Origin of the sequence: Intestinibacillus sp. Marseille-P6563 (assembly GCF_900604335.1) — a bacterium.
Taxonomy (GTDB): domain Bacteria; phylum Bacillota; class Clostridia; order Oscillospirales; family Butyricicoccaceae; genus Butyricicoccus_B.
Genome location: NZ_UWOD01000001.1, coordinates 567162 through 624832, shown reverse-complemented (window position 1 = coordinate 624832; position 57671 = coordinate 567162). Strand labels below are relative to the sequence as shown.

Here is a 57671-nt window from a genome sequence, read left to right as displayed (position 1 = left end):
TGGTTGCCGTCGGTTTGGCTCATGCCTTTCTACCGGGACGTATGCAGATTTTACGCAAAAATCCACATATTTTAGTGGATGGTGGCCATAATATCGGGGGTGTAAAGGCGATTCGCTCTACGGTGGATGCCTTGCCATTTGATGGCCGTCTGCTGCTGGTAATCGGCATGGTGGCCGATAAAGATGTAAAGGCATGTGCCAGTATTTTGGCCGATGTGGGGGATGCGGTCTTTGCCACCCAGCCAGACAGCGAGCGGGCGCTGCCGGCGGCCGAATTGGCCACGCTGCTGCCCGCGGCAAAGGTGCAGGGCACCTTTGTCCATGCGGCAGATGCCCTGCGGGCTGTCCTGGCAGCCGCGCAGCCAACCGATACGATTTTGATTTGCGGGTCGCTGTACCTGGTGGGCGAAGCCGAGAAATTTTTTGCATCCTGACAGGATGCGGCAAAAACAGAATGTAAGTTATTGTAAAATGAGCCTGTAACTTTGGTTGCAGGCTCTTTTTGTATCTAAAAATGAGGTGAGAATATGCAGATCACACACGAGCGGGTGGGCGATAGCATCGTGGTGCATATCCAGGACGAGATGGGGCATCACGAAGCGCGGCGCATTTTAGATTATCTGGAAAATATCGTGGTGCTTTATCCGGTCGAGCCAGTGGTGCTCGACCTATCGGGCTTGACGTTCATGGATTCCTCCGGGCTGGCGGTGGCGATGAACCTGCATCGCGCCCTGGCGCGCACCGGACGCAGCTTGGTTATCCGCGGGACACCACCGCAGGCCATGCGGGTGTTCCGGGCTGCCGGGCTGCCGCACCGGATGACGTTCGTGGACGAGAAAGGGGAAAAACAATGTTGAACGTAATCAATAAAATGTCCATCAAACTGGAAAGCCGGTCGGTCAATGAAGGCTTTGCCCGGCAGACAGTTGCGGCCTTTATCGCCCAGCTCGACCCTACCATGGAGGAATTGGGCGACATCAAGACCGTGGTGTCCGAAGCGGTCACCAATGCCATCGTGCACGGTTACCGTGACCGGCTGGGCTACATAACCGTTTCGGTTCGCCTGTTTGAAAATCGATCGGCGGAGATCAAGGTCAAAGATGCAGGCTGCGGCATTCCGGACATCGAGCAGGCCCGCCAGCCCATGTTCACCACAGGGGATGAGCAGCGCTCGGGCATGGGCTTTACCATTATGGAGAGTTTTACCGATAAACTGCGGGTGCGTTCGACCGTGGGCAAGGGGACGATTGTCACGCTGGTTAAGACCATCCATGGCCGCCGGACGGAGGAGGGGCAGTGACCGACAATTTAGAGCTCATCCGGCGGGCCCAGGCGGGGGACAAGGAAGCGGACGCCGCGCTGGTGGAGCACAACAATGGCCTGATTTGGTCGATTGTGCGGCGGTATGTCGGACGAGGTGTTGAACAGGACGATCTATACCAGCTTGCCTGTTTGGGGTTCCTCAAGGCAGTCCGCGGATTTGATGGCGACTACGGGACTCAATTTTCTACCTATGCCGTGCCTAAGATCGCGGGGGAAATCCGGCGCTTTCTGCGTGATGACGGTACGGTCAAGGTCAGCCGTTCAGTCAAGGAACAAGCGGTGCGTCTGCGGCAACTGCAAAGCCGGATGGAAACCGAACTGGGGCGAGAAGTCACGGTATCTGAGTTGGCCGAAGCGGCTGGGGTTTCGGTGGAAGAGGTGGCCATGTGCGAACAGGCGACTCAGTCGGCCGATTCACTGCAACGCGAAGTCGGGGAAGATGGTTCCGCACTTGGGGAATTGCTGGGCGATGACGGCATCGAAGAACAGGTGACCACAAAGCTCGCGTTGCGGGAAGCTATGGCCGCACTTCCAGAACGGGAAGCACGGGTGATTGCGTTACGGTATGGACGGTGCTTGACCCAGCAGCAATGCGCACGGATTCTAGGTGTATCCCAGGTGCAGGTGTCTCGGCTGGAACGGAGGGCGGTTGAGCGGATGCGGGAACAGCTCTTGCCATAGAAAAGCGAATGCAGATTGCATTCGCTTTTTTGTCCGTATTTTGATATTCCATATGTTGGATAAAGCATGGCAGCTTTTCCATCCTGGGTACCGTGCGCATGCTTGACATGGAATTTCAAATGTAGTAAAATTATAGAAACATAGATGGACAGCTTTATAGCTGAAAATCAAAACATCTTTCTTAGAACATAGCGAAAATCCTTTTGTTTTGGACAATACAGCGAGATGAGTCTACGTCTGCAAGACTGCGAATCGGTTGTGCCCATGCTCGGCTTCTCTGGCTTGTTCCTAACAGTATAAATGGTATTTGCAGCTATGTTTTTTTGTTGTTTTGAACTGGGTGACAATTCTTAAAAAAAGAGATCGAGAGATGTGGCCTATGAAATGTTTAAAAATGCTGGCGATGCTGGCAGTCGGTATCGTGTTGCTCTGTAATTTGGTTGCCGCCGAGGCGAAAGAATCTTCGGATTCGGTTGTGCGCGTGGGGTTGCCGATTCAGGGCGATATTTCGTATATCGATGAAAATGGGGAATATGCGGGATATATGGTGGATTATCTCAATCAGCTTGTCTTGTTTACCGATTGGGAGATCGAGTATGTCCAGGCGGAAGGGGATGTGAATCAGCAATTATCCACCCTGTTGACGCAGCTGGAAAATGGTGAAATCGATATGATGGGCACCATGAACCGCAATGATGACTTGGAAAAGAAATATCTTTATCCCAGTCACAGTTATGGGTCGACTTATACGGTTTTGGCAGTGCCAGACGATTCCCGTTATATTGCGGACAACTTCAATGCCTGGGATGGGATAACCGTTGCAACCTATCCGGGAATGGCGGCGCGGATGGAGCTTTTTGAACAGTATGCACAGGTCAATGGTTTTACCTACGAAGTGGTCGATTGCCAAACACACCAAGAAGTGATGGAAGCGGTCAGGAGTGGACGAGCGGACGCGACGCTGCAGGTCGATATTTCGCTGCCGGATGGGTTGAGAAGTATCGGGTATTTTTCGCCGACGCCCTACTATTTTGCGTTGTCTCCGACGCGGCAGGATTTGCTTCCGGAGCTGAATTCTGCGCTGGAAATCGTGTCGGCTTCTTATGGCAATCTGGAGCACGAACTGTATGAACGCTATTTTCTGGACTCCGACATTTTTCGAGCTTCGGAAGAGGAATTGGAATATATTCAGTCGCTGGGAACGGTCCGTGTGTTGTTTTTTACCGGAAATGCACCGTTTCAGTACATAAAAAATAACCATCTGCAGGGATTTGCCGTAGAGTATTTTGATGACTTTGCGAAGAGCATCGACTTGCAATACGAAGCCATAATCGAGGATGACCTGGAGGATGCGGTCGAACTGGTTAACGAGCAGAAAGTGGATTTGATCGCGTGCATTGCAACCGATTCTGCGCTATCCTACGAGAACGGCATTCGGCTATCTCTTCCATACTTCCATAGTTATGCCATTCGCACGTATTCGATCGAACATGATCCAAAGGAAGGGCATACCCTGGCATTGGATATGAACACAGAAGAGGCCTTGGAGCATGTACTATCGGATGACGACTGCAGCATCTGGATGGATCGTTATTCCTTGAACTATTATCTTCGGAAACGGGTCATTTATGATGATGTGGTGACCGACTGGGCGAGCGCGAAAGAATTTTCTTATGCGGTTGCGGTGACAGATGCCCTGCCCGGTGCGGATACCATGCTTTCGCTTTTGAATCAGTTTTCCAGTTCCATCAGTGACCAGGATACACAGGCCCGCTTATCTACCTATCTTTTGGACAACATACAGTATACACTCAAAGAATGGATTCGGGTAAATCGGGCGGCCATTCTTGTGGTTGCCATCAGTCTCATTTTGCTGATTGGTGCATTTGCGTTTTACAATTACCACAGAAAGATGGCGTATAAGACCCTGGTCAATGAAAATAAAATATTGCAGCTTTCCATCTATGATGAAATGACCGGTGCATACAATCGCACGTATTTTTGTAAGCTGCTCGAACAAAAAATGGAGCAGCATGTGCCGGGGGCAATCATTGCCTTTAATATCTGCAATTTTAAGTACATCAATGATACCTATGGGACCCAGAGAGCCGATCAGCTTCTTTGTAGGTTTAAGGAGATTTTAGAAGCTAATCTGGGCGAAGGCGAATTTATCTGCCGTCCCACGACCGATTGTTTTTATCTTTTGGTTTCACAATATCAGGCAGAGGATATCAATCGTCGGGTGGACCAACTGCAATCGCAGCTCAAAAAAATGGCAGAGAATTTGTTAGACGGCTATCGAATTTCCATTTACTGCGGCGCCGTTTCTTCTGTGATGTCGCTTGAGTTGTCCAACGCCCAGGCGGGACTCAATGGCCTTGTCGTAGCATTGGCCCATGCCAAGCAGAACGGTGGTTCTCATGTCTGCATGTATGATGATTCCATGCATGAGGAGGAGAAACTGCGGCAATACATTGAAGCCAATATGCACCGGGCTTTGGAGGATGAGGAATATCAAGTTTATCTGCAGCCGAAAATGAATCTGCATACCGGTCAAATCGATAGCGCAGAAGCTCTTGTGCGCTGGCAGACCAAAGAGCGCGGCCAGCTTTATCCCAATCAGTTCATCCCATTGTTTGAGCAGAACGGATTCTGCAAGAATTTGGATCTCTATATGGTGGAGAAAGTATGCCAGATTTTAAGAAATTGGATGGACAAAGGGTATCCGCCTATAAAGATCTCGGTCAATCAGACGAGATCGCTCTTTGTCAGCGAGGATTATGTCGAGAAGCTCCAGGAGATGACAGCGCGCTATCAGGTACCGCCTCGATATATCATCCTGGAGATTTTGGAAGGCCTGGTTTTTGAAAATATCGAGGAATTGAATGATACCATTGCGCAGCTGAGTCACGCGGGTTTCCGGGTGTCGATGGATGACTTTGGTTCCGGGTATTCTTCGCTCAACACCCTCGGTAAACTTCATATCGACCAAATCAAATTGGATCGTATGTTCCTGATGGATTTGAAAAAGGAACAGAGAAGTTCGCAATATGAAGTTATGCTTTTGATTTTTGAAATGGCAAAGAAATTAGGCATTGAAACCGTGACAGAGGGCGTTGAAACAAAGGAGGATGAGGCCTTCATCCGCTCGATGGGGTGCGATTACGGGCAAGGCTATTATTATGGCAAGCCGGTCCCGACGAGTGCGTTTCGCCGTACTTTTTTAGAGCGAGGCGAGTAACACCGTAGCCAACAACTCAATCATGTCAGACGGCAGGCCGGAGAAAACGGGCCTGCCGTTTGTTTGTTGGATGCGTTTGCAGCCATTTCGTGATGCGTCGGGAAGAATTATAAAATCGAACATCTGTTTTACAAGACTTGCGCCGGCAAGTGCGGCTATGGTATAATAGCCGCATAGCGGTTTGGATACCGCTTCTATTATATTGGTGCTTTGGCGAGCAAAACGAGAAAAAGGAATGAAACCATGGAACTAACCAAATTCGATATACAATATGCCTCCATCCGGCGGGCGATCATTGAGCAGCGATTTGCACATCTCAATGAGATGCAGCGCGAAGCGGTCTTACAGACCGAAGGACCGCTTTTGATCTTGGCGGGTGCAGGCAGCGGCAAGACGACCGTGCTGATCCAGCGCATTATCAACATCCTGCGCTTTGGTCGGGGAGCACAGTGTGAATATGCACCCTCGAACGCGACACCGGATGATTTGCGCTTCTTACTGGATTATCTGAATGATCCCAAGCCCGAATGCGAACAGCGCGCCGAATGGCTGTGCGCCGTGGAACCGGCCCGGCCGTGGGAAGTGATTGCCATCACCTTTACCAACAAGGCTGCGCGTGAACTGAAAGAACGTCTGGTACGAGCCGTGGGGGAGCAGGACGCGGACGCGATTTGGGCGTATACCTTCCACACCGCCTGCTTGCGCATTCTCCGCCGCGACATTGAGCGGCTCGGGTATGATAAGAGCTTCACCATCTACGATGAGGACGATAAAAAGCGAGTGATGGTAGACATTCTGCGCAGCTTAAAGCTGGACGAAAAGGTTTTCGATGCGCGGGCGGTCATGAACACCATTTCGCGTGCCAAGGATAATCTGATTTCTCCCAAGGCCTATGCCGCCGAGGTGAAGGATGACTACTATAAGGGCAAGATTGCTGAGATCTATACGCTCTATCAAAAAGCGCTCAAAAATGCCAATGCGCTGGACTTTGACGATATCATTTTCAAGACCGTTCAGCTGCTGCGGCAGAATGAGGATGTGCTGTCCTATTATCAGGACAAGTTCCGTTATGTGCTAGTCGACGAATATCAGGACACCAACCATGCGCAGTATGTGCTTACCAGCCTGCTGGCTGGTGGGCATCATAACATCTGTGTCGTAGGCGACGACGATCAGAGTATCTATAAATTCCGCGGCGCAACCATCGCTAACATTTTGGAATTTGAACACCAGTACCAGAACGCGCGCACCATCCGTCTGGAACAGAACTACCGTTCGACCGATACGATTTTGTGTGCGGCCAATGAGATCATCCGCCACAACCAGTACCGCAAGGGCAAAGAGCTGTGGACCGAAAAGGCGGGCGGCGCGAAAATCCGTCTGCACCGTTCGGATACGCAGGAAAGCGAAGCGGCTTATATTGCCGACTGCATCGTGGAAGGTGTGTCAAAGGGCAAAAAGTGGAGCGATTTCGCGGTGCTGTATCGCAACAACGTGCTTTCCAACAACATCGAAGGCGCATTCCGTCGCAACTCCATCCCGTACCGGATTTATAAGGGTCGTGACTTCTTCTCGCGCGCGGAGATTCGTGACATGTTCGCCTATCTCTGGATCATTGAAAATCCGTCGGACACTCTGCGGCTCAAGCGCATCATCAACGTACCGGCGCGCAAGATTGGCGACCGTTCGGTCGAACTGGCCGAGCAGGAAGCAGCCGCCAACGGACTGGAACTGCATGAAGTCGTCCGAAATGCCAGCCGGTTCCCGGCGCTGTCCCGCGGCGCGGGCGCGATGGAGAAATTCGGCCGGATGATCGACAATCTCCGGCAGCAGCAAGAATTTTTGACTTTGCCGGAATTGTATGATGAACTCCTCGAGCAGACTGGCTATTTGGCCGCTCTGGAAGCCAAGGGCGATATGGAGTCGCGCGGCCGGGCCGAAAATATTATGGAACTCAAGTCCAACCTGGTCGAATATCAGGAAAAGGCCGAAGAGCCGTCGCTCGCTGGTTTCCTGGAGGAGATGGCGCTGTATACCGACGCCGACCACACCGACGAAAACGAGGACGCCGTGCTGCTGATGACCATGCACTCGGCCAAGGGCTTGGAATTCCCCAATGTATTTTTGTGCGGTATGGAGGATGGTCTGTTCCCGTCGATGCGGGCCGAAGCAGATGATGAAACTTTGGAGGAAGAACGGCGCTTGTGCTATGTTGCCGTGACGCGCGCCAAGGAGCAGCTGTATCTGACCTGTGCCGAGCGGCGCATGCTCTATGGCCGGACTCAGTATTCCAAACCGTCCCGTTTTCTCGAAGAAATCCCGAAGGATTTGATTGACTCCAATATTTCCGAGCGGGCGCAGGCCCAGCGCAACGCGATGGAAGAACAGGAGCGGACCTATCAAAAGCGGGCAGCCTTTTCGGTCAGTCAGGCGTATCGCACGGCTGCGGCAGCTGAGCGAAAAGCAGCCCAGGCAGCGGGTGCGGCGCCGTCGTTCAAACCGGGCGATCGGGTACGGCACAAGGCCTTTGGCGAGGGTATGGTGCTATCGGTCAAGCCTATGGGTGGCGACGAATTGCTGGAAATCGCCTTCGATACCAAGGGCACCAAACGACTGATGGCCAAGAGCGCCATGCAGTTTATGACACGAATTTAAGGTAAAGAACCCCCAGATTTTATCTGGGGGTTTTTGTTATAAACAATATGGAAAATGCAGTAAAAACCGCAAGGAAACAAAACTATACTTCGTAATTAAAAGGGGAGTCATCTTTAGATACGGTGAAAAAACGCGGTCAGTTTGCGAATCTTATCACAAAAATGTGAAATGTCCGTACAGAAGAAACCCAACATGTGTGCAAATAAACAAAAATACTAAATGATAGAAAATATATTTGAAAGTAAAAGACCAAGATGTTATCATTTATATGCAAAGATTGGACAATTCAAAATTCGAATCGAAAATTTTTGCTTTCAGGAAGAAGGGAGATGTGAAAAAGCACAGAACCGCAAGATAAAAGAATTGTCTATGCATGCACAGGTATTGTCCAAAGGGGGGGCAAGGCCTGGGAAAGTTCGTAAAGAGAAAGGGAGAATATGATGCAGTTTTTCAATTCTATTGCTTTTACTGCGATCACATTTGTGGGCTTCACGGCGCTTGTTGCAATTATCTCTTGGTGGAAAACGCGCGGTGATAACTTGGACACGCAAGACGGCTACTATCTGGCTGGCCGTGGTCTGACTGGTCCGGTCATTGCAGGTTCGCTGCTGATGACCAACCTGTCGGCAGAACAGCTGGTCGGTAACAACGGCCAGGCCGTTCGTGTTGGTATGAGTACGATGGGCTGGGAAGTAACCTCAGCAATCGCGCTGGTTATTCTGGCGTTCGTGCTGATGCCGAAGTATTTGAAAACCGGTCTGACGACCGTACCGGAATTTTTCCGGGAGCGTTACGATGAAGGCACCCGTCGTTTGGTATCCATCATCGTTCTGCTCAGCTATGTTGTCATCATGCTGCCGAACATCCTGTACGCAGGTGCACAGGTATTCGTCAACATTTTCGGCATTGACAAGCTTTTGAACATTTCTTATTTTGCTGCGATTGCGCTGGTTTGTGTGGCAACCGCAATCGTAGGTTCCATCTATGCGATCTTTGGCGGCCTGAAGGCAATCGCGCTGTCGGACTCCATCAATGGTCTGGGTCTGATTGTCGGCGGTCTGCTGGTGCCGGTCTTTGGCCTGATGTTCCTGTCCGGCCAGCTCGGCGGCGATGGCAGCTTCCTGGATGGCTTTGATAAGTTCTTACATACCGACCCGGCTTACCTCAACTCGATCAACGAGGCCAACTCGCCCGAGCCGTGGCTGCCGTGGCCGCTGCTGCTGACCGGCCTGCTGGTCAACAACATGTACTATTGGGCAACCAACCAGTCGATCATCCAGCGTGCCTTTGGTGCAAAGAACCTGAAGGAAGCACAGAAGGGCGCGGTATTCGCAGGTTTCCTGAAGATCATGACTCCGCTGATCATCGTTGTGCCGGGCGTTATCTGCGCACTGGCTTACCCGGGCCAGGACTGGGGCAGCGGCGACTCCGCATACCCGATGCTGGTTGCAGAGGTTATGCCTAAGCCGGTACTGGGCTTCTTCGCAGCCGTTATGTTTGGCGCGATCTTGTCCTCGTTCAACTCGGTTCTGAACTCGGCATCGACCATCTATGCACTCGATATTCACCGTCCGCTGTTTAACCCCACGGCATCCGATGCCCGTATGGTTAAGATCGGTCAGAATTTCGGTACGGTTGTTGCAGTTATTTCGACCATCATGAGCCCGTTCATGCTGTACATGGGCGGTATCACCAGCTTCGTAAACTCGGCGTTTGCAGCGTTCAATACCCCGATCTTCGTTTGCCTGCTGTGCGGCTTCTTCTGGAAGAAGGTTCCGTCCATTGCGGCCAAGATCGTTATCCCGGTACACGTTGTGCTGTACTTTACGCTCCAGTTTGGTCTGCGTAATGTGATTCCGTGGCTGAAGGATGTACACTATCTGTACTTCACCGCTGTACTGTTCATCTTTGACATGCTGCTCATGTGGGTCATCGTCAAGAAGAACCCGCGTCCGACCGATTTCGTTCTGAAGGATGCTGGTGCGGTTGACCTGACTCCGTGGAAGCACGGCAAGTTCTGGGCAACGGTTACGCTGCTCATCATGGTATTGGCGTATATCATCTTCTCGCCCCTTGGCTTTGGCAAGAGCGACACATCCACCTATCAGCGCTATCTGGAGAACCAGACTTCGGCAGCTGAAATGGTGCAGGAATAACACTGGAATGCAAAACAGGACGAGCCCAGGCTCGTCCTGTTTTTTTATTTTTTTCGGAAGAAATTTTTCAAATTCTCTTGACTTTCCCCTTGGTGGAAGGTGTATGATGACAGACGAAGAGAGGTGATCACGATGCGAATCAAACAAGTGGCAGAACAGATCGGGATAACCGAAAAGAACATTCGCTTTTATGAGCAGGAAGGTCTGCTCCATCCCAAGCGGTGTGGTGCATATCGGGACTATGGCCCTGACGATTTGGAACGCCTGAAACAGATTAAATTTTTACGCCGTCTGGGGATCTCCCTGGCCTGCATCAAGCAGACGCTGGAAGGGGAGATCACCCTGCGCGATTGCATTGATTTGCGGCGGGAAGAGTTGCGCCAAGAGCAGATGAATCTCAAACAGATCGACCGCATCTGCCGGGAGCTGCAATCGGCTCCTGTGCGTTTGGAAGGACTGGCGGTCGATGGATACCTGCAAGAGATGGACCGCCAGGAAAGCCTGGGACAGCGCTTTATCAACATTGCGTATGACTATCTGACGAGAGCCAAAAACATCTGGCCGACCCCGGAGTTTTGGTTTGAGCCCCAGGACCCTATTTTAAAGCGCGAAGATTTCACCAATGAATTGATGGAGTATTGCAGGCGGGAGCACCGTACGCTGGACATCGTGCACGAAGGTCTGGAACCGGTGGCCTACGTGGACGGAAAGAAATATCTGTTTCTTTTGGAGCAGCCGCATATGCTGGAACTGAAGGGACTCTTGCGGGTGTTTCTGCCGTTTTTTACGGTCAATACCTACGGCTTTAAATTTGCGTATGCGTATCCCTATCAGACATAACAAAAGAAGGCCGTCCGCATAAGCGGACGGCCGTTGGTTTTTGCGCATGAAAAAAACCGCTCTGAAAACAGAGCGGTTCATTTTGGTCAATGTACGGGCGCTTAGATAGCGCGGGTAACCTTGCCGGAGCGGAGGCACCGAGTACATACGTTGACATGGCGGGGAGTACCGTCTACAATAGCCTTTACACGACGGACATTCGGCTTCCAAGTCCGGTTGGAACGTCTGTGGGAGTGGGAAACCTTAATACCGAAGGTAACGCCCTTGCCGCAAATATCGCACTTTGCCATTTTCCTGCACCTCCTTATCTACAAGGCATTGAGTAACGCATATTATATTACCACAAAGTCATCCGGAATGCAAGCCTATTTGACAAAATAATTTGAAAGAGGAAAAAAATATGTCCCGGCTTCTGCGGGAAGCGTTGAAAAAAACAGAAAAATCCGTTATAATAACCATAACGATTCTCCAAAATACTGGGAGGGCTTTAAGAATGCAGCTAAAAGAGTTTGGCGTTTGCCTGGGTGATCTGATCCAGGAATTTAATTTTGAAGTGATCTACGGGCCGGACGGATTTGATAAAATAGAAATCACCAAGGATGACGTGAGCCGCCCGGGTTTGCAGCTTGCCGGCTTTTTTGACTTTTTTGACCCCAACCGTTTGCAGGTCATGGGCAAGGTGGAAACCACCTATGTTGAAAGCTTTGAACCGGAAAAGCGCACCGAGATTTTTGAGCGTCTGTTTTCTGCCGGTATCCCGGCCATGATTATCTCGCGCAACATCGATATTTTCCCCGAGTGTTTGGAAGCGGCAAAGAAATATGGCGTCCCGCTGCTGCGCACCAATGAATTTACGTCGACCATCATCAATGCCATCGTGGCATCCCTGAAAGTGTCGCTCGCGCCGCGCATTACGCTCCATGGTGTACTCATTGAGATCTACGGTGAAGGTGTTCTGCTGCTGGGCGATTCGGGCGTCGGTAAGTCGGAGACGGCAATCGAGCTGGTCAAGCGCGGCCACCGTCTGATCGCGGACGATGCGGTCGAGATCAAGCGCGTGTCGGACAAGACTCTGGTTGGTACGTCGCCGGATGTCATTCGGTATTTCATCGAGCTGCGTGGCATCGGTATCGTTGATGTGCGCCGCATCTTTGGTGTGGGCTCGGTTAAGCTGACCGAAAAGATCGAAATGGTCATCAACCTGGAAAACTGGGAAGAAGGCAAGCAGTATGACCGCCTGGGCCTGGAAGGCCAGACGACCAGCATTTTGGACATCCGTGTGCCGTCTTTGACCATCCCGGTCAAGCCGGGCCGAAATCTGGCCGTCATCATCGAAGTTGCAGCGATGAACAACCGCTACAAAAAGATGGGTTACAATGCAGCAAAGGAACTGCAAGAACGTATGCTCCGCTCGTTTGGCGGCTAAAAGCAAAATGGTATGGGCTGTGGCGGTTGTGTCGCAGCCCATGTTTATGGATGGAAAGGAACGAATATGAAAATCATTGCAGATTTGCACACACATACCAATGTGTCGCATCATGCACACAGTACGCTGACCGAAATGGTCCAAGGGGCCAAACGGGCCGGACACCGTGCGATTGCAATCACCAATCACGGTCCGGCGATGGAGGATGGCGCCCATCAGTGGCATTTTGCCAATCTGAACATTGTGCCGCGAAAGATTGACGATGTGGTAGTCCTGCGCGGTGTGGAACTCAACATTCTTCCGCCGGACGGCGGCATCGACCCGATCGAATTGCGGTATCTGAAAAACTTGGATTATGTGATCGCCTCGTTCCATGTGCAGGCCTTCCTGCCGGCTGGCCCTGAAGTACACACCTTGGCGCTGGAAAATATTCTGCGCAATCCATACGTCACGACGCTGGGCCATCTGGGCTCGGAAGAATTTGCCTTTGATCAGGAACGCATCATTTCCCAGTGCAATGAATTTGGGAAAATCGTGGAGATCAATAATAATTCCTTGGCCATCCGCCGCGGAAGCCGCAAAAACTGCACCAGCATTGCCAAGTTGTGCATGAAGTACCGGGTGCCCATCGTGGTGACCAGCGATGCGCATATTTCGTATATGGTCGGCAAAGTGCAGGATGCCATGCAGATGCTGGAGGAAATCGATTTTCCGGAAGAACTGATTCTCAATACCGATTGGGATCGTCTGGCAGCGTATTTTCAAAAAATCCGTGGTTTGGATATCAATAGCTTTCAAGAGGGAGAAGTGTAAAGATGCGCATTGGAATTGATTTGGGCGGCACCAATACTGTGGTCAGCCTGTGCCAGGAAGATGGCAAGATGCTGTGCAAAAAGGGCCTGCCCACCCGCACCGGGCAGCCGGAGCAAATGAAGGAAGATATGAAGACCCTGGCGCTGGCCTTGTGTCAAGAGCAGGGGATCGCACCTGATGCCGTGACCCAAATCGGCATCGGCGTACCGGGTACCTTTGAAAAGGAAACCGCGACGTTGGTGTTTGGCACCAATCTGGGCATGAACAACGTTTGCTTTGCACAGGTATTCGCGCCTGAGTTTGCGTGCCCGGTCAAGCTGGACAATGACGCCAATTGTGCCGCTTTGGGTGAAGTCATTGCAGGCGCGGGGACCGGCTGTCAGAATGCTGTCATGGTCACCCTGGGCACCGGTGTCGGCGGCGGTATTGTCATCGATGGCAAGGTATACAGCGGCTGCAACGATGTTGCAGGCGAAATTGGCCACATGGTCGTTGCGGTGGACGGCTTGCCGTGCAACTGCGGCCGCAAGGGCTGCTTGGAAGCCTATGCGTCGGCAACCGGGATGATTCGTTTGGCGACCATGGCTCTAGAAAAGGGCGGAGAAAGCCTGTTGCGGGAAAAGATGCAGGCCAACGACGGCAAACTGACTGCGAAGATGGTCTGCGATGCCCGGGATGAAGGCGACGCACTGGCTGCCGAAGTGTTTGATGAGTATTGCAAATATCTGGCCAGCGGTCTGACCAGCCTGGTCAACATCCTGCAGCCGGAAAAGATGATTATCGGCGGCGGCGTGGCCGGCTATGGGGAAAAGCTGTTGCAGCCTCTGCGTGAGATCGTCGAGCGGGACAGTTTCCACGGCATTGGAAAAAATACGCAGATTGTCCAGGCTGTGCTTGGAAACGACGCCGGACTGATTGGCGCGGCTATGCTATAACTGAAAAATACCTGAAGAAAAGTGGCGATTTCGCCACTTTTTTTGTGAAAAATCCGACGCATTTTACAAATATGTTACACATAAAGTGCAAAACTTGTACCCGAAAGAAATTGATGCTATATTGTAACTATTCGGTTTTTTATTTTTCATCCGGCCCGGTGGCCGGGCCCTTGTAGAAAGGAAGTCCCTCATGTTAAAAAGAATGACGGCGCTGGCCGTAGCCCTATGGATGTTGCTCATTGGGGGTGTGACTGCGTTGGCAGCCGATAAGACAGCGCTGGCCAATACGATGGATATTCTGCTGGACGGACAGTCTGTCCGTCCGGAAGGTTATGTGATCGAAGGCTATACCTATTTTAAACTGCGTGACATCGCGTATCTGATGCAGAATAAATCCTGCAAGTTCAGCGTGGGTTACAATGCCTCCAGCCGCAGCATTTCGATCAAAACCCAGTCGGCATACAGTCCGGATGGCAGCGAAATGGAGAGTACCGCAACCGGAAGCAAGCGTGCTACCCCGTCGACCATGACGGTTTTGGTGGATGGCACTAAAAAATCGTTGGACGCCTACAACATCGGCGGCTATACCTATTATAAGCTGCGTGATTTGGGAAGCGCGCTGGGATTCAGTGTAGGCTTTGTCGACAGCAGCCGGCAAATCACCATTACCACCGAACCGGCCGAGCCGGAGCCGGATTTTGATACCGACGCGCATCTGGATGGCAAACTCACCATCCTGCTCGATCCGGGTCACGGCGGCGCCGACCCCGGCGCTTCCAGCCCGGACGGTCAGTATGATGAAAACCATCTCAACCTGGAAGTAGCGCTCTACCTGCGGGATATGCTGCAAGCTCAGGGCGTGACCGTGTATATGACACGTACGGATACTGATACCTATCCATCTCTGGATGACCGGGCGGACATGATTAAGCAATACCGGGAATCGCTCGATTTCTTCCTGTGTATCCATCACAACTCGGGCGGCGGCACGGGTGCAGAGGTCTTAGTACCTTCCGATGCCCAGGACCCGTCTGGATACAGCAAAGAAATGGCGGAACTGATTTTGGAGGAGTTTGAGGAACTCGGCCTGCGCAACCGCGGCGACAAAGATGGTTCGGGTATGCGTGTGCTGCGCGGAGCATCGGAAAACGATGTGCCTGGAGTGCTGACCGAATTTTGCTTCCTCGATACCGATGACATTGCCTTTGTATCCACCACTGAAGGCCGTAAGGCCGAAGCTGCGGCACTGTATCGGGCCATCATGGCATTCTTCCAGGACCATGCTTATTAAGCGGCTTGCACAGCCAGGAAGCGCGTGGTATACTGAAAACGATTGTAAAAAATACGGGAGAAAGGAATTGAAATGCGCAAAAAATTACTTTGTGGGATGTTGGCTTTGCTGATGCTGTTTGCAGCAGTCGCACCGGCGTTGGCGGCTGAAACCGATGTCTATGCCGCTGGCAAAACGGCATATGTCAGCAAAATGGAGATTTTTCTCGATGGTGAACAGGTTTATCCGTCCGGCTATTTGATCAGTACAGGGGATTCGGCCTATACATATTTTAAAATCCGTGACATCGCCTATTTGATGCGCGATAAGGAATGCAAGTTCAATGTCGAGTACGATGCGGCAACCGATTCGATCATTGCCACCCGTGGGGAAACCTATGTGGGGGATGGCACCGAATTGCAGCCGGTCGGCAGCGGCAATCAGATTGCCACAGCGGCCAATCTGCCCATTCTGGTCGATGGCGAAGAAGTCACCATGGATGCTTACACCGTCAAGGGCTTTACGTATTATAAGCTGCGTGACATTGGCGAAACCTTTGGGTTTGAAGTCGATTATCGCAATGACAGCAAGCAGGGCATCATGAAAACTCCGGGCTACGTAGAACCCGAGCCGGAGCCCGAACCCGAACCCGAACCGACTCCAGAGCCTACCCCAGATCCGGAACCCACGCCGGACCCGGAGCCCGTGCCCAATCCGGCCCCTGAGCCGGAGCCGGAAACCTCTCACATTGATGGTCAGCTTACGGTGCTGATCGACGTGGGACATGGCGGCTCGGATGGCGGCTCGAGTGGTATTGCTCCGAGCACGTATGTAAACTACAAGGGCGAAACAGTCAAGGCCGGCTCCACTATGCAGGAGAAGGACTTTAACCTGCCTGTGGCGCTCTATCTGCGCGATATGCTGGAAGCAAGTGGCGTAAACGTCATTATGACCGCCGAGGAAGATAAGTATGTATCCTTTGCGACCCGCAAAGAAATCATCGAAGAAAATGCCGATGTTGCCGATTTCTGCTTCAGCGTGCATCACAATGCGTATAACGGCAATGCAGCTGGATTCGAGATTCTGGCACAGATCCAATATGAAAACGGCGGCGCTGGTAAGGAATTGGGCGCGACGCTGGAGAAATATTATTATGCCAACGGACGCACCCGGCATCGTCCGACGGTGTTCCGCCATGGACAGAATGGTGACTATTATGCCATCCTGCGCTATGCAGCGAACGTTGACATGCTGGCCGTCATCAGCGAATATGCATTTATTGACAACAGCGGCGATGTAGCCTGCGTTTTGTCGGATGCAGGTCTTCGTGCAGAAGCCCAGGCCATGCACGACGCCATCTTGGAGTTTTTCTCCACACATGAATATTAAGAGCAATGGTTGGAAAGGAAGGATACTTCATGGAAAGTCGAGTTGAGAAAGCAGTAGAGCTGCATCATAAGGGATACAACTGCGCGCAGTCGATCGTTTGTGCTTACTGTGACCTGTTTGGTATAGACGAGGAGACGGCCTACAAAGCCAGCGAAGCGTTTGGCTTTGGAATGGGTCAGATGGAAGTCTGCGGTGCTTTGACAGGCGCCTGCATGCTGGCAGGCTTGAAAAACAGCGGTGGCTTGGCACAGGTCGGCAAGACCAAAGCACAGACCTATAAGCTGGACCGCGTTTTGGGAGAGGCATTCCGCGAAATGAACAAAAGCGTGCTGTGCCGGGACCTGAAAGGGGTAGAAACCGGTGTAGTACTCCGCTCGTGCGACGGCTGTGTGGAAGACGGTGCACGGCTGGTTGAGAAATATTTACTGGAAGACTAAATTCGACACAACAAAGAAGGCTACTTGTGTAAAATGGTACACAGGTAGCCTTTTTTTAAAATTATATCCGAGTAAACTTTGATTAAAATGCGGTTTTACGACAAACTTCGACAAAATTCGCGGTTGGCTGTATGGTAAAATCAGAAAGAAATCAAAGGGCTTGCAAGAAATTAAGTTAGGGGGTTTTTTATAATGTTGGAATATGTTGCAGTGAACCAACCAGCAACAAAAGAAGAAGGAGAAGAGGGAACCGTCAGCAGCGGGGTGGCGGCCTATCAGGATGATTGCCTGGTAGACACGATCGAAGATGTTGTACCGGACTTTGCAGAAGCAAAGCAGCTGGCACAGATGCTGAATCGGTTTGAGGTATCATTGCTTCATTTCCATGATGTCGTGGAAGATTACATAGCCCAACGTTAAAATGCGAGTGCCAAGCGCATGACTTTATGCTTGGTGTAGATGAAAAAACTAGACCCATTCGGGCTAACGATACAATCAACATATGAAACACAAAAACGGCGCGACTCTTTGTCGCGCCGTTTTGCATTGGGAGATTTTTTAGTTTTTCCAGCCGATTTCAGCAGCCAGAGCTTCATCAATGACAATCGTGACATCACGATGCATCTTGAGCACCGTAGCCGGTACATCTGCGGTGACCTCATCGTCGAGCAGGACCTTGCGCAGAGCCGGAGCCTTGTTGGCACCCGTTGCGATCAAAACGATCTTGCCAGCCTTCAGAATGTCGCCCAGACCCATGGTCATCGCTTCGGTCGGTACGTCTGCTTCGTTTTCGAAGAAACGAGCGTTGGCCTTGATGGTGCTTTCTTCGAGCTTCTGTACGTGTACGCCGGAAATCATCGTGCCCGGTTCATTGAAGCCGATGTGGCCGCTGACACCGATGCCCAGAAGCTGGATGTCTACGAAATGGCCATCACCATACAGCTTTTCATTAAACAGAGCGATTTCCTTTTCCGGGTCGTTCTTGCCCGAAGCTACAAAGGTGCGTGCAAGGTCGATACCAGCCGGAATGAAGAAACGCTGGTTCATATAGTAACGGTAGCTTTGGTCGTTGGTCGGATCCATCCCCATGTATTCGTCGAGGTTCACTGTGGTGATCTGCGAGAAATCAACTTCGCCTTTCTTGCAGGCATCAACCATAATCGGGTATACCGGTTCCGCGGTACCACCAGTAGCCAGACCAAGCTTGGAAGCAGGGTTTGCACGAACCTGGTCCAGAATCATATTGGCAGTAACCTGACAGGACTCTTCATAATTCTTTGTAACGATAACTTTCATAGTGGAACGCTCCTTTTATTATTTTTGGGGTTGCACCTCTTGGATATGTCCATTATATATGACCCAAATCAAAAAAACAAGAGGAATTTTGAAAAAAAGTATTCATATGAAATAAAAATCCGTAAATTTCTTCATTTATATGTAAAAGAATGAAAGAATATTTGATTTTTATGCAAGAATTATGGATATATCCAGTGGGTTGTTGCTTGCAATCAAAAAATAGCTAATTTTACGAATCAATAAACTTGATTTATGGCGTATTTCGCTGTTAATACGGGAAAAATGAAACAATTTTAATTGAAAATGAGCAGATGTTGTGCACTATAAAAATATAGCCAGGTATAGGGTCTGGATAAGAAATATATGACCACGATTGCGGCAGAAGCAGTCCAGAATCTCGATATATCCACGCATTGGTGCAGGAAACAGGAGTAAACCGGTGATTTTATGAATCTTGCGCTATGTCCAATCTTTTGAGTGGCTGCTGGAATCGTGCATTGCTGGTTCTTTTAGAGATTTTCCATATTGCAAGCCAAGCGAAAAAACCAACTGGAATGTCAGGAGTGCACGATTTTTTGCCTCAAATTCCGGGATAGATGGCAAAACAGTGCTGGATATCTCCAGATAGTTATAGTATAATAAGGCTATCCCCATGGTGCGTTTATGGATCATTTCGTACTCGGAAAGGAGAAGCTTTTTTGGATAAAAAATTTTTAGAAGTCAAAGTTCGTATTCGGGATGAAATCTGCAAATTAGCGCCCAATACGAAACTTCCCAGCGAACGCGATCTGATCGAAAAATTTGGATATTCTCGCCCGACCATTCAAAAGGCATTGACCGAACTGGAAAAAGAAGGCGTGATTTATCGCATTGCACGCCAAGGTTCTTTTGTAGCAGATCGTCGGTTGCGCAAATCTTTAAACCGTCTGCAAAGCTTTAAGGAGGATATGCTCGCGGGAGGCGATACACCAACAACACGACTGCTTTCGTTCGAAAAAGTGGAAGCCGATGAAGCGGTGGCCGATCATTTGAATGTAGCGATCGGGGACCCGGTCTATCGAATCGTTCGGGTGCGCTGCAAAAATGGGGACCCGATCATTTATGACATCAACCATTTTTGCCCGTTCTGCATCAAGGGCATTGGATGTGAAACCTTGGTGGAATCCATTTATGATTATATTGAGCAGACCAATGGGTTTCATCCTTCTATGGCAGAAGAAACCATCGACGCCATCCTGCCCGATGAGGAAATCGCCCGGCAGCTTGGCCTGCCGCCCAATGCACCGGTCATCAAAATTGAAATGACAGCCTATCTGTCGGATGGCCGTGCGTTTGAATATACCATTTCATACAAGAATCCGAAAAAATATTGTTTGGAGATTCGGTCCTATCGTTAAAACAACCGTCAGCCCTTTTCAAAAGGAAGCTGACGGTTTTCTTTTCTGGATGGAGCGGCTTAAGTGGAGATTTTCTCCGGTGCAGTGGTTATGTAGCTGGACCGATTTGTCGATATATAAATTATATCAACGAAATCTGGAAAGGGATGGGAAGGTATGGACACTATCGAACGCGTTGTTATAGCCTGTCCGAAATGCAAACAGAAACTCCGGTGCGAAGCAGGGGGAGCCGGTACATGCCCCAAGTGTGGAACCCATGTAACATTCCCAGATAGCATCTATCAAGCAGATCCGGAATTGAATCGCTTTGAATTGGAACGCATTTATAAAGAAAAAGCAAAAAGTATGGCACAGGAAGATGACGATGAGGACACAAAAGGTGGCCGCGGTCGCAAAGGCGGCAAAATTGTCAAGCGAATCTTACTGGTGATTTTGTTGCTGGCTGTTATCGGCGGTTTGGTCTTTGGTGGGCTCAAAGTCAAAGATATGCTGACCAAATCCAAGGAGAAAGAAGAAGATCCCAGCGCCTATGCAATCAGTGTATGGGTAAACGATAAAGAGGCGGATGCTGTGGCAGTGATCTAAGCTGCGTATAAATCCTATGTGACCAAAGCATCCGGATAGGGTCGTGATGAGGATGCCAAATCGTGTGAAAAATATCGTACTTTTTCTGCTGGTCGTTTTGGCAATTGCCTTGATCGGGTTCTCTTTGCATGGCTTGTTACAGGATAAGTGGGAGCCGATTGCAGAAAGTCTAACGAATTTTATGGACCAGATTCAAAAGTCGGCATCCACATCTTCTGCGCCAGCTCCGGACCAGAGCGTGGTTCCAACGCCGCCCGCTCCGCAAGAGGAGACCGGCGTTGAGGATTTGACCTATCAGAAGGGTGCCAATCCGGATATTGATGACAGAATCCAAGCAGAGTTGGAGCGTATCATTCCAGAATGGAATGTATGGGAAAAAGAGCCGGTCAATGGACACTACTACATGAAGGCAGGAGAGTATGCTGCCACTTTCCAAAATACGACCGGAGTTTCATTCCCACGGATTAAGTTTGTCTTTTCCTTTGAGGATACGAACGGAACCAGTTTACAAAAGGTCGATCTATACGATGGACCTTTGGAGAAGGAAGGCTCGATTGTGCTCCCGGTTACGGTCGATCAATCCGGCACATACGCGCATGGCACGGTATACTGGGGCTATGAACTATAAATAGAAAGACCTTGTTGCTCATTGCAACAAGGTCTTTTTGGTGTATCCACACATCACGTTTTGTTTTGTGAAATCTCATCGGTGGCTTCCAATTTAAAAATAACCGGACGCAGGCCGTCATTGCAGCTGCAAATCGCTACGCCAGGTTTGCGAATCCAGTCGCCATAGTAAAACAGTTCTTTTTCAGCCCCGTGAGCCAGGGCAAATACGTACTGATAAATGGCCTTCCAGGCCTCATCACAGAGCCCTTCCGGTTTGGCGTAGTCAGCATAGAAGACTTGTCCCGCTTGAAGCATGGGGCAGGTGGTGAGTCCTTCGACGCCGTATTCCGCGGCCAGCTCGGTATCCAGAGTGGTTTTTAGAACCGTGATTTTGACTCGTTTCATCGGATGATTCCTTTCGAATGCTGTATCTTGTGGTTTTGACGCCGTTTTATTTGAGTGAAAGCCCATCTCGGAAGGCATTGCCCACCTTTTCACCCAGCTTGCGATAGGTGTTGTGGATGGGGTCAAAGATAATCGGCTGGAGCTTGTCGGGGTCGATTTTGCCTTCTGCATCCAGTACCGATGTGTCGGCACTGACATTGACGATCTCACCCACCAAACGGCAGCTTTCCGGATCATAGCTGACCAGACGGCATTCTACTGCCATGGGTAGTTCGTCAATCAGGGGAGCATCTACAAATTCCGATTTGGTGGTGTGCCAGCCTGCCTTTTCCAGCTTGTTGGACACCGCATTACCGGATTCGATGCCAACATAATCACAAGCTACCATTTGTTCTGCCGTAGCCATGCTGACCGTGAACGCTTTACGGGCCAGAATGTTGGTAGTGGTCTTGTGTTCGGCGCTGATGCACATGGACAGCTCTTGATCGTCACTGATGCCGCCCCAGGCTGCATTCATGGCATCCGGAGTACCATCCTCTCCGTAGGTGGCGAGGATAAAGACCGGCTGAGGATAGGTCCACGGCTTGGCTCCAAAATTTTTACGCATATCAAATACCTCCTAGTGTATGGATTTTCAGCAATTTCCCGTGTAAACCGTATGCAGTTTTTCTCGTGCCACATCGGCTAAGCGATAAACTGTTTCTACCGGGGTGGGTAGACGGTCGGTCATGCAGTGGCGGGGAAAGAAGCGGGAAACGTGCAACGGGATGTCTGGGCTGACCGAAGCCAACCAAGAGGATAAAGCGCGCATTTCGTCTTCGCTGTCATTTTCGTCCGGTACGATTAAGGTAGTCACTTCCACGTGGCAGCTTTGTGCCGCCAGACGAATCGAACGCTTTACCGTTTCCAAGTCACCGCCCAAGGTATGATACCAGCTTTCCTGAAAGCCTTTCAGGTCAATGTTGACTGCGTCGATTTGCGGCAGCAAAGCACGCCAGGGGGCATCCTCTATGGTGCCATTGGTCACAAGCACATTGAGCATACCGGCTTCGTGTACAAGAGCGGCACAGTCCCTTACATATTCATAGCCAACCAAAGGCTCATTGTATGTGTAGGCGATGCCAATATTGCCGCGGTCCTGTAAGCGGACAGCTTCCCGCACCAGTGCTTCCGGGGAACAATCCTGGGTGCGGCTTTCCGGTCCGGCAGTAGCGATGGCCGCGTTCTGGCAAAAGGGACAATGAAGGTTGCAGCCAAAGCTGCCCACCGATAAAATCATGCTGCCAGGATGGAATTGGCGCAGCGGCTTTTTCTCAATAGGGTCCAGAGCAAGCGCAGTCAGTTTACCATAATTGAGAGAGACTATTTGTCCATGACGATTGGCACGGGCTCGGCACAAGCCGGTCTGTCCTTCGTGTAGCTTACAGTGATGAAAGCACAGGTCGCATCGAATACTCATAAATGCCGCACCACCCGAAAACGTTCGATTTGATACCGATCTTTTGCGGAGATGCCGCCTTTTTGACAGGCGATATGCAGTTGCTGCTCGACGGTGTCCACGCCGTCCAGATCGGGAAGCAGCAGACCACGCCGCTGGCCACAGCTGACGATTACGCCGTATTGCTTGGGGTCCAGCTGGGCAGGGGAGTCCACAGGCTCAGGCTGCCCTAGCACATCCACGCTATATTCCAGGGTATCCAGTTCGTCGGCACGTACGGTAGGGAATCGTGGGTCACGGGAACCAGCAGATATGGCATTTTGTACGATCTCCCAAGCGACGTTTTCCTGCGTGGGGACAATGGTGCCGATGCAGCCTCGTAGCCGCCCGTTGATATGCAGCGAAACAAAGGCTCCGGCAGTGGGGCTGGTCAGTTCGGAGGGCAGGTCATCGGGCAAACGTTCCAAGCGATGGCCGGTGCGCACATAGGTCTCCAGCGAGAGCCGTGCCAGCCGTACCCAGGCATCCTCTCTGGCACGGCATTCCTCCAGATGGGCGCGCTGCGCCTGCTCGCAGGCAATTGCAAAGCAGCGGGTGGAATCCGGGCCTGTGACTGGGAACAATGCTACCGCATATCCCACGCCAAAAGGTCCTTCATGGCTGAGAAGCTGGGGAGCTACGGCAAGTCCATCCAAAGCGCCTGCCATCATCTGAAAGGCACGCAGACCACACTCGGCCGCCCGCTCACAAAGGGATGGATTCAGGGCGAGAAACTGTAAAAAATCCGCAGAGGCCATTGCTTGTGTAACGGCTTTGTCGAATATCGGGCCTTCGGATGCAAAACCATAGGGGCCGTCGTCTTTGAGCTTGTGGGAGAGGTCGCCGCTGGCCACGAACACGGCACGGCGGCCCAATTGTTCGACCGCTTTGGCTACGCACTGTCCTAGCCGGTAATGGTCCAAAGAGGAAAAGCCGGACAAGCCCATCCGTATGATGGGGCAATGGACCCCAGCTCGTTGCAGAAAATAAAGCGGAATCAAGACACCATGGTCAAGGGCAGGGTCTCGCTGGCCGAGCGTCCCAGCTTCGAGCCCGACAGCCTGTGCCTGGGATATGATCTCGTCGCGTAAAGCGGTATCATAGGACACTTGAATCCGTACCTGTGGTGCACCGAAGGCAGACATGTCTCCTGCGGCAGCGCGGCCAGGAGCAATGTGAAAATAGTCCCCATATAAAATCGTATGGGGCGAAGCAACAATCAGGACATCTGGGTCCCAACGAGCGACTTCTTCGGCGGCCATGGACATTGCGCGGCCGGTAGCAGCAATTTCTCGTTCTCGTCCATGCCCCACTTCGGGCAGTAATACTGGCGGGTGAGGGGGCAGTATGGCACCGAGCATTGGCATAGGGGTCACTCCTTCCTGTAAATCTCTTTATCTTCAGTATAGCACAGTAAAGCAAACGGCAAAAGATGGGTTTACACAAAATGAATCCGTCCGAAAACCGAAGGTTTTGTCACAGGAATGTCAAAACGATCGGCTACTATCATAAAAAAAGAATATTTGCAAAGTAAGAAAAAAGCAAGATTTCATCCAACGTGACGAAGCAGTTTTTATGTTATAATACAGTAGAATTATCATAAAAACCAATCCGATCGAGGTGAGATGAATGAAAAGTGACCGTGCGATTCATCGGCGTGTGCTTGACTATGCCTATATGGATATGGATGCGCTGTATCAGGACTTTCATATTTCAGAGCAAGGATACAGCGATGAAGAGATCGAAGAAAGTCGTATCAAATACGGAAAGAATGTCTTGTCCGGCAGAGCGTCCGATACGGTACTCTATCGCTTGCGGAGAGCCTTTATCAATCCGTTCACGATCATCCTGTTTGTGCTGGCTGCCATATCCTTTTTAACCGATGTTGTGCTGGCATCCAATTTCAGTCGGAATATTACGACTGCGGCCATTATTCTATGTATGCTGCTGATTAGTGGCATTGTGCGATTTATTCAGGAACTCCGCGCAAAACGTGTGGCAGATCATCTGACAAAAATGGTTTCTTCCACTGTGATGGTACGTAGGAATGGGAAATGGACGAAGATTTCCTCCACAGAACTCGTGGTGGGTGACCAAGTGCGTCTTCTGGCCGGAGATCGTGTACCGGCGGACATTCGGTTGACTGCGGCAAAGGATTTGTTTATCTCGCAATCCGTCCTTACGGGTGAGAGTGGGATTTTGGAGAAGAATGCCAGGAGCCTTTTCCGGGGACAGGCGCATTCTTATTCCGATTATAAGAATCTCATGTTTATGGGCTCCTTGGTTACTGGCGGTATGGGTGAGGGCATCGTACTGGCGGTATGGGTGAGGGCATCGTACTGGCGGTTGGTAAAGATACCGTTTATGGCGGATTTTCGACAGCGGAATCTCACCTAAAAAACGGCTTCGATCAGGGTGCAAACTCGATTGCATGGGTACTCATCCGCTTTATGACGGTTTTGATTCCTGTCGTATTCATCGCCTGTGGACTGACGAAAGGCGACTGGGTTTCTGCCTTTTTGTTTGCGCTTTCGGTTGCCGTTGGCCTGACTCCAGAAATGCTTCCAATGGTGATCAATGCTTGTCTGGCCAAAGGTAGTGCAGCAATGGGCACAAAGCAGACCGTTGTCAAAAACATCAATGCCATGCAGGGATTTGGCAGTATGGATATCCTATGCGTGGACAAAACCGGGACTTTAACTGGCGATCGAATATCGCTGGAATATTACATGGACATTCTGGGAAACGAAAGCCAGCAGGTTTTAGATTTTGCCTATTTAAACAGCCTCTATCATACTGGTGTCCAAAATCACTTGGACGATGCCATTCTCAAATATCGGGAAATGCCGGGGTACAGTATACACTATCAGGAGTTAGAAGGGCAGCATCCAAAGCTGGACGAACTTCCTTTTGATCATGAGCGAAGGTTTGCCAGTGTTCTTGTGCGACACAAAGAGGAAAATTTTCTTATTATCAAAGGCAGCATTGATGAAGTGTACCACAGATGTAGCGATATTGAGTATAAAGGGGAACGACGAAGCATGGATGCCAATGGAGAGGCGAGCATCCATGCGATTGTAGACGAAATGCTGGAAGACGGCATGAAAGTTCTGGCGGTGGCGTATAAACCCATGGAGAAGGCGAGGTTATCGCGGGAAGACGAGAAGGACCTGATTCTACTGGGATATCTGGCATTTTTTGATGCACCCAAGCGAAGCGCCGCTGCTGCAATGGATAAACTGCAAAAACTCAATGTTGACGTAAGGGTGTTGACTGGGGCTCATCGGGATGTTGCGGCTTCCATCTGTCGAAGACTGGGGATTGATACTGCACACACTCTAACAGGCGGAGAACTGGAACAGTTGACCGACAACGAAATTCCGATACAGATTGAGCGCACCACAGTCTTTGCAGAACTGTCACCAAAGCAGAAAGTTGAAATTGTGCAGATGTTGCGGACAAACGGACACACAGTAGGCTTTTTGGGAGACGGCATGAATGACTTGCCGGCGATTGTGGAGTCAGATGTGGGAATATCCGTAGACACAGCGGCAGAGGCTGTCAAAGAAGGAGCAGATGTTGTTCTGCTGGAAAAAGATTTAAATGTCTTGGAAGAAGGAATCAAAGAAGGGCGGAAAGCATTCGCCAATGTGTCAAAATATATTAAAATCACAGCCTCTTCTAACTTCGGAAATATCTTTTCCATCGTGATTGCCAGCGTGTTTTTACCCTTTTTCCCGATGACTGCATTGCAGCTTCTGCTGTTGAATCTTCTGTATGATATTTTATGCCTGGTTCTTCCTTGGGATCAGGTCGATGCGGATTTGTATTCCAAACCGTTGGAGTGGTCGGGCAGAACTTTGGGCCGCTTTATGCGGTTTTTCGGGCCGATCAGCTCCTGTTTTGATATTCTTACCTTTGCGTATTTGTTTTTTGTTTTGTGTCCATCGGTTTGCGGTGGTGCCTTTTCTGCTTTGGCGGGAAGTGCCGAACAGGCCCGCTTTATCGCGCTATTTCAGACCGGGTGGTTTCTGGAATCCATGTGGACACAGGTGCTCATTCTGCATCTTTTGCGGACACAAAAGGTGCCGCTTTTGCAAAGTAGGCCGTCCCGACCAGTCATGCTGGTGACTTTACTGGGCACAGCACTGTTTACGCTCCTCACATTCACGCCAATTGGTGAACTGATTGGGCTGACCGCTTTGCCGCCGGTCTATTTCGTTTTTTTGGCACTCACAGTGTTGCTATATCTGTTGTGGGTTACATTGGCCAAGCGGTGGTATCTCTGGCGGCATCATGAATTGCTTTGAGAAAGGAGGAATCTGTTATGAAGAAACATATTGATTTTGTCGCTTTGGATTCCTCCTTGGTCAAGTGGCTTTAAGTGGCTTTTAGATAAACTGCGAACTTCTGCAATCAGCACACCAAGCGCACAGGAACTAAGCGAAGGGCTTCGGAATTTAATGGACGGCACAGCGGGCTCTCTAATGCTGGAACTGGGAGAGGGTGAGTTTCCAACAGCTGGGGGAGACATAATCTGTTGTGGCACACTGTCTATTGATTGGAGATTGCGTAAGGTGAGCCGAGAAGGGATAGAGATTTCATTAACCCCTAAAGAGTTTGACATTTTATATTTTTTGGCCCGCAATCGCGGTGAGGTGTTCACAAAAGAACAGATTTACCAGGCTGTGTGGGAAAACGATTACTTGCTGGACGATAGCAATATCATGGCGTTTATCCGAAAACTTCGCAAGAAAATCGAGCCTAATCCGGATTCGCCCGAATACATCCTGACGGTTTGGGGCATCGGCTATAAGTTTAACGATCATCTATAATTCTTACCATATCGCAAGAAAATCGCAAGGTTTTGACCATGTGATCTTTCTTGCGATTTTTTTATACTGGTTTAGGACGAAAAGAGGTGAATGACATGGACTCTGATAGCGGTCCGCGAAGGTTAGTACATGGACAATGGAGTCCCATGTCGTGTACTGCCTTGATTTCATTCAAGGAGGTTGATCATCATGAACAAGAAAGAAAATCGCATTTCTGCGCGTCAGGCTGCGGAAAAGGCAGCAATCCGAGACGAACAGAAGCGCCGCATCGAACATGCGGCAACAAATCCGATAAAAGGTGTTTTGCAAGAATTACACACGACGCTTCGTGGTCTGGACATGGAAGCAGTGTCTGCAAGCCGAGCCCAATATGGCAGCAATAAAGTAACCCATGAAAAGAAAAAATCCTTGGTAAGACGGTTGGCTGACGCGTTTATCAATCCGTTTACCGCGATTCTGTTCTTTTTGGCCCTGGTATCCACAATGACCGATATGGTTTTTCCGTATTTGTCTCTGTTCGGAAGCACACCGGAGGATTTCGACTGCCTGACCGTCGTGATTATCATGACCATGGTCATCATTTCGGGTACGCTCCGCTTTGTGCAGGAATCCAGAAGCGGGAATGCAGCGGAAAAACTTCTGGCCATGATCACCACTACCTGCACCGTTACCCGAAGAAATCAGGAAAAAGCAGAAATTCCTATGGATGAATTGGTTGTGGGAGATATGATCCATCTGTCTGCTGGTGATATGATTCCGGCCGATGTGCGCATTTTGGAGTCAAAGGATTTGTTCATCAGTCAAGCCAGCTTGACTGGCGAGAGCGAACCGGTGGAAAAAATGCCCCATGTCAGCAAGCCGCAGGAAAGTGAAACGGATTATATGAACATTGCATTCATGGGAAGCAATGTGGTTTCAGGCAGTGCGACCGCCGTGGCTGTGTGTGTCGGGGACAATACGCTGTTCGGCTCCATGGCATCCGCTGTTGCAGGAGAAGCCGTGGAAACGAGCTTTACCAAAGGCGTCAATGCGGTTTCCTGGGTTCTTATCCGCTTTATGGCAGTCATGGTTCCGTTGGTATTCTTCATCAATGGTATCACCAAAGGAGACTGGCTGGCAGCGTTTCTATTTGGTATTTCGATTGCCGTGGGTCTGACTCCGGAAATGCTTCCGATGATCGTGACCACCTGTCTTGCCAAGGGCGCGGTATCGATGAGCAAAAAACAGACGATTGTCAAGAATCTAAACTCGATCCAGAACTTTGGGGCAATCGATATTCTTTGCACGGATAAAACCGGGACCTTGACACAGGATCAGGTCGTTCTGGAATATCATTTGAATGTCAATGGCGAAGACGATACCCGCGTTTTGCGTCACGCGTATCTCAACAGCTATTTCCAGACGGGATACAAAAATATGATGGATCTTGCCATTATTCATAAGACCGAGGAAGCAGAGGCAGAGGACCCGCGGTTGGTGGATTTATCGGAACATTATCGGAAAGTAGACGAAATTCCCTTCGATTTTGCGCGGCGCCGGCTGACCACCGTTGTGCAGGACAAAACCGGGAAAACACAAATGGTAACCAAAGGCGCTGTGGAGGAAATGCTGTCCATTTGCTCGTTTGCAGAGTGTGACGGCACGGTGCAGTCTTTGACGGATGAAGTGCGCCGCCGCATTCTTCAAACCGTGGATGACCTCAATGATAAGGGATTCCGCGTACTTGCGATTGCACAAAAAAGCAATCCCTCTCCGGTCGACACATTTGGCGTAAAAGATGAATGTGATATGGTGCTGATTGGCTACCTGGCTTTTCTTGATCCGCCCAAGGAATCGACTGCGGATGCTATCCGAGCATTGAAAGATCATGGTGTCACCACCAAAATTCTAACGGGAGATAATGACAAGGTAACCCGTACGATTTGCAAACAGGTGGGGCTCAAGGTACGGAATATGCTGCTGGGAGCTGATCTCGAGCATATGAGTGATGCCGAATTGGCGAAAGCAGCCGAATCCACCGATGTATTTGCCAAGCTGACCCCAGATCAGAAGGCGCGTGTGGTCTCCATACTTCGAGAGAATGGTCATACGGTCGGCTTCATGGGGGACGGCATCAATGATGCCGCAGCCATGAAGTCAGCTGACATCGGTATTTCGGTGGACACCGCCGTAGATGTGGCAAAGGAATCGGCGGATATCATCCTGCTGGAAAAGGACTTGATGGTTCTCGAGCAGGGAATTATCGAAGGCCGCAAAACCTATGCCAACATGATCAAGTAGGGCAATCCCAAATTCTGTGTAAAGGTCATTTGTGGTGCAAATAGAGCGAAATTTATCATGGGCGGCAGACGGGTAAAACGGCTGCCGCCTTGTTAACAACATAACGCCAGCGAGAGGGGATGTCAAGACGAAGGCATTCATATCCCCTCAGCCATCGATCTGAACGGGCATTACTCAGGCATGCGCTCAGCGAAGTAGACAGCCATCTGGGCGTGGATCACACTCCAGTCCTGCCGCCGGCCGGTCCACTTTTTCGTGATATCCATCATGGCCAGATACAGCATTTTCAGCAGGCTGTCATCGGTGGGAAAGACGGATTTGGCTTTGGTCACCTTACGCAGCTGGCGGTTGAAGCCCTCAATAGCATTGGTGGTGTAAATCAGCCGCCGCACCTCCTGAGGGTACTTGAAATAGGTGCTCAGGTTTGCCCAGTTGTCCCGCCAGGACTGGGAGATTTTCGGATATTTCCGGTCCCAGTGCTCCCCGAAGGTATCCAGGGCATCCAGTGCTGCCTGCTCATCTACGGCGGCATAAACTGCCTTCAGATCAGCCATAAGCGCCTTTAAGTCCTTGTAGGACACATATTTACTGGAATTGCGCAGCTGATGGATGATGCAGTTCTGAATTTCGGTTTGAGGAAAGGTGGCATGGAAGGCCGCATCAAATCCGGCAAGGTTATCCGTGCAGGCGATGAAAATATCCTCCACACCACGGTTCCGCAGGCCGTTAAGCACGGTCGCCCAGAACTTGGCGCTCTCATTTTCGCCTACCCACATGCCAAGTACATCTTTCCGGCCATCCAGATCAATGCCTATGGCAATATACACCGCTTTCTTTACGATCTGCCCCTCGCTGCGGACATGGTAGTGGATGGCATCCAAAAATACCACGGCGTAGATGGACTCCAAAGGCCGCTGCTGCCACTCTTTGGCCACAGGCAGGATCTTGTCCGTGATCCGGCTGACCGTGCTGTCCGAGACCGAAATACCGTAGATATCCTGAATATGGGTCTCAATATCTCCGGTGGTCATCCCCTTGGCATACATCGACAGGATCTTTTCCTCGATATCCTGGCTGATGCTGGTCTGGTTCTTTTTCAGCACCTGCGGCTCAAACTCGCCTTTCCGGTCCCGAGGAACCGACACATCCACCTCGCCAAAGCTGGTACGCAGCCTTTTGCTGCTGTGGCCATTACGGCTGTTGTCTGTGTTCTTGTTCTTGTAGTCGTATTTGCTGTAGCCCAGCTCGTCATCCAGTTCCGCCTCCAGGCCGTTCTCCATGAATTCGGCTATGGTCTCTTTGAACAGGTTTTGAATGTCATCCATGCTGCCGATATTCGCCATCTGCAGCAGTTCGCGGATTTTCTCCCGCCGGGCCTTTTCTTCCGGCGTGCGATTCTTTCTGGCCATATGTATAACCTCCTGTGTGATGCTTCTATTCTACACCACTCAGGAGGTTTACACATAATTTGAAGAAGCCTCGATCAAGTACATTAAGATGACGGCTTCGTCCAACTTCGGAAATATGTTTTCGGTGTTGGCTGCATCGGCGCTATTGCCTTTCCTTCCGATGATGAGCGTACATCTGATTTTCTTAAACCTAATCTACGACCTGTCCTGTACTGCGATCCCCTGGGACAATGTGGACGAGGAATTTATTGCAAAGCCCCGGAAGTGGGATGCATCCAGTGTGGGTAATTTCATGATCTGGCTTGGACCAACCAGTTCCATCTTTGACTTTACGACCTATTTGTTTATGTACTTCGTATTTTGCCCGCTGTTTGTCTCGAAAGGCGTGCTGTTCAACGATTTGCCCGCCCATTTCAGCGGGGCAGAGCTGGCCATGATGCAGGCAAAATACATTGGATTGTTCCAAGCTGGTTGGTTCGTGGAATCTATGTGGAGCCAAACGCTTGTGATCCATATGATCCGTACGCCCAAGCTGCCTTTTATCCAAAGCAGAGCCTCTACGCCGCTGACGCTGCTGACCATGACTGGAATTGCAGTACTTACGATCATCCCGTTTACACCCCTTGGAACTATCCTTGGCTTTGTGGCTCTGTCTCCCGCTTACTTCGCCTACTTGATTCCGTGTATTCTGCTTTACATGGTGTTGGCTACCAGCTTGAAAAAAGCCTATGTGCGGCACTACGGTGAACTGCTTTAAAGATTGGAGGTATTTTTTATGAATTGGGCAACTCTTTGGACAAACTTATTTGGTACGACATCCTTTTTGGGAATTGATATGGGCTTTTGGATGGGAATGGCAGCTGTTTTGCTGATTGTTATTCTGATGAATGTGGTATTCTGGAATATGAAGTCCAAAAGAAAAGACGGATTTTCTGACTTGTGAAACCCATCCTTCAGGATTGCTGCGATTGGACCGAGTTTGTACAAGGGGAGCGATCTGGAATTGTAAATTATTTGAGGTTATGGTATACTCACTACAAGACAGGATGTAGGAAAGAAGGTGAAGATTGTGTTGTTGGTGCAGCTGAAAGAGATGAAGAACTTCACAAATCACGAAAAGGATGTTGCAAACTATATTCTGACGCACATGGATCAAATTCCAGATATTTCAGCCGGAGAACTTGCCAAGGAGTCGCTGACCAGCAAGGCAACCGTGGTTCGTCTGAGCCAGAAACTTGGCCTGTCCGGATATCAGGAATTGAAGCTCAAATTGATTGCAGAAGTCAATCAGAATGAGCGCATCGGGCAGATTCTAGCCAATGAACCGATCACGCCGCAAAGTTCCTACTCGGATATTATCCATACCATTCCGGGACTGTATGACAAGGCAGTCACCAATACGCGGCTGACGCTGAACAAGACCGACATGCTGCGCATCAACCACTTTTTGCAGGAAGCCGAGTGCATTGATATCTATGGTACAGGGATTAGCTATACGCTGGCACAGGGCGCGGCGTTTAAGTTTGCAACGCTCGGCGTGGAAAGCTCTGCCTATGAGAGCATCAACGGTCACTATCTTGCGGCCCGAAAGCATAAAAAGACGGTCGCCTTCGTGATCAGCTTTACGGGAGCCAATCGCACGGTGGAAACCATGGCACAGTATCTGCGCACTGCCACGCATAATCATGTGGTTGGGATTCTGGGCCCGCACAACCAGAGAACCCGTCCATGGTGCCATGAGGTCGTAGAAATTCCCAATCGTGACTCTATTCTGAGCTTGGATGTTATCACTTCCTTTGCGGCAAGCAATTACGTCTTTGATATCTTTTTTTCTCTGTTGCTCTCGCGCTGTCAGGAACAGCACGTGCAATCTTCACTGGAAATGGTCCGTCACAGGAACCTTCTGCTCAATGAAAACTTTGATGCGTAATCGCTTTTTGAACCGATGTTTCACCAGCATCGGTTCTTTTTTTATGTATTTTGAACCGATGGACCGAAATGCATTTTGCACATTGTATTTGGTGAAAATATGTATTATTTTAGTGTTACCGCACAGAAGAACGGGAATAGAAACAGGAGGTAAGATATGGGAAAGTATGATGAACTGGCCAAAGACATTGTAAAAAATGTCGGCGGAAAGGAAAATGTAGCAGGACTTGTCCACTGCATTACGAGACTTCGCTTCACGCTCAAGGATGAAGGAAAAGCCAGCGACGAAGTGCTCAAGGCAATGAATGGTGTTGTCACGGTCATGAAGAGCGGCGGACAGTATCAAGTCGTCATTGGCAATCATGTAGCTGAGGTGTACGACGATGTATGTGCTGTGCTGGGCATGAAGGAAGACAGTGCCGCTCCGGCAGAGCCCAAGAAGGGCAAGTTGCTCGATCGTGCGATTGACGTTGTATCGGGTATTTTCCAGCCGATCTTGGGTATTATGGCCGCTTGTGGCATGCTCAAGGGATTTAATACCCTCTTTGCAACGCTGGGACTGTACACCACGACCAGCGGTATCTACTTAATCATCAATGCAGCGGGTGACGCACTCTTCAACTTCCTGCCGCTGTTCCTGGGCTATACAGCGGCGAAAAAGTTTAATTTGAAGCCCATGCTGGGTCTGGCGATTGGCGCTGCACTGTGCTATCCGGCCATTCAGTCAAGCGCTCTGTCTGCGGCAGGCGAACCGCTCTATACACTATTTGAAGGCACGATGTTTGCCTCGCCGGTATACATGGACTTTTTGGGTCTGCCCGTGATTGCGGTCGATTATACTGGTACCGTGATTCCAGTTATTCTCTCGGTTTGGTTTGCATCCAAGTGCGAAAAATTTTTCAACCGCATTGTACCGGAGCTGGTCAAGTTCTTCTTTGTCCCCATGCTCACGCTGCTGATCACGCTGCCGGTTACGCTCATGTTGCTCGGTCCGATTGCAACTTTCGGTTCTACACTCATCTCTGAGTTCACCCTGACCATCCGCAGCTTTAGCCCGCTGGTTGCCGGTGCAATCGTCGGTCTGACTTGGCAGATCCTAGTCATCTTCGGCATGCACTGGGGATTTATCCCGGTTTACATCAACAACGTGATGACTCTGGGCTACGATAATGTTATGATGCCTTTCTTTGCCTGCACCTTTGCAACTTCTGCGGTTGTTCTGGCGATTTTCTTTAAGACTAAGGACAAGAAGCTCAAGGAAATGGCAATTCCGAACTTTATTTCCGGTATTTTCGGTGTCACCGAACCGGCGATTTACGGTATCCTGCTGCCGCTCAAGAAGCCATTCATCATCAGCTGCATTGCAGGCGGTATCGGCGGTGCATTTTATGGATATTTCAACTTCCGTAAGTTTATCCTGGGCGGTATGGGCATCTTCGAGCTGCCCAACATGATGAACCCGGATGGTTCGATGGGTAACATTATCGTTGCACTCGTTGGTATTGCAATTTCGATGGCCGTTGGCTTTGTGCTAACTATGGTATTCTATCGTGACCCGGAAAAGGCCGTGGAGACTGCACAGTCGACTGATGTGGCATCTCAGCAAACTCCGGCAATCGAAACCGAAAAAATGGTCATCGCAAGCCCGGTGAAGGGCAAGGCCATTGCTCTCAGCGAGGTACAGGACGAGGCATTCTCTACCGGCGTACTGGGGCAGGGCGCTGCGATCATCCCCGAGGACGATACGATCTATGCCCCGGCAGACGGCACCATCGCCACGATGTTCCCGACCGGTCATGCTATTGGTATGCTGACTGATACCGGCGTAGAAATCCTGATTCATGTCGGTATGGACACCGTTCAGCTGGACGGCAAGGGATTTGAGCCGCTGGTGCAGTCCGGCGATACGGTCAAAAAGGGACAGAAGCTCTTAAAGTTTGACCGCAAACTCATCGAAGAGGCTGGATACTCTTTAACGACGCCAGTTATTATCACAAATTCCGATGATTATGCCGCTATTACGCCTGCAAACATCGGAACTGTCAACGCGGGAGATCCGTTGCTGACACTTTCTTAAACCACAGTCGGAGGACAACTATGCGAAAAGATTTTTTATGGGGTGGTGCAACAGCTGCCAATCAGTGTGAGGGCGGCTGGCAGGCCGATGGCCGCGGCATGGCGATTGTAGACGTACTGCCTCAGGGAGAAAATCGTTTGCCGGTGATGCAGGGTGTGATGGATTATCGCACCCTGCCCGAAGGCACACGCTATCCTGGACGGGATGGCATCGATTTGTACGGTCATTACAAGCAGGATATCGCGCTGTTTGCCGAGATGGGCTTCCGCTGCTATCGCTTTTCCTTCTCTTGGTCGCGTATTTTCCCGACCGGTGAGGAGACGCAGCCCAACGAAGCTGGATTGAAATTCTATGAAGATTTCATCGATGAATTGCTGCGTTATGGCATTGAGCCGATCGTTACCATCTGTCATTTCGATCTGCCGCTGCATCTGGTAGAAAAATACGGTTCCTGGCGCAGCCGCACGGTGATTGAGGCATATTTGCGCTATTGTGAGGTCATTTTCCGCAGATTTCGCAAGAAGGTTCGTTACTGGATTACCTTTAACGAAATCAATATGCTGATGCACCTGCCGTTTATGGGCGCAGGCATTCGGTTCGAACCGGGAGAAAATCCCCTTGCGGTCAAGTATCAGGCAGCGCATCATGAGCTGGTCGCATCTGCACTGGCCACCCAGCTGGCGCACAAGATCAATCCCGATTGCCAGGTGGGCTGCATGATCGCAGCCGGCAGTGTGTATCCATACAGCTGCCGCCCGGAAGACGTATGGGAGAGCATGCAGAAGGATCGCGAAGCCTACTTTTTTATTGATGTGCAGGCGCGTGGTGCGTACTCGACTTATGCGAAAAAACTGTGGGAACGCGAAGGAATTACGGTAGATGTGACCGAGGAAGATGCACACATCCTGAAGGAAAACACAGCAGACTTTATCGCGCTTTCTTATTATAACAGCCGGTGTGTGCGCACCGACGGACAAGGCGAAGCTACGGGCGGTAATGTGTTCGCATCCGCAAAGAACCCGTATCTGATGTGCAGCCAGTGGGGCTGGCCGATTGACCCGATGGGTTTTCGCATCACGCTCAATGCGCTGTATGATCGGTACGAGAAGCCGCTCTTTGTGGTGGAAAACGGTCTGGGCGCGGTTGACGTGCTCACACCCGAGCGTACGGTGATGGATGATTACCGAATTGACTATTTACGCACCCACATTCAGGCGATGATGCAGGCTGTCGACGAGGATGGTGTGGATATTATGGGATATACGCCGTGGGGCTGTATCGATCTAGTCAGCGCCACCACGGGGGAAATGTCGAAGCGATATGGCATGATTTATGTGGATCAGGACAATGATGGTCATGGCACGGGCGAGCGCATTCGTAAAAAATCGTTCTACTGGTATCGCGATGTGATTGCCCACAATGGTGAAAACTTATGACTTTCTTCCATTGACTAAGCCATTACATATAAATAGGACATAAATAGGACAGAGATAAAGTTTTTTTTGGCCAGCAGCCTGTTAGGCGGCTGGCCTCTTTTTATGCCGTAAGGCAAACTATCACTGGGGAACCGGGAATGTGTATCCGAGTTGACCTTAACAAATCTGTAAAAAGTAAGGTATATAACTTAAAATAGTTCGTAAAACCATCCATGAGGGGCTGGGTTATGAAGTGTTTCTTGAAATAATAGCTGGTGGAAAGCCATATTGTGGAGCATCACTATTATATTCTTCGCCCGAGCGGGCTTTTTTTGTATTGCACAGATGGAAAAGTTATTTTACTTTTGAAGTGGAGCAAATATCTGAATGTAAAAAAACAAGAAGGGAGTTTGAGCGGTCAGATTATTTGACAGAATCTCCAAAAGAATAAAAAATGCTAGAAGAAAAGGGACAAATCGTGTCCACTTGCTTCTGGTATTCTTTTTTTGTAGGTTTATCACCATATGGAAAATAACACTTTCTCATTTTGTTGTATCGATAGGAATATTGCATCTGCTGAGGGCAAAAGGAGTAGTTTGTAATCTGGCTAAAGACTATCTGGAAGTCCAACTACTTAGTAATATTTTTAGTGCCATGGGCTTAACTAGGTTTGCTTTAGGTACGCTTGTTAGTGAGATTTTCTGTCTGCTGCTTGCCTGCGTCTGGCTTGCCGTCCAGATCGGCTCTGGCGAAGCGGATAAACACCGGTTCCGTGGATTATGATCATACCCTCAACGGTTATGCGGCGATGTTCGGGCAGTTCTTCAAAAGTGAATCAATGCTGTCGCTAGATAATCCGGCCTAATAGTCCTGACCAATGCTTCGGTGCAGTATGTAGCCGCCGTTATTCGGCACGGAAAGACGGAGCTACAGCTGGTCAACCAAAACAGCTCTGGGGTTTGCCATGGCTGTTTTTTATTGCAAGCCCTTTTAAGTGGTAGAGCTTTGCTGAACTATGCCATGAAAATCATCAATCATGGATTGTAGCGTAATTTCTTCCATCGCTTCCTTGACGGCATCTTCAATTTTATGATACGGCGGCTCCAGCACTTTGCGAATATTTTGTGCAACCGGACAAGGGCGGCCATCACAGGGATGAATTCCAATGATGGAGGTCACGCCATCTGGCTCCAGTGCAGAATAGATTTGGTATAAGGTGATTTGGGATGGGTCGGCGCACAATTCTGCACCGCCGGTGCCACGGGGCACTGTAATAAGCCCTGCTTTTTTCAGGGCGCTGAGAATGTTGCGGATTACAACAGGATTGCTTCCTGTGCTTTGGGCCAAAAGATTACTAGTTACTTTTGCAATTCCTTTCGCTTCATGGATAAAAATTAGGCAGTGAACTGCAACAGAACATTTTATACTGATCTGCATAAATACTCGATATCCTTTCAAAAGCAAACACATTATCAGAGATGTAACTATTGACTTTACATCATGTGGGTGCTAAACTAAAGAAGATGTAATTTGATTTATTACATCTAATATTTTATCGGTTCTTGCGAAAAAAAGCAAGAGAGATTCTATAAAACCAGAATTTATGCAGAGAGGTCTTATATGAAAGCGGTCCAAATCAAAAACTACTCCAAAGAAATCAACGTGACCCTGAGCGACATCCCGAAGCCTCAGATTTCAGATTCTGAAGTACTGATTCGGGTAAAAGCTGCAGCAGTTAATCCAGTGGAACTGCTGATCCTGACAGGAAGCGTAAAACTGATTCAGGATTATCCGATGCCCCTGACACTGGGCAATGAATGCTCCGGTATTGTGGAGCAGGTAGGCAGCAAGGTTGAGGGATTCAAAAAAGGAGACCGAGTCTACACCCGCCTGCCGATTGGAAAAATCGGTGCTTTCGCAGAATATGTAGCGGTCGAGCAGGATGCCGTTGCCAAAATGCCGAAAGGGTATGACTTCAATACTGCCGCAGCTATCCCGCTGACCGGTTTGACGGCCTATCAGGCTATCGTGGAAGAGCTGGAAGCAAAGCCTGGTCAAACGATCCTGATCCCCGGTGGCTCTGGCAGTTTCGGTCAGATGGCGGTTCCCATCGCCAAGGCCCTGGGGCTGCAAGTGATCGTGACCGGCAACGCACGGGCGAAAGAGCAGTTTCTCGCTATGGGAGTTGATCGGTATCTCGACTACAAAACAGAAAACTATTGGGAAGGATTGTCTGATATAGACCATGTGATCGACACCTTGGGGCCTGACGAGTTCGAACACGAACTGGCGGTGCTGAAAAAGGGCGGGCGGTTGGTGAGCCTGCGAACTGGACCCAATAAAACTTTTGCCCTGCGGCATCAGTTCGGCGGCCTGAAAAAACAGATGTTCACCCTGGCGGGCAGTAAATTAGACAAGGCTGCTCAAAAGCAGGGCAAAGAATATCGGTTTGTGTTTGTCCGTTCCAATGGGGCACAGCTGCGAAAAATCACTGAGATCGTGGAGAAGCAACAGGTCAAGCCTGCCGTCGATTCTCGTGTTTTTTCTCTGGATCAGGCCAATGAGGCATTACGGCTTGTGGCTAAGGGTCAGCTCAACGGTAAAGTTATGATTCAGCTGTGAGAGAGGGTGAAATACAATGAAATTGTCCATTCCTGTTGTAGAAACCGTTCAAAAACGGCACAGTGTTCGCACTTATGAGAGTAAGCCCTTGCTGCCCCAAGATCGAGAAGCCCTGCTTATGTGTATGAAACAGCTGGATAATCCCTTTGGCGTTCCTGTCCATACATACATCGTGGATAAGGAGCTGCATTCAGATGGGGAAAAGCTGGGAACCTACGGTGTCATTAAGGGCGCGAGTACTTTCCTGGGGGTCTCCATCCCGGATACAAAGCTGGCACCCCTGGCAGCCGGATATGAATTTGAAAATCTGATTCTGTCAGCCACTCATATGGGACTGGGTACGGTGTGGTTGGCAGCGACCTTCAATCGAGACAGCTTTGCTTCTGCCATGAAAATTCCAAAGGACGAACTGTTTCCGGCGATTTCACCGGTAGGCTATCCCGCAGCCAAACGCAGCCTGACGGAAAACCTGATACGCTCCACCATGAAATCTTCTTCCCGAAAAGAGTGGAAAAAGCTATTCTATCAGGCGGATTTTCGCACTCCGCTTACCAAGGACATGGCCGGAGCCTATGCCCAGCCGCTGGAAATGGTGCGGCTGGCTCCCTCGGCAAAAAATGCCCAGCCGTGGCGGGTGCGTAAAACCGAAAACGCCTATCACTTTTATGCGGATTATAAACCCGAACTTTCTAAAGGAGAAGAAATCATCAAACAGGTGGATCTGGGCATTGCCCTGTCCCATTTCCACCAGACAGCTTTGGAGCTGGGCCTGACTGGAGCCTTCGAACAGATGGCCCAGGAAAATGAAAACCTTCCTGAGAACATACATTACATGATTTCCTGGCGTATTGCCGAGTAAAAGGAGGATATTCTGATGAAACTTTATGACATCGTGTTCAGCCCCACAGGCGGAACAAAAAAGGTGGCCGACGATTTAACCGGTGCACTGGAGGGGGATGTAACTACCATTGATCTGACCGACAGCAAGCAGGATTTTCATGCCGTTTCACTGACAAAAGAGGATGTAGCAGTCATTTCTGTGCCGTCCTATGGTGGTCGTGTTCCTGCTGTGGCGGCAGAGCGGCTGCGCATGGTACATGGCAACGGTGCCCGAGCCATTCTGGTTTGTGTCTATGGCAACCGAGCCTATGAGGACACGCTGGTAGAACTGGAGGATGCCGCAAAGCAGGCTGGTTTTCAGGTGATTGCGGCAGTGGCTGCCATTGCGGAACATTCCATCGCTCGTCAGTTTGCCACCGGGCGGCCTGATGCACAGGATGAAGCACAGCTTTCCGATTTTGCCAAACAGATTCAGCATAAGCTTTCTGCGGCAGATATTTCAGAACCTACGATTCCTGGTAATCGTCCTTACAAGAAAGCTGGAGGAGCCGGTATGGTGCCCAAAGCAACAAAAGAGTGTACCAACTGTGGCGTCTGTGCAGCAGAGTGTCCTGTACAGGCCATCGACAAAGGAAATCCCAAAAAAGTGGATGAAAAGACGTGTATCTCTTGTATGCGTTGTATCGCCGTATGTCCGCAGGGTGCTCGCAAGCTCAATCCTGTCATGCTCTCTGCAGCCAGCCTGATGCTGAAGAAGGTTTGCTCTGAGCGTAAGGAATGTGAGCTGTTTCTTTGATGTGAGAAACATGCAGCCACTTATGGGGGGATACGCCTGTATTGACTTTTTTGGAAAGTAAGAACATAGCCTGAAAAGAGGCGTTGTAGATGAGACGTCCAGTTCAGGCTGCTGGAAACGACGATTCACAATCTTGTTCGCTGCAGCGATGCAGTCAATGGAAAGAATAGTGCTAAAATGTTCCGTCTACGACTGGATAGATGGCGGCTAAAGTTCGAGCTGCGTAGCAGATAAAAAAACAATTGGGAGCGCTGCAGAATCCGATCTGCAGCGCTCCCTGTTTTTATGGAATCAATAGTTGTCGCTGTGAATTTCAAAGAAGCTCTTAGAATAGAGGCAGGTGGGGCAAACCTGTGGGGCAGCGGTGCCTACCACGATGTGACCGCAGTTGCGGCACTCCCACATCTTGACCTCACTCTTTTCGAAGACCTGCGCAGTCTCCACATTGTGCAGCAGGGCGCGGTAGCGCTCCTCGTGGCGCTTCTCAATGGCAGCCACTAGACGGAACTTGACGGCAAGCTCCGGGAAGCCCTCCTCCTCAGCGGTCTTTGCAAAGCCGTCGTACATATCCGTCCATTCGTAGTTTTCGCCCTCGGCAGCGTGGAGCAGATTCTCGGCGGTGTTGCCCACACCGTGCAACTCCTCAAACCACATTCTGGCGTGGGCTTTCTCGTTTTCTGCCGTCTGGAGGAACAGAGCAGCGATCTGCTCGTAGCCTTCCTTCTGGGCCACGGAGGAGAAGTAGGTGTACTTGTTCCGGGCCTGAGACTCACCGGCGAAGGCGGCCTCCAGGTTCTTTTCGGTCTGGGTTCCAGCGTACTTGCTGCCGCCGCACTTCTCAGGAACTTCCTCCATCTTTTCAAAGGCGGAGGCCGGTTGCTTGCACAGGGGGCAGGTGAAGTCGTCGGGCAGAGTCTCACCCTCGTAGATATAACCGCAAATCTTACACTTCCACTTGGACATGGTGGTTTTGTCCTCCTTATGTATCATACTGCTTCGATCCTGATAAGTGGTGTGGAGCATCTGCTCCGCCAGCTCGCTGAGAGGCTGGCCATAGAAAGCCTCATAGACCTCTTTGATCTCAGGGTTTTCGTGGCTGGTGCGCAAGGTCATGGAACCGTCCCGTTGATAGAGAGCGGCAATGCGGCTCTTGCGGGTCTCGTCGGCATTTTTCATTAGATTCTTGGGCTGTCCGCCACCGCCGATGCAGCCGCCGGGGCAGGCCATGACCTCAACAAAGTGGTACTGCTTGCCGCTTTCTTTCATCCGCTGCAGGAAAGCGCGGGCGTTGGCGGTACCGTAAACCACGGCCACCTGCAGCGTTAGCTCTCCAATTTTCACCTGGGCCTCGCGTACCCCCTCATAGCCTCGGACGGGGCTGAGGTGCAGCAAGGACTCCGGCGCTGCCTGACCGGTCAGGTACTCATAAGCGGTGCGCAAAGCGGCCTCCATCACGCCGCCAGTGTTGCCGAAAATAACGCCCGCCCCCGAGGATTTACCCATTAGAGAGTCATAGGCGGAGTCCTCCAGAGCGTTCCAGTCGATGTCGGCGGCCTTGGCCCAACGGGCCAACTCCCGGGTGGTGATCACCTGGTCGGTATCCCGCATCCCCTCCACGCCGTGGTAGTCAGCGGCGGCGTGCATCTCCTCCCGCCGGACTTCAAACTTTTTGGCAGTACAGGGGGTCAGGGCCACATGGACAATTTTTTGAGGGTCTAGGCCCATCTGCTTGGCAAAGTAGGTCTTTACCGTGGGGCCCTGCATCCCAATGGGACTTTTGGCGGTGGACAAGTGAGGCAGCAACTCGGGGGCATAGATTTCAGCAAAGTGGACCCAGCCCGGGCAGCAACTGGTGAACTGGGGCAGGGGACGGTCCTGCTCCTTCATCCGGCGAATCAGCTCGCTGGCCTCCTCTACAATGGTCAGGTCAGCGGCAAAATTGGTGTCCAGTACATAGTCCACTCCCAAAGCCCGGAGCAATGCCACCATTTTTCCCTCCACAAAAGCGCCCGGCTCCATGCCAAATTCTTCGCCAAGCGATGCTCGAACGGCAGGGGAGGTGCTTACCACCACCACTTTGTCTGGGTCGGCAATCGCCTTTTGCACTTGGGGAGCCTCGTCCCGCTCGGTGATGCTGTCCACAGGGCAGACATTGGCGCACTGGCCGCAGTAGATGCAGATGGCTTTTCCTCCGGTTTGCTCCAGAGTGTAAGTGCCGTGTACCCCCATTAGGTTGGTGCAGGCCTCTTTGCACATCCCGCACCGGATGCACTTTTCCTCCCAGCGTACAATGCTGGGGTTGTCCGCTTCAATGGGGACGCGGACAGATAAAGGCAGATGATTCAGTTTCCTCACATTCCTTTCTGATCAAATACGTTCCTTACATTCCTCACATAAATATGTCAGCTTCAGGTCATAGGATAGGATAGACATTCCAACCTTTTTTTCCAGCTGTACGGTCATATCTCCTAAATCAATGTCCAGAAGTTTGCCGCATCCTTTGCACACAAGGTGGTCGTGGCGCTGGATACGGTCGTACCGGTCTGGCATTCCCTCCACTGATACTTTGCGGATCAGGCCATCCTGCCATAGACGATTGAGGTTGTTGTATACGGTGGCCAGCACTACCGTGGGATAGGTTTGTCGCAGGGCGTAGAAAATTTCCTCAGCCGTCATATGACTGCGGGAGGCGCTTACGATTTCTAAAATTTTTATTCCGTATTTCGTCATAGCACCCAACACGATTTTAGAATGATTCTAATTTCATTATACGAAATTTTTCTATTCCGTCAAGAGGAAAATTCGCCAAGTGAACCTTTGATATAAAATAATAATACATTCTATAATAAAGAAGAATAATATTTGTATCATCCATTGCTCCTGCTGGACAAAAATCAGCATTCCGACTGTCTACAAAGCAGCAATATGCAGACATTTCCTTAATAGGTTGCGGGAGTCTGGGATTGGCACAACAGGAAACAAGAAAAGGCGTAGCATTCAGCTACGCCTCTACATAGATCGCTATATAAACTTGAAAATAAAAAATGCGGAGTATCATCAGCAGACCTTTTCAGATCCTTTCATGATACTCCGCATGGTCCCCCGAGGGATGATAAATCCGAACTCTCGATCTGCTCAAAGGTGATCCGTTCCGCACCTTCCTTGTAGTTGAAGGTCACGAGGATGTAGTCATCGTATACGACCACACTATTAACAAAGCCATCAATCAGCCGTCTGCGCCCTTCCAAGGTATTGGTGTCCACTTTGCGGAACTGGAGAATATAGAACTGAATCTGCTCTCTGGTGAACTGAGGCTTTTTCATCTCTTCCTTGATGATGCTCAGCTCCAGCTTTTCTTTGGTGGCTTCCAGCTCGTCCAAACGGCGCTTGGTAGAGGTATTGAAAATACCTGCCTGGATTGCGTTGAGCATATTGTCGATAGCCTTCTCGGTATCTGCCAGTTGCCGCCGCAGGGCGGGTAGTTCGTTGCTTTCCTGCCCCTGTAACGCCATTGCCTGGTCGGTAAAATACTCCACAAAAGCATCGTCCATGATGTTCCGCATAACGGATGCAACAACAGCACGCTCCAGAGGGTCTTTTCGAACACTGCGATGTTTGGCTTTACAGGTCTTTTTCCGCTTGCTGTTTACACAGCGATAATAATGATATACCTGACCCTTGCTGGAACTCGTACCGGATTCGCCCACCATCATCGCCTTGCAGGAACCACAAAACAATTTTGTGGTCAGCAGATAGTCATCCTCAGCCTTGTGTCTGGCTGGGGCCTTTTTGTTTTTCTTCATCTGTTCCTGCACTCGTTCAAATAAATCTGTCGGTACAAGAGCTGGAATGCCATCCGGTACCACGATGTCGCGATATTTATATTCGCCAATGTACTTCCGGTTATGCAGAATTCCAGAGATGAAGTTTAAGTCTGCCGGTTTGCCTCGGACAGTTGTGACCCCCAGAGCATTTAGGTGATCCATAATCTGCTTCATGGTGGAGCCGGTATCATACATCTTGAAAATATCTAGGACAATCGGAGCATTGACTGGGTCTGGTTGGTATTGCTTGTTGGCATCAATGGCAAAGCCGAATGTGGGGGTGCCGCCGTTGTACTTACATTTGAGTGCATTTTCTGTGTGGCCACGGATAACCTTCACGGAAAGTTCTGCGGAATAGTACTCCGCCATACCTTCCAGCATAGATTCCAGAATGATGCCCTCCGGCCCGTCAGCAATATTCTCTGTGGCAGAAACCACCCGTACACCGTTCTTTTTCAGGGCAGCTTTATAATGGGCACTGTCATAGCGGTTGCGGGCAAAACGGTCCAGCTTCCAGACCACAACCACATCAAACAATCCTTTGGCGCTGTCTTTAATCATTCGCTGGAAATCGGGGCGGTTGTCAGTTTTGGCAGAAAGGGCACGGTCGATGTATTCCTTCACTACGATCATACCGTTTTGCTTGCAATACTCCATGCATTCTCGGATCTGACCGTCAATGCTTTCCTCCCGCTGTCCTTCGCTGGAATAACGAGCGTAGATTACTGCGTTCACATCGTCACCTCCTTACTCATCAGCAGTTTCCGAAAACATCCGTAAAACGGATTCTTTCATGCGGTTATAGTATGGCGATTTAGGATCAAAGCACATCTCGACGAACTGCTCCATCTCAGCTGCGTTTTTCCATACTTTCGGCTGGTATTGATACAGCTTTCCCTGTGGCTCGTCACAGCGAGCAAAGATATAATCCATGGAAACATCGAAAAAGTCTGCATACTTGCGTAGCAGATCAACCGACGGAGTTGACTGTCCGTTTTCATAGCGGTTAAGGCTGGACTGAGTGATGCCTAAAAGCTCTGCCAGTTTCGCTTGAGAAAGGGATAAAGCTTCTCGGAGGGTACGTAGACGTTTTCCAATTAACTTCATATCAACCACATCCTCTCGCAAATATTATAGCATATATTGCATTGTTTTCAACCCAATATTTGATTTCGCAAATAGAATCGTCTCGCTCCGTGCTATCTAACTAATTTGATTCATCCCCTCAACTGATTTACATCGAGACGGTAGTACTTTTGTCCAAACTCAATACCAAGCAGCATATCGAGGTGGAGTTGAATCTGGACGAGCTGGATTTGACATCGGCGGAGAGTAAAGCCACCTATGATGAGATCAAAGCCTATGTGCCGGAAAAGCACGGCCTGAAGGTGTCCAGCCTGTATATCTCCTAGGTTAAGCGGAAGTGCGGGCTAGATGTGGGACAGAATTATAATCTGTCAAAGAAAGAAGACGCGAAAGTGCCACAGTGCCCGCCGGAAAAGGAAGCTGCAATTATGGATGTACTAAAGCATTTTCAAATGATTTGATGGCAAGCCTGTCTTACTCAAAGCAAAACGTGGTCTGGGATTCCAATATCCAGACCACGTTTTTGTCAATCAATAGCTCACGATTTCGTGATTTTTATTTGTCTTTTAGCACAATTTCCGTTATACTAGTAAATAGGAAAAATCAGGAGGTGCGGGATGGCAATCAGTTACAATCGGCTGTGGAAACAGTTGATCGACCATGGTTTGAGCAAAACCGACATGATGCACCGTGCAAAAATCAGCACCAATGTTTTAGCACGATTAAGTAAAGGTGAGCCTGTCTCCATGGACAGCATGGAAAAAATCTGCACCGTGCTGGGATGCAATATCGGAGACGTGATGGAATTTATCCCTGATACAGAAAACGGAGGAATAGATGCATGATTACAGGTGTGATTAAAAATAAAGTAGATAAAATCTGGACGGACATCTGGGCGGGCGGCATTACCAATCCTCTAACCGTCATCGAACAGCTGACCTATCTTATGTTTATCCGCTCTCTGGACGAAAAAGAGCTGGAAACGGAAGAATTTGAGCATATGACCGGCGAGAAAATGGAGAAGATTTTCCCCCAGTCTGCCGTTGGACAGTCCATGCGCTGGAGTAAATTCAAGAACAACGATCCCCGCGATATTTTCAATGTAATTTCCCAGCGGGTCTTCCCTGCTATCAAAAACATGAAACATGGCCGCCTGCCGGACTTCACCGAGCAGGGGGAACTGGTGGAAATCGCCGACGATTCCAGCAGTGATGCGCAGAATGAGACGGCCTTTGCCCGGTACATGAGCGATGCGATGTTCCTGATTCCTACGCCGCAGGTGTTGCAAAAAATCATCACAGGGTTGGATGACCTGTATGAGCATGACATTGCCGATCTGGATATGCAGGGCGACTTGTACGAGTACATGCTGGGCAAACTGGCCACCGCTGGACAGAACGGCCAGTTTCGCACTCCCAAGCACATCCGGGAAATGATGGTGGAGTTGTTGCAACCCACCCCGGATGACACCATCTGCGACCCGGCCTGCGGCACGGCAGGCTTTCTGGTCTCCGCCGCGGAGTACATTCGCAACCACTACGAGGATACCATGACTTCCGAGCAGTGGGAGCACTTTGCTGGGGACGCTTTCACCGGCTTTGACACAGACCGCACCATGCTGCGCATTTCTGCGATGAACCTGATGCTGCACTCCATCAGCCACCCGGAGATCGACTACAAGGACAGTGTTTCCAAGCAGAACCAGATCAGCGATAAGTTTACCATGTGTCTGGCAAATCCGCCTTTCAAGGGCACGGTGGACGCAGAAAGCATCCACGACAACCTGAAAGCCGTGACCAACACTAAAAAGACTGAGCTGTTGTTTCTGGCCCTGTTCCTGCGGATGCTGAGAAAGGGTGGTCAGTGTGCCTGCATTGTGCCGGACGGCGTGCTGTTCGGCTCCTCCAAGGCACACAAAGCTATTCGCAAAGAACTGGTGGAGAACCATCAGCTGCGGGCGGTGATCTCTATGCCCTCCGGCGTGTTCAAGCCTTACGCGGGCGTGTCCACGGCGGTGCTGGTGTTCACCAAAACCGGCGCGGGCGGTACGGAAAACGTGTGGTTTTATGATATGAAGGCCGACGGCTTTTCCCTGGACGATAAGCGCAGCGAGGTGGCGGAGAATGACATCCCCGACATCATCGAGCGGTTCCATCATCTAGACCAGGAAGCCGACCGCAAGCGCACGGAGCAGAGCTTTTTTGTGCCGAAACAGGAAATTGCGGACAATGACTATGACTTATCCATCAACAAGTACAAAAAGGTGGAGTATGTGCCGGTGGAGTACCCCTCGACCACGGAACTGATGGCAGACCTGCACGAGCTGGAACTGGAGATCACCGCAGGGCTGGCGGAATTGGAGGTGATGTTGTGATGGTGAGATTAGGAGATATTTGTACGCAGATTACGGATGGAAGTCACAACCCACCTGTCAGTGTTGGGGAAAGCTCGTATTTGATGCTAAGTTCAAAAAATATTGATGACGATAGCATCACGCTAGACGATCCACGGTATTTGTCCAAAGACGATTTTGATACAGAAAACAAACGAACAAATATTGAACCAGATGATCTTCTTATGACTATTGTTGGCACAATCGGTCGTGTGGCTATTGTGCCTAACGAATTGACTAAAATCTGTGTTCAACGTAGTGTAGCTGTCCTTAAACCGAAATCAGATATTGTCTATAATCGATTCCTCATGTATTACTTACAAAATATGCGCCCATATCTTGAGCAGGAATCCAGAGGTGTAGCGCAGAAAGGTATTTATTTGAAGCAGATTGGAAACTTAACAATATCGCTCCCACCCATTGACGAACAGCGCAAAATTGCGGCGGTGCTGGACAAAGTCAGCGACCTGATTGCCAAACGCCGCCAGCAGCTGGACAAGCTGGATTTGCTTATTAAGGCAAGGTTTGTGGAGATGTTTGATCTAAGTGCTTGTACTTATGGAATGTTGAGTGATAATACGGAGTTTGTTGATTATAGAGGACATACTCCTACACTTTCTGACGACGGAAACATACGAATGGTAAATGCAAAATCCGTTGGAAAAGGTGTTTTCAAATATGTTGAAGAATATGTAACAGAAAAGACATATGATAGCTGGATGCATAGAGGATTTGGATATCCAGGAGATGTTTTATTTGTTACTGAAGGCCATACATTTGGAAATGCCTGTCAAGTTCCTCAAGGGTTAACTAAATTTGCACTTGGGCAAAGAGTAATCACCATCCAAGGACATAGGGGAATAATCAATAATGCTTTTTTATGTGCATATATGCAGACAGACAAATTTATCAAAGATATAGCTATGTATAAAACCGGAGGAACGGCACAAGGAATCAGAAGTAAAGATCTAGGTAAAGTCGAAGTTCCTTTATACCCTTATGCTCAACAAGAAACTTTTGAGAACTTTGTGGATCAAACAGAAAAAACAAAAACCACCATCAGCAAAAGCCTTGAAAAGCTTGAAACGCTGAAAAAGGCGCTAATGCAGGAATACTTTGGGTGAGGTAAAACATATGGAATTCCCTAAACAAATAAAAGATACTGTATATCGACTTCTTCAAGAGCCAACATTGGATCACTTTCGTGAATTTTTGCAGGACCAAACTGGCGAACACAATGCCATCGATTTTAAACAAGAGTGGATTGAGAAAGACAAGCTGGCAAAATTAATGCTCGCCTTAGCAAATTACGGCGGTGGCATTGTTGTTTTTGGCGTACATGAAAACGATGATAAGACATTTTCATGTGATGGGTTAAAAGAGTTACAAGCAAAAGAGCAGATAGGGGCATGGATAAAGCCGTACCTTTCTTCCAGCCTGAAGTATGATGTATATGATTTTAGCTATCAAACATCTGAGTACGAGGCATTGAAGGGAAAACAATTCCAAATGCTTTTTGTTGAAGATACTCCTCAATTTTTACCGTTTATATCTCGAAAAGAAGGTTCCAGTATTAAGCCTGCTACTATTTACATACGACGCGGAACATCCGATGAGCAAGTTACAGAAGAAGAATTATCTCATATTCTTGAACGCCGAATGAAACATATTTTTCCTGTAACTGGGAAACCATTAATTTTAGAAGAACATCTTGAACAACTTAAAATCTTATATAATCATATAGAACCAACGATTTCCAAGATAAAAAATCCCGAAGATATTCCATTTGCACAAGCATTAAAAACATTAGCAGAGTTGGCACGAGGAATTACAGGCGGATACGAGTATGAAACAGAGAAAAATCCTTTGTATCCTGAAGAATCCTACGAACAATTTATTGCTGCACTAATTGATAAAAAGAAGAAAAAAATTGAACGGGTGCTTGATTTGCAGTGAGGAGTCCTGATAGATGGTAAAATTTATTTCAGAAAACTGGGCAAACATTTTGCTTATTATTGTAGGCAGCTTTGCCCTTGCAACTTACATATTGCAGGAACGGAAGAAAAAGATTGATGCAGCTTCTCTTATCGTCCTTCAAATTGATGAGTTCCAGGAGCGGTTAAGGGAAATCTCTACGTTCATTGTTGACGGACAATTAAACGAAACGGCGTTCTATGAATCACTACCCCTGATGGATACGGATTATTGGAACAAGTACAAACATTACTTTGTCCGAAAAATGGACGCGACCAGCTATACAGCACTGAATCAACTATATGAGTATGTGTCAGAGATTCAGGAACAACAGATGCTCATGAAGTCATTCCAAAAGAATTCCTTTCAGATAACACAAAATGTTTTAGCAAATATAGAATCGCAGTTTATTATGGCCGATCTTAATAATGCTTGCACAGGAGTTACAGCGCAAAACATCACTTCTGCTATGGGAAATATGATTCCGCAAGGCGTTTCGGAAACGGATCGAAATACCCTTAACGCAATGGTGCAACAAATAGCGGCACAGAATCCCAACTTTGATATGAATCGTTTTTGGAGTCTCTACAATCAGCAAAGAAATTGGACGAAGTCTATCATTAACCAAGGGGCATTAACTTCTTATACCCCTGTCCAAATCCGTATAAGTTTAGAGAAAATGCTAAAGAAATATTCGATGCTTGAAATTAGCGGAACCGAAGGCTATCAAATGCTCAAAAAGACTTCTAAACAAAAGTTTTAAGTAAGTGAGAGGTCTATTATGGAAGAAGATGTTACAAAGATATATGAGGAATATTCGGAGGAACTTCTGTTTTGCAAATATTTTATAGCTGAAAAGTTAAAACATCATGCTGAGATGGGTAGATGTGGAGAAAATATTCTCAAAAAATGTCTTCAGGAACGGTTTCAAATGCTAGAATTTGTTACCGGCTTTATTGCTTGGGCCAATCATCAAAGCCCACAATGTGACATCATCGTATGTAGGAAAAATTTTTATAGACGTCAACTATCCGGAGACATTTTCCTGGTTGAACCAAATGATTGCATAATGGTTATAGAAGTCAAGGGAAATGCAACCTTGGATGATTTAACAGAAACGATTGAAAAAAATAAATTTTTCCAATTGCATGATGAAACAAAACATATAAAATTAGCGATGTTCGCTTTTAAAACTCGTATTGGAAAACAACGATTATATAAAGAGTTCGGTTATAAATATGACAGAAGTACAAAAGGATATACCCAGGAACGGCTTCCAGAAGAAAAGACATTAGACTATTTTGTATGCTTACATAGGGAGAGCCTAAATAGCTCAGCACGGGATAAACAAGTATTCTTCTTGAAAGATGGGCAAGATCGGCAGTTCTATGTACTAGATAACCATTTCCCAATAATGCAGAATTTTTCGAGGCTAATACAAAGCTTGCAGAATTAGGGCTAGATAAAATGATGATTTCTTGATCAATTTTAGTGCTGAGAAGATTTGAATATAGGAAATATTGGTGATAGCAAAATTGTCATGGAGTATACAGAGGTTTTAGACAAGCAAATCACGAGAAAACAACATTATGTCCCCAAGGCTTACTTAAAAAACTTTTCTGTGAGTAATCAAAAATCAGAACAAGTTTATGTTGTTTTTACTAATGATGAAAACGCAAAAATGGTTTCAATCGACAATATTTGCTGTCGTTCTTACCTATATGATCAAATTGCAATTGATCCAGATAGCAAAACTCATGTTTTTGCAGCACCAAATGAGATCGAGAACAGTTTTATCGAACTGGAAGGCGAATACGCAACCATTATCTCAAAGATAAAAAATGCTTTACGGGATTCAGATGAATTTGAGTTAGCTCGGGTGGAAATTGATAAACTAAGGCAATTTATGTCATCACTACTGTTTAGAAACCCTATTTTTGTGCATCTGTCAAATTATATCATTGATACACAATACAAAAACGATCCGGATCATATTAAACATGTAAAGAACATTTTTCCTGATGTACCGCAAAATGTTTATCTGTCCATGCTGGCAAACGAGTTTTTGAAGATGAACATTGCTCCGGATGTTGGCTTGTTTCCTCGGGCTTTGGCTGAGACAATGAAGGAATCGCAACTGTGTATTTTTAAAGCCCAAGGTTCCGTATTCGTTACAAGCGATATGCCGGTAGTCAATATTTACGGTGAAAAAGATGGTATAGAATATGACTTGCTTGGTATGCCAATTACGCCAGAATTATTTTTGGCGTTTGTCGATACTGTTCAGCACATTCCCAGAATAATCATAATTGATGACAACAGCGTAAAGCGCATGAACAGCAAGCAGATAAATAAAGAGATGTTAATTTCTAACCGTATAGATTTATTATCGTATATTGATTTTTCAATAGACGCTAAAAAAGAAGATGATGAACAGTTTTACCAACTGCTTCATACAGATAAGGAAACCGCGTTGAAACAATATGAGGACATGATGAGTTCAAAAGAAATAAAATACTGGAGATGATGTGATGACTAACTTCTCCTTTCTCAAAGCCAAAACTGAATATGCCCTCTTCGCCCCCGCCTGCATGGAAGCTGAGAAAATTTATGTTTCTGCTCCTGCCATGTGTGCAGTAGGCTGCCGTAAGGCATTGGAGCTAGCAGTAAAATGGGTATATGCAGCGGACAAGTCCATGAAAATGCCTTACAAGGACAATCTGCAATCCCTCATTCACGAGCCAACTTTCCGCTTCGCTGTGGACTCCGACACTTGGGGCAAGATGCCTTTTATCATTAAGTTGGGCAATCTGGCGGTACATACCGAGCGCAGCGTTCAGCCAAGTGATGCGCTTGCTTCCCTGCGCGGTCTGTTTGAGTTTGTGCAGTGGATTGACTATTGCTATGGCGCGGACTATCAGGAGCGCACCTTCGACGAGAACCTTGTCCCCACCGAAAAGGTGGCGGTGGACACCCGGAAAATCAAGGAACAGGAAAGTCTGCTGGACCAGAAGGACGCCGAGATCGAGGCGCTGCGCAAACAAATCGAGCAGATGTCCATCCGGTACACCGCCGAAAAGGAGCAGCATCAGAAGGAACGCACCTTCCAGCCGGAGGACCTCTCGGAATTCAAGACCCGCAAAATCTACATCGACGTGGACTTCAAACTGATGGGCTGGAAGTTCACCGGCCCGGATGCTGATGTACAAGAGGAGTATCGTGTGGAGGATATGGCCGGGGTGCCAGGTCAGCCTGGCTTCTGCGACTATGTACTGTTTGGGAAGGACGGCCTGCCCCTGGCGGTGGTAGAAGCCAAGCGCACCAGCAAGGACCCCAACATTGGACGCAAACAAGCGGTTTTGTATGCGGATTGTCTGGAACGGAAGTTTGGCCGCCGCCCCATGATGTTCACCACCAATGGCTTTGAAACCTACTTCTGGGATGACCAGACCGCCCCGCAACGGAAGGTCAGTGGCATTTTCAGCAAGGATGACCTGCAAAAGCTGATGAACCGGCGCACCGAGCGGATGGATTTGATGGATATTCCCATTGATGACAAAATCACAGACCGGTATTACCAGAAAGAAGCCATCCGGGCGGTATGTGAGCAGATTACGCAGGGGTTCCGCAAGCATCTGCTGGTGATGGCCACCGGCACCGGCAAAACCAGAACTGCGTCCAGCTTGACCGATGTGCTCAGCCGTGGCAAATGGGTTACAAACATCCTATTTCTGGCCGACCGCACCGCACTGGTGAAACAGGCAAAGGACGATTTTAAAAATTATCTGCCAGATATGTCTCTGTGCAATCTCTGCTCCAATAAGGATGACCGTAATGCCCGCATCGTGTTCTCCACCTACCCGACCATCCTCAACGCCATTGATGATACCAAGTCCAAGAACGGGCGTCAGTTATTTACTCCGGCGCATTTTGACTTGATTATTATTGACGAAAGCCACAGGAGCATTTTTAAAAAGTATAGGGCTATCTTTGAATATTTTGACGCATTCATGGTGGGCCTGACCGCTACGCCCAAAACCGATGTAGATCGGAACACCTACGACTTCTTCGAGATGGAACACGGTGTCCCCACCTATGCCTACGATTACGAAACGGCAGTTCATCAAGACCATGTATTGGTGCCATATTATAACTATGAGGTCAAGACCAAGTTTCTGGAAGAGGGCATCACATACGATGACTTGTCTGACGATGACAAGGAGCGGTATGAGGATGATTTCATCGAGGATGGTCAACTGCCGGACTTTATCCCCTCCGCCGCTCTCAATAAATTCGTGTTTAACGAGACAACCGTTGACATCGTGTTGCAGGATCTGATGGAACGGGGGATCAAGGTGGCGGGCGGTGACCGTCTGGGCAAAACCATTCTCTTTGCCCAAAACAAGCGCCACGCGGAGTTTATTCTGGAACGATTCAATAAGCTGTACCCACAGTATCGCGGCACATTTGCTCAGCGGGTAATTTGCGATGATGCCTATGCCCAGACGGTGATCGACGACTTCAAGCAGCCGGAAAAAGAACCGCACATTGCGGTATCTGTGGACATGATGGACACCGGCATCGACGTGCCGGAGTGCGTCAATCTGGTGTTTTTCAAAAAAGTTCGGTCAAAGGCAAAGTTCTGGCAGATGATTGGCCGCGGCACTCGGCTGTGCAAAGGACTGGCCTGTTTGGATCAGATTGACGGAACATACACCGACAAGCGGCGGTTCCTGATTTTTGACTACTGCGGCAACTTTGAGTACTTCCGGGAACATAAAGAAGGCTACGAAACCAGAGAAACCAAAACACTGTCGGAAAACATCTTCGGCAAACAAATCAAAATTGCAATGGTTTTGCAGGAAAGTGCCTTTGCCGGTGAGGACTATCAGATGTGGCGCAGCGAGATCGTCAATACCTGCCACAAGCAGGTGCTGGCGCTCAACTCAGACCTGATTGCCGTAAAATTGCGGATGCAGTATGTGGAGAAATATAAAAAGCCGGAAGCCTTCGTGTCCATAAGCGAAGGTGACAAGGGCGAGTTGCTCACACAGATTGCACCTCTGGTACGCTCAGACGAGGCTGACGAGTTTGCAAAGCGGTTTGATAATTTCATGTATGGCCTAATTCTGGCACACATCGAGCAGATGCCCACTTTCCAGTATGCAAAAAAGCAACTGTGCGACACCGCTTCCCTACTGGAGCGTAAGGCCAGCATTCCGCAGATTAAGGCAAAGTTGCCCATGCTTCAGGAGATTCACACCAATGCATTTTGGGACGCGAATGATATTTTGCTGTTTGAGCAGGTTCGGAAGGAGCTGCGGGAGCTGATTCGATTTTTAGATGAAGGTGGCGGAGCACAGAGGCAGATCGTCACCAAGCTGACTGACCCGATTATTGACAGTCAGGAGGGCGTCCAGCTGGAAGCTGCCTATGACTTTGAAGACTACCGTGCCAAGGTCAATCGCTATGTGAACGAGCACGGGAATACGCTGGCCATATATAAGCTGACCCATAATATTCCGCTGGCTATGGGCGATTATCAGGAACTGGAGCGGGTGCTAACTAGCGAATTGGGCAGCAAAGAAGATTATGCCCGAGAGTTTGGCGACACACCCTTTGGCTTGCTCATTCGCAAGATCGCTAAGCTAGATCATGAAGCGGCTATGCAGGCGTTTTCCGCTTTTATCAATGACCAATCTCTGAATCAAAAGCAGATTGCTTTTGTAAACAAAATCATCAATCATATTGAGCTGAACGGATATATGGAAAATGTCGCAGAGCTGACCAAGCCACCGTTTGACAAGCCAATCAGTTTTATCAAATTGTTTGATGCAAAAACCAGAACCGCTTTGATGGAGACCATCAATCAGGTTCGAGAAAACGCGGTTCAAATTACAGCGTCATAAACAATGAACCAGGCACGGAAATTCACCCTTATTCTGGGTGGATTTTCGTGCCTGGTCTTTTCTGTTCGGGTATGGGGGCACCATTGTGCAGGAGCAGGATGGATAGCCACTGCACGGACAGGCGAGGTGTCCAGAGGGGCAAAGCCCCTTTGGCTCTAGGTCATCCAATAGGGGCGAGTAGCATCCCTGTTGGCAAAGGGAGTCTAGAGGGGAACAGCGTTCCCCTTGGCGGGAGGTTTCCAAAGGAGGGCAGTGCCTTCCTTGGCACACGACTTTCCCTCGGAAAGTCTAGTGTGTTATACCTTTGCTTCCGGCTGACGCTGGAAAGGGGCTGGCTTCGCCATCTGCTGTGCGGGCAGATAGCGGTTGACAGACACTTTTTGGCGACAGTAGGACAGGCGGATTTTGTACGGATACGGACGGAATCGGGATTTGCACAGAGGGCAAAATCTGCCTGGCCGGAAAAGGAAACAAAGGTATATCATGCCCTGTCCCGCCGCAGCGACAGCGACCTCGTTAGTCTGCTTCCCCCTTGGATTTCTCACGGCTCTTGTAGACATTGTACTGGTTTTTGCACCGTGGGCTACAAAAGGCCGCATTGGACCGGCTGCCCAAAAACACCTTCTGGCAGTGCTTGCACAGGCGCAGGGGCTGGTCATTGTCCACCAGCATGAAGCTGAACATCATCTGGATACCCAGCAGCAGCGAATGAAAGTCCCAATAAATGGTTGGCTTATCCAGCAGCTCGATGTGGTAGCTGGGAGCGATTCCGCCGAACGCAGCCATGGACTTGCGGTACAGCCCCCGTGCGTCCTCATCAAGGGAGTCATAATCATTGTAGTACAGGATTGAGGTAGACAGGGTGAATGCCCAGTCCTTGAACTGCTGGGCAACCCAGTCATAGGGTTCCGCATATTCCCGCTGGAAGCTCATGTTCTTTGCCATCGGCTCGTCCATGAAGGTCATGGTCAGGGCAACCATCGTCCGGTCACCAGACACGTTCCATGTGGATGTAATGCCTTTCTTCACCAAGTCCAGTTGGTCAAAGGGGTAAAACAGGGACAGATATTTGTCTGTCGCCATGGATTCTTCTTTGATGAAGTGGTTTTTCGGCAGGTACACCGCCTCATAGTCCATAAAGGACGGTGTGGTAGGCAAGGCGGTCATTAGTCCCAACAGACCGTACCGGGTGACAAATTCCATTATCGCCTTTTCCACTTCTGCTTCCGGCTTGCGCCCCATCATCAGCATCCCCACATTCAGCGCATCCAGCACAATGTTAGGGACTTCTTTCAGCGGATTGTAGACATCCGGCTTTGCGTTTTTGCCGGGGGTGATGTACCGCTTG

General features: G+C 49.2%; 49 protein-coding genes and 3 pseudogenes (2 of these 52 cut by a window edge). 39 read left to right on the top strand and 13 right to left on the bottom strand.

The window, feature by feature from the left end; all coding sequences use genetic code 11:
• The 8 genes from EFB11_RS03300 to EFB11_RS03265 all read left to right on the top strand — a co-directional run.
• Positions 1–434, top strand: partial view of a bifunctional folylpolyglutamate synthase/dihydrofolate synthase gene (locus EFB11_RS03300; protein ID WP_122788914.1) — the end only. The gene continues 814 nt to the left of window position 1, outside the view; only the last 434 of its 1248 coding nucleotides appear in the window; its start codon lies off the left edge, out of view; it ends in the stop codon at positions 432–434.
• Between the two features lie 93 nt (positions 435–527).
• Complete coding sequence (locus tag EFB11_RS03295; RefSeq protein ID WP_122788913.1) at positions 528–857, top strand: STAS domain-containing protein; 330 nt, start codon at positions 528–530, stop codon at positions 855–857.
• Positions 851–1300 carry an anti-sigma F factor gene (gene spoIIAB / locus EFB11_RS03290; RefSeq protein WP_442906812.1) on the top strand — a complete coding sequence of 150 codons (450 nt, stop codon included), beginning with the start codon at positions 851–853 and terminating at the stop codon, positions 1298–1300. Before EFB11_RS03295 ends, spoIIAB begins: the two co-directional genes overlap by 7 nt.
• Positions 1297–2004: a sigma-70 family RNA polymerase sigma factor gene (locus tag EFB11_RS03285; RefSeq protein WP_122788912.1), complete on the top strand. Its 708-nt coding sequence runs from the start codon at positions 1297–1299 to the stop codon at positions 2002–2004. The genes spoIIAB and EFB11_RS03285 overlap by 4 nt, the downstream gene beginning before the upstream one ends.
• 379 nt (positions 2005–2383) lie before the next feature.
• A complete protein-coding gene (locus EFB11_RS03280) occupies positions 2384–5245 on the top strand; it encodes an EAL domain-containing protein (protein ID WP_164706583.1) in 2862 nt (953 codons plus the stop codon).
• A 243-nt stretch (positions 5246–5488) separates the two neighbouring features.
• Positions 5489–7900 (top strand): ATP-dependent helicase, encoded by a 2412-nt coding sequence (locus tag EFB11_RS03275; RefSeq protein WP_122788910.1) that lies wholly within the window; start codon positions 5489–5491, stop codon positions 7898–7900.
• 437 nt (positions 7901–8337) lie between these two features.
• Positions 8338–10056, top strand: a complete 1719-nt coding sequence (locus tag EFB11_RS03270) for a solute:sodium symporter family transporter (protein WP_243115152.1) — start codon at positions 8338–8340, stop codon at positions 10054–10056.
• Between the two features lie 132 nt (positions 10057–10188).
• Positions 10189–10896 (top strand): MerR family transcriptional regulator, encoded by a 708-nt coding sequence (locus EFB11_RS03265; RefSeq protein WP_122788909.1) that lies wholly within the window; start codon positions 10189–10191, stop codon positions 10894–10896.
• Positions 10897–10997: 101 nt separating this feature from the next.
• On the opposite strand, the gene rpmB is transcribed toward EFB11_RS03265, so the two are convergent.
• Entirely contained in the window at positions 10998–11186 is a 189-nt protein-coding gene (gene rpmB / locus EFB11_RS03260) for a 50S ribosomal protein L28 (RefSeq protein WP_122788908.1), read from the bottom strand.
• 203 nt (positions 11187–11389) lie between these two features.
• Between rpmB and hprK the strand changes: the two genes are divergently transcribed.
• From hprK to EFB11_RS03225, 7 genes are all read left to right on the top strand, one after another.
• Positions 11390–12322 (top strand): HPr(Ser) kinase/phosphatase, encoded by a 933-nt coding sequence (gene hprK / locus EFB11_RS03255; RefSeq protein ID WP_122788907.1) that lies wholly within the window; start codon positions 11390–11392, stop codon positions 12320–12322.
• A gap of 66 nt (positions 12323–12388) precedes the next feature.
• Entirely contained in the window at positions 12389–13135 is a 747-nt protein-coding gene (locus EFB11_RS03250; RefSeq protein ID WP_122788906.1) for a phosphatase, read from the top strand.
• 2 nt (positions 13136–13137) lie between these two features.
• Positions 13138–14070 (top strand): ROK family protein, encoded by a 933-nt coding sequence (locus EFB11_RS03245; protein ID WP_122788905.1) that lies wholly within the window; start codon positions 13138–13140, stop codon positions 14068–14070.
• Positions 14071–14260: 190 nt separating this feature from the next.
• Positions 14261–15361, top strand: coding sequence for an N-acetylmuramoyl-L-alanine amidase (locus tag EFB11_RS03240; RefSeq protein ID WP_122788904.1), 1101 nt, complete (start codon positions 14261–14263; stop codon positions 15359–15361).
• A 72-nt stretch (positions 15362–15433) separates the two neighbouring features.
• Positions 15434–16729 (top strand): N-acetylmuramoyl-L-alanine amidase, encoded by a 1296-nt coding sequence (locus EFB11_RS03235; protein WP_122788903.1) that lies wholly within the window; start codon positions 15434–15436, stop codon positions 16727–16729.
• 29 nt (positions 16730–16758) lie between these two features.
• Complete coding sequence (locus tag EFB11_RS03230; protein ID WP_122788902.1) at positions 16759–17166, top strand: C-GCAxxG-C-C family protein; 408 nt, start codon at positions 16759–16761, stop codon at positions 17164–17166.
• Between the two features lie 192 nt (positions 17167–17358).
• On the top strand, positions 17359–17586 hold the full coding sequence (locus EFB11_RS03225; protein WP_122788901.1) for a DUF6514 family protein: 228 nt from the start codon (positions 17359–17361) through the stop codon (positions 17584–17586).
• Between the two features lie 138 nt (positions 17587–17724).
• Here EFB11_RS03225 and EFB11_RS03220 read toward each other — a convergent pair whose 3' ends face one another.
• Positions 17725–18462, bottom strand: coding sequence for a glucosamine-6-phosphate deaminase (locus EFB11_RS03220; RefSeq protein WP_122788900.1), 738 nt, complete (start codon positions 18460–18462; stop codon positions 17725–17727).
• A 698-nt stretch (positions 18463–19160) separates the two neighbouring features.
• Here EFB11_RS03220 and EFB11_RS03215 point away from each other — a divergent pair.
• The 3 genes from EFB11_RS03215 to EFB11_RS03205 all read left to right on the top strand — a co-directional run bounded on the left by EFB11_RS03215 (position 19161) and on the right by EFB11_RS03205 (position 21072).
• Positions 19161–19859 (top strand): GntR family transcriptional regulator, encoded by a 699-nt coding sequence (locus EFB11_RS03215; protein ID WP_122788899.1) that lies wholly within the window; start codon positions 19161–19163, stop codon positions 19857–19859.
• 156 nt (positions 19860–20015) lie between these two features.
• Entirely contained in the window at positions 20016–20444 is a 429-nt protein-coding gene (locus EFB11_RS03210; protein WP_164706582.1) for a hypothetical protein, read from the top strand.
• 64 nt (positions 20445–20508) lie between these two features.
• Positions 20509–21072, top strand: coding sequence for a hypothetical protein (locus EFB11_RS03205; protein WP_122788897.1), 564 nt, complete (start codon positions 20509–20511; stop codon positions 21070–21072).
• Positions 21073–21125: 53 nt separating this feature from the next.
• Here EFB11_RS03205 and EFB11_RS03200 read toward each other — a convergent pair whose 3' ends face one another.
• Genes EFB11_RS03200 through amrA form a run of 4 tightly spaced genes read right to left on the bottom strand, consistent with a single transcriptional unit; the run spans position 21126 to position 24302 of the window.
• Complete coding sequence (locus EFB11_RS03200; RefSeq protein ID WP_122788896.1) at positions 21126–21458, bottom strand: TIGR04076 family protein; 333 nt, start codon at positions 21456–21458, stop codon at positions 21126–21128.
• Between the two features lie 46 nt (positions 21459–21504).
• On the bottom strand, positions 21505–22065 hold the full coding sequence (locus EFB11_RS03195; RefSeq protein WP_122788895.1) for a flavin reductase family protein: 561 nt from the start codon (positions 22063–22065) through the stop codon (positions 21505–21507).
• A 27-nt stretch (positions 22066–22092) separates the two neighbouring features.
• A complete protein-coding gene (gene amrS / locus EFB11_RS03190) occupies positions 22093–22917 on the bottom strand; it encodes an AmmeMemoRadiSam system radical SAM enzyme (RefSeq protein ID WP_122788894.1) in 825 nt (274 codons plus the stop codon).
• On the bottom strand, positions 22914–24302 hold the full coding sequence (gene amrA, locus EFB11_RS03185) for an AmmeMemoRadiSam system protein A (RefSeq protein WP_122788893.1): 1389 nt from the start codon (positions 24300–24302) through the stop codon (positions 22914–22916). The genes amrS and amrA overlap by 4 nt, the downstream gene beginning before the upstream one ends.
• A gap of 262 nt (positions 24303–24564) precedes the next feature.
• Here amrA and EFB11_RS17505 point away from each other — a divergent pair, with 262 nt between their 5' ends.
• The 4 genes and pseudogenes from EFB11_RS17505 to mgtA (EFB11_RS03170) form a co-directional block, all read left to right on the top strand.
• Positions 24565–25332, top strand: coding sequence for a P-type ATPase (locus EFB11_RS17505; protein ID WP_442906811.1), 768 nt, complete (start codon positions 24565–24567; stop codon positions 25330–25332).
• Positions 25257–27245, top strand: coding sequence for a magnesium-translocating P-type ATPase (mgtA, locus tag EFB11_RS03180; protein WP_442906810.1), 1989 nt, complete (start codon positions 25257–25259; stop codon positions 27243–27245). The genes EFB11_RS17505 and mgtA (EFB11_RS03180) overlap by 76 nt, the downstream gene beginning before the upstream one ends.
• 17 nt (positions 27246–27262) lie before the next feature.
• Positions 27263–27770: pseudogene (locus tag EFB11_RS03175) on the top strand (winged helix-turn-helix domain-containing protein).
• 189 nt (positions 27771–27959) lie between these two features.
• A pseudogene (gene mgtA, locus EFB11_RS03170) lies at positions 27960–30047 on the top strand (magnesium-translocating P-type ATPase); the annotation flags it as partial.
• A gap of 173 nt (positions 30048–30220) precedes the next feature.
• On the opposite strand, the gene EFB11_RS03165 reads toward mgtA (EFB11_RS03170), so the two are convergent.
• A complete protein-coding gene (locus EFB11_RS03165; protein WP_122788892.1) occupies positions 30221–31459 on the bottom strand; it encodes an IS256 family transposase in 1239 nt (412 codons plus the stop codon).
• 73 nt (positions 31460–31532) lie between these two features.
• On the opposite strand from EFB11_RS03165, the pseudogene EFB11_RS03160 reads away from it, so the two are divergent.
• The 5 genes and pseudogenes from EFB11_RS03160 to EFB11_RS03145 form a co-directional block, all read left to right on the top strand.
• A pseudogene (locus EFB11_RS03160) lies at positions 31533–32216 on the top strand (cation transporting ATPase C-terminal domain-containing protein); the annotation flags it as partial.
• Between the two features lie 18 nt (positions 32217–32234).
• Complete coding sequence (locus EFB11_RS16725) at positions 32235–32402, top strand: hypothetical protein (RefSeq protein WP_164706581.1); 168 nt, start codon at positions 32235–32237, stop codon at positions 32400–32402.
• Positions 32403–32519: 117 nt separating this feature from the next.
• A complete protein-coding gene (locus tag EFB11_RS03155; protein ID WP_243115151.1) occupies positions 32520–33389 on the top strand; it encodes a MurR/RpiR family transcriptional regulator in 870 nt (289 codons plus the stop codon).
• 156 nt (positions 33390–33545) lie between these two features.
• Positions 33546–35465, top strand: coding sequence for a beta-glucoside-specific PTS transporter subunit IIABC (locus EFB11_RS03150; protein ID WP_122788891.1), 1920 nt, complete (start codon positions 33546–33548; stop codon positions 35463–35465).
• A gap of 20 nt (positions 35466–35485) precedes the next feature.
• Positions 35486–36901, top strand: coding sequence for a 6-phospho-beta-glucosidase (locus EFB11_RS03145; RefSeq protein WP_122788890.1), 1416 nt, complete (start codon positions 35486–35488; stop codon positions 36899–36901).
• Positions 36902–37870: 969 nt separating this feature from the next.
• Here the strand turns inward: EFB11_RS03145 and EFB11_RS03140 are convergent.
• The gene (locus EFB11_RS03140; protein WP_122788889.1) at positions 37871–38317 is read right to left on the bottom strand and encodes an Rrf2 family transcriptional regulator; all 447 of its coding nucleotides are present in this window, start codon (positions 38315–38317) and stop codon (positions 37871–37873) included.
• Positions 38318–38500: 183 nt separating this feature from the next.
• Between EFB11_RS03140 and EFB11_RS03135 the strand changes: the two genes are divergently transcribed.
• The 3 genes from EFB11_RS03135 to EFB11_RS03125 are packed head-to-tail and all read left to right on the top strand — an operon-like array spanning position 38501 to position 41138.
• Positions 38501–39502, top strand: a complete 1002-nt coding sequence (locus EFB11_RS03135) for an NADP-dependent oxidoreductase (protein ID WP_122788888.1) — start codon at positions 38501–38503, stop codon at positions 39500–39502.
• Positions 39503–39518: 16 nt separating this feature from the next.
• Positions 39519–40361: a nitroreductase family protein gene (locus EFB11_RS03130; RefSeq protein WP_122788887.1), complete on the top strand. Its 843-nt coding sequence runs from the start codon at positions 39519–39521 to the stop codon at positions 40359–40361.
• Between the two features lie 15 nt (positions 40362–40376).
• Complete coding sequence (locus tag EFB11_RS03125) at positions 40377–41138, top strand: 4Fe-4S binding protein (RefSeq protein ID WP_122788886.1); 762 nt, start codon at positions 40377–40379, stop codon at positions 41136–41138.
• Positions 41139–41429: 291 nt separating this feature from the next.
• Here the strand turns inward: EFB11_RS03125 and rbr are convergent, their stop codons facing one another.
• From rbr to EFB11_RS03105, 4 genes are all read right to left on the bottom strand, one after another.
• Positions 41430–43493 carry a rubrerythrin gene (rbr, locus tag EFB11_RS03120; RefSeq protein WP_442906809.1) on the bottom strand — a complete coding sequence of 688 codons (2064 nt, stop codon included), beginning with the start codon at positions 43491–43493 and terminating at the stop codon, positions 41430–41432.
• Positions 43494–43505: 12 nt separating this feature from the next.
• On the bottom strand, positions 43506–43868 hold the full coding sequence (locus tag EFB11_RS03115; RefSeq protein ID WP_122788885.1) for a Fur family transcriptional regulator: 363 nt from the start codon (positions 43866–43868) through the stop codon (positions 43506–43508).
• A 350-nt stretch (positions 43869–44218) separates the two neighbouring features.
• A complete protein-coding gene (locus tag EFB11_RS03110) occupies positions 44219–45697 on the bottom strand; it encodes a recombinase family protein (protein ID WP_122788884.1) in 1479 nt (492 codons plus the stop codon).
• 12 nt (positions 45698–45709) lie between these two features.
• A complete protein-coding gene (locus tag EFB11_RS03105) occupies positions 45710–46069 on the bottom strand; it encodes a helix-turn-helix domain-containing protein (protein WP_122788883.1) in 360 nt (119 codons plus the stop codon).
• A 149-nt stretch (positions 46070–46218) separates the two neighbouring features.
• Between EFB11_RS03105 and EFB11_RS17500 the strand changes: the two genes are divergently transcribed.
• The 9 genes from EFB11_RS17500 (at position 46219) to EFB11_RS03060 (ending at position 56323) form a co-directional block, all read left to right on the top strand.
• Positions 46219–46374 (top strand): hypothetical protein, encoded by a 156-nt coding sequence (locus EFB11_RS17500; RefSeq protein ID WP_442906808.1) that lies wholly within the window; start codon positions 46219–46221, stop codon positions 46372–46374.
• A 291-nt stretch (positions 46375–46665) separates the two neighbouring features.
• Positions 46666–46893 (top strand): helix-turn-helix domain-containing protein, encoded by a 228-nt coding sequence (locus EFB11_RS03095; protein ID WP_087234166.1) that lies wholly within the window; start codon positions 46666–46668, stop codon positions 46891–46893.
• Positions 46890–48422: a type I restriction-modification system subunit M gene (locus tag EFB11_RS03090; RefSeq protein ID WP_122788882.1), complete on the top strand. Its 1533-nt coding sequence runs from the start codon at positions 46890–46892 to the stop codon at positions 48420–48422. Before EFB11_RS03095 ends, EFB11_RS03090 begins: the two co-directional genes overlap by 4 nt.
• Entirely contained in the window at positions 48422–49564 is a 1143-nt protein-coding gene (locus EFB11_RS03085) for a restriction endonuclease subunit S (RefSeq protein ID WP_122788881.1), read from the top strand. Before EFB11_RS03090 ends, EFB11_RS03085 begins: the two co-directional genes overlap by 1 nt.
• Before the next feature lie 10 nt (positions 49565–49574).
• Positions 49575–50396 (top strand): AlbA family DNA-binding domain-containing protein, encoded by an 822-nt coding sequence (locus tag EFB11_RS03080; RefSeq protein WP_122788880.1) that lies wholly within the window; start codon positions 49575–49577, stop codon positions 50394–50396.
• A 13-nt stretch (positions 50397–50409) separates the two neighbouring features.
• Positions 50410–51177, top strand: coding sequence for a hypothetical protein (locus EFB11_RS03075; RefSeq protein ID WP_122788879.1), 768 nt, complete (start codon positions 50410–50412; stop codon positions 51175–51177).
• Between the two features lie 18 nt (positions 51178–51195).
• On the top strand, positions 51196–51870 hold the full coding sequence (locus EFB11_RS03070; RefSeq protein ID WP_122788878.1) for a DUF6602 domain-containing protein: 675 nt from the start codon (positions 51196–51198) through the stop codon (positions 51868–51870).
• An 84-nt stretch (positions 51871–51954) separates the two neighbouring features.
• Entirely contained in the window at positions 51955–52941 is a 987-nt protein-coding gene (locus EFB11_RS03065) for a DUF4238 domain-containing protein (RefSeq protein ID WP_122788877.1), read from the top strand.
• Positions 52942–52945: 4 nt separating this feature from the next.
• Positions 52946–56323, top strand: coding sequence for a DEAD/DEAH box helicase family protein (locus tag EFB11_RS03060; protein WP_122788876.1), 3378 nt, complete (start codon positions 52946–52948; stop codon positions 56321–56323).
• Positions 56324–56839: 516 nt separating this feature from the next.
• Here EFB11_RS03060 and EFB11_RS03055 read toward each other — a convergent pair.
• A protein-coding gene (locus EFB11_RS03055; RefSeq protein ID WP_122788875.1) for a hypothetical protein crosses the window boundary here: on the bottom strand, positions 56840–57671 show its 3' portion. It continues 80 nt past the right edge of the window; only the last 832 of its 912 coding nucleotides appear in the window; its start codon lies off the right edge, out of view — the gene reads right to left on this strand; its stop codon occupies positions 56840–56842.

Excerpts from the sequence above, each read along its gene's own strand:
- EFB11_RS03145 (WP_122788890.1), top strand. The coding sequence starts at position 35,486 with ATGCGAAAAGATTTTTTATGGGGTGGTGCAACAGCTGCCAATCAGTGT.
- EFB11_RS03265 (WP_122788909.1), top strand. The coding sequence starts at position 10,189 with ATGCGAATCAAACAAGTGGCAGAACAGATCGGGATAACCGAAAAGAAC.
- EFB11_RS03135 (WP_122788888.1), top strand. The coding sequence starts at position 38,501 with ATGAAAGCGGTCCAAATCAAAAACTACTCCAAAGAAATCAACGTGACC.
- EFB11_RS03295 (WP_122788913.1), top strand. The coding sequence starts at position 528 with ATGCAGATCACACACGAGCGGGTGGGCGATAGCATCGTGGTGCATATC.
- EFB11_RS03195 (WP_122788895.1), bottom strand. The coding sequence starts at position 22,065 with ATGCGTAAAAATTTTGGAGCCAAGCCGTGGACCTATCCTCAGCCGGTC.
- EFB11_RS03105 (WP_122788883.1), bottom strand. The coding sequence starts at position 46,069 with ATGAAGTTAATTGGAAAACGTCTACGTACCCTCCGAGAAGCTTTATCC.
- EFB11_RS03235 (WP_122788903.1), top strand. The coding sequence starts at position 15,434 with ATGCGCAAAAAATTACTTTGTGGGATGTTGGCTTTGCTGATGCTGTTT.
- EFB11_RS03080 (WP_122788880.1), top strand. The coding sequence starts at position 49,575 with ATGGAATTCCCTAAACAAATAAAAGATACTGTATATCGACTTCTTCAA.
- EFB11_RS03270 (WP_243115152.1), top strand. The coding sequence starts at position 8,338 with ATGATGCAGTTTTTCAATTCTATTGCTTTTACTGCGATCACATTTGTG.
- EFB11_RS03150 (WP_122788891.1), top strand. The coding sequence starts at position 33,546 with ATGGGAAAGTATGATGAACTGGCCAAAGACATTGTAAAAAATGTCGGC.
- EFB11_RS17505 (WP_442906811.1), top strand. The coding sequence starts at position 24,565 with ATGAAAAGTGACCGTGCGATTCATCGGCGTGTGCTTGACTATGCCTAT.
- EFB11_RS03085 (WP_122788881.1), top strand. The coding sequence starts at position 48,422 with ATGGTGAGATTAGGAGATATTTGTACGCAGATTACGGATGGAAGTCAC.
- mgtA (WP_442906810.1), top strand. The coding sequence starts at position 25,257 with ATGGGTGAGGGCATCGTACTGGCGGTTGGTAAAGATACCGTTTATGGC.
- EFB11_RS03250 (WP_122788906.1), top strand. The coding sequence starts at position 12,389 with ATGAAAATCATTGCAGATTTGCACACACATACCAATGTGTCGCATCAT.
- EFB11_RS03165 (WP_122788892.1), bottom strand. The coding sequence starts at position 31,459 with ATGGCCAGAAAGAATCGCACGCCGGAAGAAAAGGCCCGGCGGGAGAAA.
- EFB11_RS03210 (WP_164706582.1), top strand. The coding sequence starts at position 20,016 with ATGGACACTATCGAACGCGTTGTTATAGCCTGTCCGAAATGCAAACAG.
- rpmB (WP_122788908.1), bottom strand. The coding sequence starts at position 11,186 with ATGGCAAAGTGCGATATTTGCGGCAAGGGCGTTACCTTCGGTATTAAG.
- EFB11_RS03140 (WP_122788889.1), bottom strand. The coding sequence starts at position 38,317 with ATGCAGATCAGTATAAAATGTTCTGTTGCAGTTCACTGCCTAATTTTT.
- EFB11_RS03225 (WP_122788901.1), top strand. The coding sequence starts at position 17,359 with ATGTTGGAATATGTTGCAGTGAACCAACCAGCAACAAAAGAAGAAGGA.
- EFB11_RS03230 (WP_122788902.1), top strand. The coding sequence starts at position 16,759 with ATGGAAAGTCGAGTTGAGAAAGCAGTAGAGCTGCATCATAAGGGATAC.
- EFB11_RS16725 (WP_164706581.1), top strand. The coding sequence starts at position 32,235 with ATGAATTGGGCAACTCTTTGGACAAACTTATTTGGTACGACATCCTTT.
- EFB11_RS03280 (WP_164706583.1), top strand. The coding sequence starts at position 2,384 with ATGAAATGTTTAAAAATGCTGGCGATGCTGGCAGTCGGTATCGTGTTG.
- EFB11_RS03275 (WP_122788910.1), top strand. The coding sequence starts at position 5,489 with ATGGAACTAACCAAATTCGATATACAATATGCCTCCATCCGGCGGGCG.
- EFB11_RS03060 (WP_122788876.1), top strand. The coding sequence starts at position 52,946 with ATGACTAACTTCTCCTTTCTCAAAGCCAAAACTGAATATGCCCTCTTC.
- EFB11_RS03090 (WP_122788882.1), top strand. The coding sequence starts at position 46,890 with ATGATTACAGGTGTGATTAAAAATAAAGTAGATAAAATCTGGACGGAC.
- EFB11_RS03245 (WP_122788905.1), top strand. The coding sequence starts at position 13,138 with ATGCGCATTGGAATTGATTTGGGCGGCACCAATACTGTGGTCAGCCTG.
- EFB11_RS03130 (WP_122788887.1), top strand. The coding sequence starts at position 39,519 with ATGAAATTGTCCATTCCTGTTGTAGAAACCGTTCAAAAACGGCACAGT.
- amrS (WP_122788894.1), bottom strand. The coding sequence starts at position 22,917 with ATGAGTATTCGATGCGACCTGTGCTTTCATCACTGTAAGCTACACGAA.
- EFB11_RS03125 (WP_122788886.1), top strand. The coding sequence starts at position 40,377 with ATGAAACTTTATGACATCGTGTTCAGCCCCACAGGCGGAACAAAAAAG.
- EFB11_RS03070 (WP_122788878.1), top strand. The coding sequence starts at position 51,196 with ATGGAAGAAGATGTTACAAAGATATATGAGGAATATTCGGAGGAACTT.
- EFB11_RS03065 (WP_122788877.1), top strand. The coding sequence starts at position 51,955 with ATGGAGTATACAGAGGTTTTAGACAAGCAAATCACGAGAAAACAACAT.
- hprK (WP_122788907.1), top strand. The coding sequence starts at position 11,390 with ATGCAGCTAAAAGAGTTTGGCGTTTGCCTGGGTGATCTGATCCAGGAA.
- EFB11_RS03240 (WP_122788904.1), top strand. The coding sequence starts at position 14,261 with ATGTTAAAAAGAATGACGGCGCTGGCCGTAGCCCTATGGATGTTGCTC.
- EFB11_RS03220 (WP_122788900.1), bottom strand. The coding sequence starts at position 18,462 with ATGAAAGTTATCGTTACAAAGAATTATGAAGAGTCCTGTCAGGTTACT.
- EFB11_RS03200 (WP_122788896.1), bottom strand. The coding sequence starts at position 21,458 with ATGAAACGAGTCAAAATCACGGTTCTAAAAACCACTCTGGATACCGAG.
- EFB11_RS03095 (WP_087234166.1), top strand. The coding sequence starts at position 46,666 with ATGGCAATCAGTTACAATCGGCTGTGGAAACAGTTGATCGACCATGGT.
- spoIIAB (WP_442906812.1), top strand. The coding sequence starts at position 851 with ATGTTGAACGTAATCAATAAAATGTCCATCAAACTGGAAAGCCGGTCG.
- EFB11_RS03115 (WP_122788885.1), bottom strand. The coding sequence starts at position 43,868 with ATGACGAAATACGGAATAAAAATTTTAGAAATCGTAAGCGCCTCCCGC.
- amrA (WP_122788893.1), bottom strand. The coding sequence starts at position 24,302 with ATGCCAATGCTCGGTGCCATACTGCCCCCTCACCCGCCAGTATTACTG.
- EFB11_RS03075 (WP_122788879.1), top strand. The coding sequence starts at position 50,410 with ATGGTAAAATTTATTTCAGAAAACTGGGCAAACATTTTGCTTATTATT.